Origin of the sequence: Flavobacterium sp., assembly GCF_044368625.1 — a bacterium.
GTDB lineage: Bacteria > Bacteroidota > Bacteroidia > Flavobacteriales > Flavobacteriaceae > Flavobacterium.
Map to the genome: position 1 here is coordinate 1 of NZ_JBIPPD010000003.1, position 47,310 is coordinate 47,310.

The 47,310-nt window shown below is 36.7% G+C and carries 36 protein-coding genes and 1 pseudogene; 17 read left to right on the top strand and 20 right to left on the bottom strand.

Features of this window, described 5'->3' with window-relative positions; all coding sequences use genetic code 11:
• The 3 genes and pseudogenes from ACIQ2X_RS00450 to ACIQ2X_RS00460 form a co-directional block, all read left to right on the top strand.
• Nucleotides 1-199 (top strand): annotated as a pseudogene (locus ACIQ2X_RS00450) (MFS transporter); the annotation flags it as partial.
• Nucleotides 200-211: 12 nt separating this feature from the next.
• The gene (locus ACIQ2X_RS00455) at nucleotides 212-1,387 is read left to right on the top strand and encodes a glycoside hydrolase 100 family protein (protein WP_396176903.1); all 1,176 of its coding nucleotides are present in this window, start codon (nucleotides 212-214) and stop codon (nucleotides 1,385-1,387) included.
• A complete protein-coding gene (locus ACIQ2X_RS00460) occupies nucleotides 1,388-2,317 on the top strand; it encodes a carbohydrate kinase family protein (protein ID WP_396176904.1) in 930 nt (309 codons plus the stop codon).
• Nucleotide 2,318: 1 nt separating this feature from the next.
• On the opposite strand, the gene ACIQ2X_RS00465 is transcribed toward ACIQ2X_RS00460, so the two are convergent.
• Nucleotides 2,319-3,293 (bottom strand): polyprenyl synthetase family protein, encoded by a 975-nt coding sequence (locus ACIQ2X_RS00465; RefSeq protein ID WP_396176905.1) that lies wholly within the window; start codon nucleotides 3,291-3,293, stop codon nucleotides 2,319-2,321.
• A gap of 146 nt (nucleotides 3,294-3,439) precedes the next feature.
• On the opposite strand from ACIQ2X_RS00465, the gene ACIQ2X_RS00470 reads away from it, so the two are divergent.
• From ACIQ2X_RS00470 to ACIQ2X_RS00490, 5 genes are all read left to right on the top strand, one after another.
• On the top strand, nucleotides 3,440-4,036 hold the full coding sequence (locus tag ACIQ2X_RS00470) for a TetR/AcrR family transcriptional regulator (protein ID WP_396176906.1): 597 nt from the start codon (nucleotides 3,440-3,442) through the stop codon (nucleotides 4,034-4,036).
• Between the two features lie 6 nt (nucleotides 4,037-4,042).
• Nucleotides 4,043-5,383 carry a TolC family protein gene (locus ACIQ2X_RS00475; RefSeq protein ID WP_396176907.1) on the top strand — a complete coding sequence of 447 codons (1,341 nt, stop codon included), beginning with the start codon at nucleotides 4,043-4,045 and terminating at the stop codon, nucleotides 5,381-5,383.
• Between the two features lie 12 nt (nucleotides 5,384-5,395).
• Nucleotides 5,396-6,535 carry an efflux RND transporter periplasmic adaptor subunit gene (locus ACIQ2X_RS00480; RefSeq protein ID WP_396176908.1) on the top strand — a complete coding sequence of 380 codons (1,140 nt, stop codon included), beginning with the start codon at nucleotides 5,396-5,398 and terminating at the stop codon, nucleotides 6,533-6,535.
• Between the two features lie 89 nt (nucleotides 6,536-6,624).
• Nucleotides 6,625-6,783, top strand: coding sequence for a four helix bundle protein (locus tag ACIQ2X_RS00485; protein WP_396176909.1), 159 nt, complete (start codon nucleotides 6,625-6,627; stop codon nucleotides 6,781-6,783).
• Between the two features lie 197 nt (nucleotides 6,784-6,980).
• Complete coding sequence (locus tag ACIQ2X_RS00490) at nucleotides 6,981-10,451, top strand: efflux RND transporter permease subunit (RefSeq protein ID WP_396176910.1); 3,471 nt, start codon at nucleotides 6,981-6,983, stop codon at nucleotides 10,449-10,451.
• Nucleotides 10,452-10,580: 129 nt separating this feature from the next.
• Here ACIQ2X_RS00490 and ACIQ2X_RS00495 read toward each other — a convergent pair whose 3' ends face one another.
• Both ACIQ2X_RS00495 and ACIQ2X_RS00500 read right to left on the bottom strand, forming a co-directional pair.
• Nucleotides 10,581-10,925, bottom strand: coding sequence for a toxin-antitoxin system YwqK family antitoxin (locus tag ACIQ2X_RS00495; protein ID WP_396176911.1), 345 nt, complete (start codon nucleotides 10,923-10,925; stop codon nucleotides 10,581-10,583).
• 215 nt (nucleotides 10,926-11,140) lie between these two features.
• Nucleotides 11,141-12,136, bottom strand: a complete 996-nt coding sequence (locus ACIQ2X_RS00500) for a TlpA family protein disulfide reductase (RefSeq protein ID WP_396176912.1) — start codon at nucleotides 12,134-12,136, stop codon at nucleotides 11,141-11,143.
• 275 nt (nucleotides 12,137-12,411) lie between these two features.
• Here ACIQ2X_RS00500 and aspS point away from each other — a divergent pair, with 275 nt between their 5' ends.
• Nucleotides 12,412-14,157: an aspartate--tRNA ligase gene (gene aspS / locus ACIQ2X_RS00505; protein WP_396176935.1), complete on the top strand. Its 1,746-nt coding sequence runs from the start codon at nucleotides 12,412-12,414 to the stop codon at nucleotides 14,155-14,157.
• Nucleotides 14,158-14,806: 649 nt separating this feature from the next.
• Here the strand turns inward: aspS and tyrS are convergent.
• Complete coding sequence (gene tyrS, locus ACIQ2X_RS00510; protein WP_396176913.1) at nucleotides 14,807-16,111, bottom strand: tyrosine--tRNA ligase; 1,305 nt, start codon at nucleotides 16,109-16,111, stop codon at nucleotides 14,807-14,809.
• Nucleotides 16,112-16,179: 68 nt separating this feature from the next.
• Between tyrS and ACIQ2X_RS00515 the strand changes: the two genes are divergently transcribed.
• Complete coding sequence (locus tag ACIQ2X_RS00515) at nucleotides 16,180-16,410, top strand: hypothetical protein (protein ID WP_396176914.1); 231 nt, start codon at nucleotides 16,180-16,182, stop codon at nucleotides 16,408-16,410.
• A 135-nt stretch (nucleotides 16,411-16,545) separates the two neighbouring features.
• Here ACIQ2X_RS00515 and ACIQ2X_RS00520 read toward each other — a convergent pair whose 3' ends face one another.
• Nucleotides 16,546-18,966 carry an RND family transporter gene (locus ACIQ2X_RS00520; RefSeq protein ID WP_396176915.1) on the bottom strand — a complete coding sequence of 807 codons (2,421 nt, stop codon included), beginning with the start codon at nucleotides 18,964-18,966 and terminating at the stop codon, nucleotides 16,546-16,548.
• A gap of 372 nt (nucleotides 18,967-19,338) precedes the next feature.
• Between ACIQ2X_RS00520 and ACIQ2X_RS00525 the strand changes: the two genes are divergently transcribed.
• Nucleotides 19,339-19,665, top strand: coding sequence for a DMT family transporter (locus tag ACIQ2X_RS00525; protein WP_396176936.1), 327 nt, complete (start codon nucleotides 19,339-19,341; stop codon nucleotides 19,663-19,665).
• On the opposite strand, the gene ACIQ2X_RS00530 is transcribed toward ACIQ2X_RS00525, so the two are convergent.
• The 7 genes from ACIQ2X_RS00530 to ACIQ2X_RS00560 all read right to left on the bottom strand — a co-directional run bounded on the left by ACIQ2X_RS00530 (nucleotide 19,662) and on the right by ACIQ2X_RS00560 (nucleotide 30,763).
• Complete coding sequence (locus tag ACIQ2X_RS00530; RefSeq protein ID WP_396176916.1) at nucleotides 19,662-22,154, bottom strand: DUF5686 family protein; 2,493 nt, start codon at nucleotides 22,152-22,154, stop codon at nucleotides 19,662-19,664. The genes ACIQ2X_RS00525 and ACIQ2X_RS00530 overlap by 4 nt on opposite strands.
• A gap of 245 nt (nucleotides 22,155-22,399) precedes the next feature.
• Nucleotides 22,400-25,540, bottom strand: a complete 3,141-nt coding sequence (locus ACIQ2X_RS00535) for a T9SS type B sorting domain-containing protein (RefSeq protein ID WP_396176917.1) — start codon at nucleotides 25,538-25,540, stop codon at nucleotides 22,400-22,402.
• Nucleotides 25,541-25,639: 99 nt separating this feature from the next.
• The gene (locus ACIQ2X_RS00540; RefSeq protein WP_396176918.1) at nucleotides 25,640-25,786 is read right to left on the bottom strand and encodes a hypothetical protein; all 147 of its coding nucleotides are present in this window, start codon (nucleotides 25,784-25,786) and stop codon (nucleotides 25,640-25,642) included.
• 466 nt (nucleotides 25,787-26,252) lie between these two features.
• A complete protein-coding gene (locus ACIQ2X_RS00545) occupies nucleotides 26,253-26,552 on the bottom strand; it encodes a type II toxin-antitoxin system RelE/ParE family toxin (protein ID WP_396176919.1) in 300 nt (99 codons plus the stop codon).
• Nucleotides 26,542-26,775: a hypothetical protein gene (locus ACIQ2X_RS00550; protein ID WP_396176920.1), complete on the bottom strand. Its 234-nt coding sequence runs from the start codon at nucleotides 26,773-26,775 to the stop codon at nucleotides 26,542-26,544. The genes ACIQ2X_RS00545 and ACIQ2X_RS00550 overlap by 11 nt, the downstream gene beginning before the upstream one ends.
• A 35-nt stretch (nucleotides 26,776-26,810) precedes the next feature.
• Entirely contained in the window at nucleotides 26,811-30,113 is a 3,303-nt protein-coding gene (mfd, locus tag ACIQ2X_RS00555) for a transcription-repair coupling factor (RefSeq protein WP_396176937.1), read from the bottom strand.
• A gap of 56 nt (nucleotides 30,114-30,169) precedes the next feature.
• The gene (locus ACIQ2X_RS00560) at nucleotides 30,170-30,763 is read right to left on the bottom strand and encodes a hypothetical protein (RefSeq protein ID WP_396176921.1); all 594 of its coding nucleotides are present in this window, start codon (nucleotides 30,761-30,763) and stop codon (nucleotides 30,170-30,172) included.
• A gap of 139 nt (nucleotides 30,764-30,902) precedes the next feature.
• On the opposite strand from ACIQ2X_RS00560, the gene ACIQ2X_RS00565 reads away from it, so the two are divergent.
• Nucleotides 30,903-31,847: an L-threonine 3-dehydrogenase gene (locus ACIQ2X_RS00565; RefSeq protein WP_396176922.1), complete on the top strand. Its 945-nt coding sequence runs from the start codon at nucleotides 30,903-30,905 to the stop codon at nucleotides 31,845-31,847.
• Between the two features lie 67 nt (nucleotides 31,848-31,914).
• Here ACIQ2X_RS00565 and ACIQ2X_RS00570 read toward each other — a convergent pair whose 3' ends face one another.
• The 3 genes from ACIQ2X_RS00570 to ACIQ2X_RS00580 form a co-directional block, all read right to left on the bottom strand.
• Nucleotides 31,915-32,508: a hypothetical protein gene (locus tag ACIQ2X_RS00570; RefSeq protein WP_396176923.1), complete on the bottom strand. Its 594-nt coding sequence runs from the start codon at nucleotides 32,506-32,508 to the stop codon at nucleotides 31,915-31,917.
• A 17-nt stretch (nucleotides 32,509-32,525) separates the two neighbouring features.
• Entirely contained in the window at nucleotides 32,526-32,963 is a 438-nt protein-coding gene (locus tag ACIQ2X_RS00575) for a hypothetical protein (RefSeq protein WP_396176924.1), read from the bottom strand.
• Between the two features lie 498 nt (nucleotides 32,964-33,461).
• Nucleotides 33,462-33,962, bottom strand: a complete 501-nt coding sequence (locus tag ACIQ2X_RS00580) for a nuclear transport factor 2 family protein (RefSeq protein WP_396176925.1) — start codon at nucleotides 33,960-33,962, stop codon at nucleotides 33,462-33,464.
• A 68-nt stretch (nucleotides 33,963-34,030) separates the two neighbouring features.
• On the opposite strand from ACIQ2X_RS00580, the gene ACIQ2X_RS00585 reads away from it, so the two are divergent.
• On the top strand, nucleotides 34,031-35,617 hold the full coding sequence (locus tag ACIQ2X_RS00585; RefSeq protein WP_396176926.1) for a murein L,D-transpeptidase: 1,587 nt from the start codon (nucleotides 34,031-34,033) through the stop codon (nucleotides 35,615-35,617).
• A 107-nt stretch (nucleotides 35,618-35,724) separates the two neighbouring features.
• Here the strand turns inward: ACIQ2X_RS00585 and ACIQ2X_RS00590 are convergent, their stop codons facing one another.
• The 4 genes from ACIQ2X_RS00590 to ACIQ2X_RS00605 all read right to left on the bottom strand — a co-directional run bounded on the left by ACIQ2X_RS00590 (nucleotide 35,725) and on the right by ACIQ2X_RS00605 (nucleotide 41,527).
• The gene (locus tag ACIQ2X_RS00590) at nucleotides 35,725-36,012 is read right to left on the bottom strand and encodes a hypothetical protein (RefSeq protein ID WP_396176927.1); all 288 of its coding nucleotides are present in this window, start codon (nucleotides 36,010-36,012) and stop codon (nucleotides 35,725-35,727) included.
• A 103-nt stretch (nucleotides 36,013-36,115) separates the two neighbouring features.
• Nucleotides 36,116-39,517, bottom strand: a complete 3,402-nt coding sequence (locus ACIQ2X_RS00595; RefSeq protein ID WP_396176928.1) for a hypothetical protein — start codon at nucleotides 39,515-39,517, stop codon at nucleotides 36,116-36,118.
• 58 nt (nucleotides 39,518-39,575) lie between these two features.
• Nucleotides 39,576-40,838, bottom strand: a complete 1,263-nt coding sequence (locus ACIQ2X_RS00600; RefSeq protein ID WP_396176929.1) for an aspartate kinase — start codon at nucleotides 40,836-40,838, stop codon at nucleotides 39,576-39,578.
• Between the two features lie 212 nt (nucleotides 40,839-41,050).
• Nucleotides 41,051-41,527 (bottom strand): GNAT family N-acetyltransferase, encoded by a 477-nt coding sequence (locus ACIQ2X_RS00605; protein ID WP_396176930.1) that lies wholly within the window; start codon nucleotides 41,525-41,527, stop codon nucleotides 41,051-41,053.
• A gap of 313 nt (nucleotides 41,528-41,840) precedes the next feature.
• Here ACIQ2X_RS00605 and fbp point away from each other — a divergent pair, with 313 nt between their 5' ends.
• A complete protein-coding gene (fbp, locus tag ACIQ2X_RS00610; RefSeq protein WP_396176938.1) occupies nucleotides 41,841-42,860 on the top strand; it encodes a class 1 fructose-bisphosphatase in 1,020 nt (339 codons plus the stop codon).
• 65 nt (nucleotides 42,861-42,925) lie between these two features.
• On the opposite strand, the gene ACIQ2X_RS00615 is transcribed toward fbp, so the two are convergent.
• The gene (locus tag ACIQ2X_RS00615) at nucleotides 42,926-43,285 is read right to left on the bottom strand and encodes a helix-turn-helix domain-containing protein (RefSeq protein WP_396176931.1); all 360 of its coding nucleotides are present in this window, start codon (nucleotides 43,283-43,285) and stop codon (nucleotides 42,926-42,928) included.
• Nucleotides 43,286-43,443: 158 nt separating this feature from the next.
• Between ACIQ2X_RS00615 and ACIQ2X_RS00620 the strand changes: the two genes are divergently transcribed.
• The 3 genes from ACIQ2X_RS00620 to ACIQ2X_RS00630 are packed head-to-tail and all read left to right on the top strand — an operon-like array spanning nucleotide 43,444 to nucleotide 47,198.
• Nucleotides 43,444-43,683 carry a hypothetical protein gene (locus ACIQ2X_RS00620; RefSeq protein ID WP_396176932.1) on the top strand — a complete coding sequence of 80 codons (240 nt, stop codon included), beginning with the start codon at nucleotides 43,444-43,446 and terminating at the stop codon, nucleotides 43,681-43,683.
• Nucleotides 43,684-43,689: 6 nt separating this feature from the next.
• Entirely contained in the window at nucleotides 43,690-44,523 is an 834-nt protein-coding gene (locus ACIQ2X_RS00625) for a GLPGLI family protein (protein ID WP_396176933.1), read from the top strand.
• Entirely contained in the window at nucleotides 44,523-47,198 is a 2,676-nt protein-coding gene (locus ACIQ2X_RS00630) for a hypothetical protein (protein ID WP_396176934.1), read from the top strand. Before ACIQ2X_RS00625 ends, ACIQ2X_RS00630 begins: the two co-directional genes overlap by 1 nt.
• Nucleotides 47,199-47,310: the final 112 nt, after the last annotated feature.

Sequence of the window (47,310 nt, forward strand, 5' to 3'; positions counted from 1 at the left end):
TGTTTATATGGGTATTTTTAACATGTTTATTGTCATTCCAATGATTATCCAAATCATCACCATGCAATATTTTGTTTACGATTGGCTAGGAAATAATCCCATAAATGTCATTCGTCTGGCGGGTTTGTTTTTAGTGCTAGGTGGTGTTTTCACCTTATTCATTAGAGTGAAAAATAAAAAGGAAGTGGTTACTAATTAATATTTTCAACTAATGCAAAATTCAAGTTACATAAAAGCGCTTGACTTATTATACAAAGCAAGTTCAGACGATGGTTTTCTTGCAAGTGCAGTAGCGCACTCAAACTACAACAGAGTTTGGGCACGTGATGGCGTTATTTGTGGGTTAGCGGCATTGGCTTCAGGTGACGTACAATTGATAGCTACTTTTGAACGAACCTTGGCTATTTTAGCAAGAAATCAACACAAAAACGGTACGATTCCTTCGAATGTATTGGTGACTCAACATCATGAAGAAGTGAGTTACGGTGGTCTGGCAGGACGAGTTGACGCCGTTACATGGTTCATTATTGGGGTTTGCCAATATGCATTTTACATGAAAGACGATTCATTTTTGGCTAAATATAAAAACCATATCGCACTTTGCTTGAAACTAATGGACGCTTGGGAATTCAATAACAAACATTTAATGTACGTCCCGCTTTCTGGAAATTGGGCCGACGAATACATCACGGATGGATACGTTTTGTACGATCAATTGCTTCGTGTTTGGGCTTTAAAAAGCTATAACTATTTTGAAAAAAGCAGCGAAATTGCTCATAAAATAAAAAATATTTCTTCGCAAATTGAAGTCAATTTTATACCCGAAAGTGGCGGCGAAAAATACCACGAAAAAGCCTACGGTGCATTTGATTTTAAGTCATTTATGCCTTGTTCATTTTCGCCAGCGGGATACAAAACCTCATTTGATGCTTTCGCAAATGTACTGGCACTTCTTTTAAATCTAGGAAGCCCTACGTTTCAGTCTAAAATACTCTCGTACTGCAATACACTTACAGCACAAATGGATTTGAAGCTAATTCCAGCTTTTTGGCCACCGATTTTTCCCGAAGATCCTGACTGGAGTTTGCTAAAAAACAATTGTAAATATGAATTCAGAAATTTTCCAAATACGTTTCACAACGGCGGTATTTGGCCTATGGTTAATGGTTTTTACGGAGTCGCCTTGGCTTCAAAAGACCAAAAAAAGGAGGCAATAGCAATTTTAGGAGCGATGGATGTTGCAAATAAAAAAACAGACTATCATTTTTATGAAAACTACGACAGCTTGAATGGAACACCCAATGGAGTGCCCTTTTGCGCTTGGAGTGCGGCTGCTGCGGTACTTTTAGAAAAATACATTTTTACAGATTTTAAATTACTACTATAAATGAATACTACTATTGATATATTATGTGTGGGCGAAGTGTTAATTGATTGCATCGGGCAAGAAGTCAATACACTTGCAGATACCAAAGATTTTCATCGGTTTCTGGGTGGTTCTCCTACTAATGTGGCAGTAAATGGTGCTAGATTGGGTTTGAATGTGGCGTTAGTTGCAACTTGTGGAAGCGACGGACTAGGCAAATTTATTATTCAAAAGTTACAAGCCAATGCCATAAGTACGTCCCAGATAAGAACATCATTCACGCTACCTACTTCAGTAATTTTTGTTGCACGATCAACCTCTACTCCCGATTTTATAGCTTATCGCGAAGCCGATTGCGAAATTTTAGAAGACCAAATTCCAGATGAATTACTAGAAGCCACAAAAATTTTTCATACTACTTGTTTTGCTTTAAGCAAGCAACCTGCCCGAACAACTATTTTGAATCGGGCACACAAGGCCAAATCATTGGGACTACAATTAAGTATCGACATCAATTATTCTGAAAAAATATGGCCCAACCGTTACGAAGCACATCAAGTTTTAAAAGATTATCTTTCCACCAATCCACTGGTCAAAGTGAGCAACGATGATTGTTTCAGGCTTTTTGGAGAATTGAAATCAGACGAATATATTTTTGATTATTTTCATCAACTTGGGGCCAATACTATTTGTTTGACTAAAGGCAAACTAGGGGTAAAGGTTTCTGATAAAACACAAGGAATTTTATTTCAAGAAGCCCTCGATTTAAAAGAAGTCAAAGACACAACAGGTGCTGGTGATGCGTTTTGGACAGGATTTTTGTATTCTATTATTAATAAAAAAACGTTATTAGAAAGTATCACAATCGGTCAAAAACTAGCAAGAATTAAACTGCAAAATGTAGGCAGATTGCCTGAAAATATGGATTTGACCAAGGAATTAGACTCATAATTTATACATTCCTACTCATTAATTTCTCACCAAACAAGCGTAAAATTGCTTTTTTATCCGCAGAAATTTGCATGTTTTCTAAAGTTTCAAAAGCCTTCATCGTAAAATCGGTGATGGCTTGTTGAGTGGCTTCGGCAGCACCCGTTTTTTCAAAAACATTTTTCACGGATGCCACTTTATCGTTTGTGTCAACGGGATGGATGGAAAATAAATGCATCAATTCCTCCCTTTGTGGAGGCGAAGAAAATTCTTGGGCTTTGAGGTATAAATAGGTTTTTTTGTTTTCAATAATATCGCCCCCTACTTGTTTTCCAAAAGTAGCTGGGTCGCCAAAAGCATCTAAATAATCGTCCTGAAGCTGGAATGCCAATCCTAAATTCAATCCGAAATCATAAATCAGTTCGCAATTTTCAGTTGAGGTTGCAGCGATAATGGCACCCATTTTCATGGCTGCAGCAACCAATACGGCCGTTTTGTACTCAATCATTTTTAAATATTCGGGAATCGTAACTTCATCTCGATTTTCAAAATCCACATCCCATTGTTGTCCTTCACAAACCTGAATAGCAGTTTTGCTAAACAGTTTTGCCAAATCCCTAAAAACAGCTGGCTCGTATTGTTCAAAATATTGATATGCCAATATCAGCATCGCATCACCCGATAAAATTCCAGTATTTAAATCCCACTTCTCATGCACTGTTTCGTTGCCTCGTCGGAGCGGTGCTGCATCCATTATATCGTCATGTATCAACGAAAAATTATGAAATACTTCTACCGCTAATGCCGCCGGTAAGGCGTTTTTGTAATCAGCTCCAAAAATTTCTGCAGCCATCAAAGTAAGCGTCGGACGGATTTTTTTTCCGCCTAAGCCTAGAATATAACTGATGGGTTCATACAAATTTTTGGGCTCCCGAACTACTTGCTGACTTGCTTGGTATTCGTTGATAAATTCTTGGTACTGCTTGATAGAATGCATATTTGGGTAATTTTTTGGCTAAAGTACTTTAAAAAGGAAGAATTTCATAGTATAAGCAAATGTTAAATAATTGTAAATACTCTGGAAACTATTTTGGTGTTACAAGTTTCCTATTTACATTTGCACCAAAATAATGAAAGAGGAAAATGAAAGATAAAATAATTTCAAAAGCCACGGAGATGTTTTTAAAGCTAGGCTTTAAAAGTGTTACTATGGATGATATTGCTGGAGAAATGTGTATTTCTAAAAAAACCATTTATAAGTATTTTAAAAACAAAGAATTATTAATAGAAGAAGGAACCGAAATTATACATCAAAAAATCCACCATTTGATAGATGAGATTATAACCAAAAACTATAATGCCATTCAAGAAAATTTCGAAATGCGAAAGATGTTTAAAGAAATGTTTCAATCTTTTGATCATTCGCCCGTATATCAACTGAAAAAGCACTACCCCGAAATTTACGAGAAAATGATGGCCAATGAAATCCAGGAATGCAGTCAAGTTTTTACACACAATATACAGAAAGGAATTTCAGAGGGCTTGTACCGTGCCGATACCGATATCCAAGCGGCAGTACAATTTTATTACACACTAATTTTTTCGATCAATGAAAATACGTTGCTAGAAAAAGAAGCATTTCAACTGGAATTAAAAGCCTTGGAATACCACACGCGTGCCATTGCTACACCCCAAGGAGTTACTGAATTATTAAATCAATTGTTTAAATCTAATCTATAATCATCAATGAAAAAAAACTTTTTACTAACTTTTCTCTTGCTCGTGAGTGTTTTGCAAGCTCAAGAGCAAAATCAAAATTACTCGTTTAGCTTAAATCAGGCGATTGATTATGCTTTGGAACACAACTATTCTTCCATCCGAACTTCAAAAGATATCGATGTTGCTAAACAAAAAAAGTGGGAAACTACGGCTGCAGGTTTGCCTCAAATAAACGCGAGTGTTGATTATCAAAACAATTTTGAACTTCAAAAATCGGTAGTTCCAGCTGAATTTTTTGGTGGAAACCCAGGCGAATTTGCTGAAGTTGCTTTCGGAACGCGACACAATGTGATTGCCAACAGCAGATTAAGCCAATTGATCTTCGACGGTTCCTACATTGTTGCTTTACAAGCATCCAAAACCTATCTGAAATTTTTTGAAAATGCCAAACAAAAAAGCAACACTGAAATTCGGGAAATGGTCATTAATGCCTACGGAAACGTTTTATTGGCCGAAGAAAGTATCGCTATTTTAGAAAAAAATAAAGCCACATTATCAAAAACATTATCCGATACTGAGGAAACGTTTAAAAATGGATTAATTGAAGAAGAAAATGTCGAGCAATTACAAATTACGTTGGCCAGTATCAACAGTAATTTAAGCAATACCAAGCGGTTGCTGGATGTGTCTCGAAAAATGTTCAAGTTTACATTAGGCATTCCGCTTGATGCCGAATTAACTTTGACGGATAAACTGGACAATTTATCAAGGGCCAATTTAGACTTGAATTTAAGCGCTACTGCATTTTCATTGGATAACAATATTGATTATCAAATGGCTCAAAACTTTGAAGAACAAAGAACACTTGAGCTAAAATTAGAAAAGAGTAAAGCACTTCCTTCTTTAGCGGCAAATCTAAACTTTGGATATAATGCTTTTAACGACAAATTTGCCTTTTTATCTCAAAACCAAAGTTGGTTGAACTATTCGAACTTAGGAATCAGTTTAAATGTACCCATCTTTAGCAGTTTTGGACGTAAAGCCAAAACACAACAGGCTAAAATTGCATTGGAACAAGCCAAAATTCAACTAACCGAAACCGAACAGCAATTACAACTTCAATTTGAACGTGCTAAAAGTGAATTTGAATTTAGCATCGAAGAATTTGCTACTTCAAAAAGCAACTTGAACTTGGCCGAACGTATTGAAAAAAAGCAACAAGTAAAATTTACCGAAGGTTTATCGTCAAGTTTTGATTTTAGCGAAGCCCAAAGACAGTTGTATTCGGCTCAACAAAATTACTTGCAATCGATGGTAAACATCATCAACACAAAAGCCGCCTTAGAAAAAATCACTAACAAAAACTAATTTAAACTACTCATGAAAAAAATTCTAATAATAACCGTTTTTTCGTTCGTTCTTTTTTCTTGTGGAAAAAGTGAACAAGAGCAATCCATTGAAAAACTGGTTTCTTCAAAAGATGTAAAAGGACTTCAAGCGAAAAAAGTTGCCCTACAATCCGAAATTGCTACCATCGAGGAGGCTTTGGCCACTTTGGATGTAAAAATTGAAGAAGCTTTAGTAGGAATTACCAGTGTAAAAGATACCGTTTTTAACCATTATCTGGAAGTTCAAGGTAGTATTGACACCAAAGAAAATATCTTAATTCAACCTGAATACAGCGGAACGTTGACTTCTTTAACTGTAAAAGCTGGACAAAGGGTTTCAAAAGGTCAAATTCTTGGTCGTGTGGATGATGCCGGAATGAGCCAACAACTGGCAAGTGCCGAAAATCAGTACCAGTTGGCCAAAACAACTTTTGAAAGACAAAAAAATCTGTGGGACAAAAAAATTGGTTCTGAAATCCAGTTTCTTCAAGCACAAACTCAGATGATTTCGGCTCAAAAAACCGTTTCGCAAATCAAAGCCCAATTGTCTAAAACCGTTATTCGTGCGCCATTTTCTGGAACAATTGACGAAGTTTTTGTAGAAAAAGGTGAAGTTGTCGCTCCAAGTGCTCAAGGTTTGATGCGAATTGTGAACTTAGGAAACATGTATGTTTCTACAACCGTTCCAGAAAGCTACATTGGTAAACTAAAAGTAGGCGATAATGTGGATGTGTTTTTAACTTCTTTGGGCAAAACCTATAAAGGTAAAGTGCGTCAAATAGGCAGTTTTATCAACCCTAACAACAGAAGTTTTGGTATTGAAGTGAGTGTTCCAAATCCTGAAAACTTATTGAGACCAAATCAAGTAGCTAAACTTAAAATCATTGATTATGTGAGTAAAAATGCACTTGTAGTTCCTACAGGAATAATTCAAGAAGATGCCAACAATAACAAATTTGTTTATAAAGTTGAAGAAAGTAATGGGAAAACGGGTAAAGCTAAAAAAGTAGTAGTAAAAACAGGAAAATCTTCGGATAATGTAACCGAAATTTTAAGCGGTTTATCAGTAAATGACGTAATAGTTACCGATGGTGTAAATTCTATTTCAGAGGGAATGAAACTAAATTTTTAGTTTAAAAGTTCATGTGTTTATCAGTTTAAAAGGATACAGATGAAAAATTTAGTTTTGAAAAACTCATTGATTAGCAGAAAGCGCGAGAATTGGCTTTAGAAATTTTTAGAATAACGAAGCATTTTCCAAAAGATGAACTTTTAGGAATGACAAGTCAGATGAGAAGATGTTCCGTTTCTGTCGCTTCAAATCTAGCCGAAGGTTCAGGTAGAAGTTCAATAAAAGAAAAGCCAAATTTTCAGAAATAGCCTTCAGTTCTGCTTTAGAATTACTAAATCAAGTAATAGTATCATCTGACTTTGAATACATTGAAGAAAAAAAATAGATTGAAATTAGAGAGAAAATAACGGAGGTAACTTTGTTAATTGATGGTTTGCACAAATCTCATTTACCAAAAAAATTTGTTTATAAATACAGAAACAAATAACCTCATAAACTAAAATATATGTCACACAAAAACAAAGAATTCGGTATATCGAGTTGGGCGGTAGATAACAGAGTTACTGTTTACATCTTTACCTTTCTTATTGTAGTTACGGGCTTGATTGCCTACATTACTATGCCACGGGAAGATTTCCCAGAAATCATCGAGAATAAAATTTACATCTCATCTGTTTTTCCTGGAAATTCGGCCGAAGATGTTGAAAAATTGATCCTTAAACCACTTGAAAAAGAAATTAAAAACATCAGTGGTATTGAAAAAATTACGGCAAGTGCTTTCCAAGATTACGGAATGATCATCGCCGAATTTTCAGATAATGTAAGCGTTGAACAAGCGAAAGTAAAAATCAAAGACAAAGTAGATGTCGTAAAAGCCGATACCGATTGGCCTAATCTAGACAACGGAAGTAAAGTAGAACCAAGTGTTTTTGACTTGAATATTTCCGAAGAAGTGCCTATTTTGAACATCAATTTGAAAGGAAATTATACGACGCAACAACTAAAAAAATACGGCGAACTACTAGAAGACGACATCGAAGAAATTCCCGAAGTAAAGCAAGTGGACATCCTAGGTGTTGACGATAAAGAGGTAGAAATTGCCGTAGATATATTCAAAATGACAGCTGCTCAAGTTTCTTTTGACGATATCCAAAATGCCGTTAAATACGAAAACATGACACTTTCGGGTGGAAATTTAACCTCGCAAGGTTCACGAAATAACATCAGAATTGTTGGAGAAATAAAAGACCCAAAAGAGCTAGAAGATGTCATTGTAAAATCTTTTGGCGGAACGGTTTTCTTGAAAGATATTGCAACAGTTTCGTTTAAAGAGAAAGAAAAAACGACTTATGCTCGAGAAAAAGGGAAAGAAGTAGTGATGCTCAACGTAAAAAAACGTTCGGGACAAAACATGATTTCTGCTATTGAACAAGTAAAAGAAAAAATCGAATTGGCACAAGAAACCTATTTGCCAAAAGATTTGAAATTGGATCTAACCAATGATCAATCTTCGCGTGTTGAACACCAAGTGGATGAATTATCGAACCACATTATTTTTGGAATTATCCTAGTAATGATTGTGTTGATGTTTACGATGGGATTGCGAAATTCATTATTCGTAGGAGCGGCAATTCCGCTATCAATGTTGATGGCCTTTACCATTCTTTCGGCTTTCGGAATGACATTGAACACGATGGTTTTATTCGGATTGGTAATGGGATTGGGGATGCTTGTAGACGACGGAATTGTAGTGGTCGATAACGTATTTGCCAATATGCAAAAAGGAATGTCGCGTGTTCAAGCCTCCAAAATTGGTATTGGCGAAATCGCTTGGCCTGTTATTTCTTCAACGGCGACCACCCTGATGGCATTCTTGCCCTTTGCATTTTGGCCTGGGACGATGGGTAAATTCATGATTTATTTTCCAGTAACACTTTCCGTAACGCTTGGAGCATCTTTGTTTGTAGCAATGATTATCAATGCCGCAATGACGGGCGGCTCAATGGATATTGAGGATAGAAATGTGACCAAAAAATCAGCTAAAATGTATACCATCATTTTTGCAGCAGTTGCTATTATTTTCATCATCATCGGAAATGTCAACGATTCGAAAGCTGCTAGAGGAATTGGTCACTTAGCCTTAATTTCATTAGGATTAATGTGGTTATACAAATGGAAATTATACCAATGGACACAAGATTTCCAACATGGATTTTTTCCAAAAATGGAAGAAAAATACAAACGCTTCTTAACCAGAATTTTAACAGGTAGAAATGCTTGGTATGCTTTAGTTGGTATCATTGGAATGTTGTTTTTATCGTTCATTCTACTTGGAGTTTTTCCAAGAAAAGTATTGTTCTTCCCGGATAATATTCCAAATCAAGCAATTGTTTACATCGAATATCCACAAGGAACTGATATTGAAAAAACCAACAAAGCCACTTTATTTGTTGAAAAACAAGTGATTGGTGTTTTGGAAAAATATGTGGACGAAAAAAATAAAGATGAAAACTACATTGCCGAAAGTATCGTTTCGCAAGTAGGTGTTGGTGCAGGAAATCCAAATGTAGATGCGGGTTCTGCTTCTGAAACTCCTTTTAAAGGAAAAGTAACGGTAAGTTTTACCGAATTTAAGCTTCGACGAGGTGTCAATACTTCGGATATTTTAGAAGAAATTCGAGGAAAAGTAAAAGGAATTGCAGGTGCAACAGTAACAGTTGAAAAAGATGCCAATGGTCCGCCAGCGGGTTATCCAATCAGTGTTCAGTTAACAGGAACGGATTACGATCAAATGATTAAAGAGGCCGATCGAATGATTACTTTTATCAATGCCAAAAACATTCCAGGTATCGAAAAACTGAGTGTGGATGTGAATAAGCAAAGCCCTGAATTAGAAGTAATTGTGGACAGAGTCAATGCCGGTAGTGTGGGTGTTTCTACAGGTCAATTGGGATTTAATCTTCGTCGATCAGTTTATGGTCAAGAAATTTCTACCTATAAAGAAGGCGATGACGATTATAACATCATCGTGAGAATGCAAGAAGATCAACGAAAAAACGAAAACATTTTGTTCAATCAATCGTTGACTTTTAGAAATCAAAACAACGGTCAGATGATGCAAGTGCCGATTTCGGCAGTTTCCAAGACACAAAAAACTACTACATTTAACCAAATTAAAAGAAAGAATTACAAACGGATCATGACCGTTTATTCAAATGTGATTACAGGTTTTAATGCCGATGAAATTACCAAGCAAATTGAAGCCGAATTGAAAGGTTATGAATTGCCAAAAGGGATTACGTATTCCTTCTCCGGAGTTCAAGAGGAGCAAGCAAAAAACCAAAGTTTCTTGCTTTATGCTTTGTTTTTAGCAATGGCTGGAATTACTCTTATCATTGTTTTGCAGTTTAACTCCATCTCAAAAACAGTAGTGATTTTATTTACGGTATTGTTGAGTTTTAGTGGTGTTTTCTATGGTTATGTGATTGCCAATATGGATTTCGTAATCTTGATGACGATGATGGGAATTATTTCTCTTGCTGGAATTGTGGTGAAAAATGGTATTGTACTGATGGATTTCTTTGTCTTACTTCTCGATCAAAAGGTGAGAGACAACAACCTGGAAAGCCACGACGATTTAACCATTGATGAAATCAAAGAAGTGATTATCGAAAGTGGAAAAAATCGTTTACGTCCGGTATTGTTAACTGCCTTGACCGCCGTATTGGGATTAATTCCATTAGCAATTGGTTTAAACTTTGACTTCTTCGGATTGATTACAGATTTAAATCCACACTTATATATTGGTGGCGACAACGTAATTTTCTGGGGACCATTGGCTTGGACCATCATTTTCGGATTGACTTATGCCACTATTCTGACCTTGGTTATGGTTCCGGTAATGTTTTTCTTGGTAAAAAGAACCAAATATTTCCTTCGTGATCGAAGAGCAAGAAGAAAAGCTTTAGAGGCTTAACAATTTATATAACATTAAAAAGGAACTCAACACGAGTTCCTTTTTTTTTGAAGTGTTGACCAATAAATAGTTTTACAAAAAAAAGCGTCTCTATTCGAAACGCTTTCTCATTACAACCAATTATTGAGATTAATTTATGTTCACAATTGCTTCTTCTTTCCAAGTTTTTACGGTAGCCACTCGGCTGTCTGCATAATCTACTTCACTTAAATTTTTATCCGTCCAGAAAATCCATTTTCCGGTTTTAGTGCCTTCATTATAATTGGCAATGGCAGTCTTTTTACCATTTTGGTCAAAAGAAACCCATTGTCCGTGCACTTTTCCGTTTTTGTAAAACCCTTCTTGACTTACTTTACCGTTTTCGTGGTAATACGTAGATTTCACAATATCTCCTACTACTTCATGTTTTGGTTCGCTTTGAGCGAATGTAATTCCGGTGAATAACAATGCTCCTAAAATCATATACTTTTTCATAATGCTATTATTTTTTTATTAAATAAATATTTTTAAATGTTGGATGTCAACCTTTTCGGTCTAATAGTCTAACAAATATAAAAATAAATTTACATTAAAAAAACTTTCACTTAACAATTTGGTAACATTGATTAAAATTTAACACAGATTAGTTCTAGCATACAAAAAAACCGTCCTCGAAAAGACGGTTTTAATCAATAAATGTTTGCAGTATTTTACTTCAATAACTCCGACAACAATGCCGTCAATGAAGGTGAAGAAGGTCGATCTGCATTGGCATTGACAATGTTTCCTTTTGGGTCAATCAATATAAAACGCGGAATTCCAGTAATGCCGTATGCTTTTACAAAATCGGAATTCCAATCGTTATCGGCAAAAAGTTGAATGCCTTTCAAATCCTTGGTAGTCACAAACTTTTTCCATTTTTCATAATCTTTTTTTGTGTCGACCGAAATACCTACAAACTCAATATTTTTGCCGTGAAATTGTTCTTCTACTCTTTTCATGTGCGGAATTTCGGCAATGCACGGACCGCACCACGTAGCCCAAACGTCGATATACACATATTTACCTCTCAAATCTTCCAATTTGGTCTTTCCGCCTTTGTGGTTTTCATATTCGAAAGTGGGAGAAGGGGCGTTGTTTAATTTTTTAACTTTTTGTTCTTCCTTGTAATAGCGTTGCAAATCTTCGGTAGCACCTTCGATTTCCTTGGTGTACATCGCTGCAAATGCCGGTTCTAATTTGGCATCAGCCAAACGTTTTAAATCCGTTTGCTTTTTGTTCAATGTCATTTTTTCAAATGCAGTTTCGTCGGCTGCAAATAATTCCGGATAGTTGTAATGCTCTTCATACAAAGCGGTTTGTGCCAAAAAGTTGTTTTCCTTGGCTCCTTTTCCGGAGTAAACGATACTTTCGTCAAATTCTTTCGCATTCAATGTCAGTTTTAAATCCATTCCGTTTTTTAGGAATAATGAAGTATTTTCGACACCATCATTCAAGCGGTACATACCTTCGGTGACTTTCAATGTATCTTTAAATACACCTGATTTATTGAGATTAATTTCTTTTTTAAACTTTTTTGGTCCTAAAATATAAAGTTTATCGCCATTTCTATTCTCGATCTTGGCTTCAAAAGTCAAGTAGTTTTTTTGAGCAAAAGCCGATAGCGAAAGTAATCCAACTAAGATTCCTGTAAATATTGATTTCATGTTTATGACAATTAAATTTTTGTACCTTCAAATATAGGTTTTTATTCTATAAAACGATAAAACAACATTTAACTTAACGCAATAGCGAACAACGTGCATCGAATAACGCTTTAACCGATGTAAATTATGCAACGATTCGCTTTTGTCACGCCCAATAGTTTGTCCGTTTATTAAATTTTTCACATTTCTTAGATTTTTTCGCTCCTTTAGCTTTTTTCAGATTCTTTAGATTTTTTAGCTTTTTTAAAATACTTTTGCAACCTAATTTTTTTATGATGTATAGAAGTCACAATTGTGGAGAATTAAATAGTTCACATATCAATACTGAAGTCACACTTGCGGGTTGGGTTCAAAAATCGCGCGACAAAGGATTCATGAATTGGGTCGATTTACGCGACCGTTATGGCATTACGCAATTGATTTTTGACGAAAGTCGCACCGACAAAACTGTTTTTGAAAAAGCAAAAACCTTGGGTCGTGAGTTTGTCATTCAGGTAAAAGGAACCGTGATTGAACGTGAAGCGAAAAACAAAAACATGCCAACGGGCGATATTGAAATTTTAGTAACCGAGTTGACTATTTTGAACGAAGCCATCACGCCTCCTTTTACAATTGAAGATGAAACCGATGGCGGCGAAGATATCCGAATGAAATACCGTTACCTTGACATCCGAAGAAATCCGGTAAAAAACAGTTTGCTTTTTCGTCATAAAGTAGCGATGGAAGTTCGAAAATACCTCTCAGATTTGGATTTTTGCGAAGTAGAAACGCCTTATTTGATTAAATCGACTCCCGAAGGTGCACGAGATTTTGTCGTGCCGTCGAGAATGAACGAAGGGCAGTTTTATGCCTTGCCCCAATCGCCACAAACCTTCAAACAATTGCTGATGGTGGGCGGCATGGACAAGTATTTCCAAATTGTGAAATGTTTCCGCGACGAAGATTTAAGAGCCGACCGACAGCCGGAGTTTACACAAATTGATTGCGAAATGGCATTTGTGGAACAAGAAGACATCTTGAATGTTTTTGAAGGCTTGACGCGTCATTTACTCAAAGAAATAAAAGGCATCGAAGTAGAAAAATTCCCAAGAATTACCTACGATTATGCGATGAAAACTTACGGAAACGACAAACCAGATATTCGTTTTGAGATGAAGTTTGGCGAGTTGAATGCAGTAGCACAACACAGAGAATTTCCAGTTTTTAACGCAGCCGAATTGGTGGTTGGAATTGCAGCTCCAAAATGTGGAGAATATACCCGTAAAGAAATTGATGCACTTATCGAATGGGTGAAACGCCCACAAGTTGGAGCAACCGGAATGGTGTATGTAAAATGCAATGAAGATGGTACTTACAAGTCATCGGTAGATAAATTTTACGACCAAGAAGATTTAGCAAAATGGGCGGAAGTTATGGGTGCTAAAGCAGGAGATATGATTTTTGTGCTTTCCGGTCCAGCCGATAAAACGCGAAGCCAACTTTCTGCGTTGCGAATGGAATTGGCAACCCGTTTGGGATTGAGAAACCCAGCGGTTTTTGCTCCACTTTGGGTGGTGGATTTTCCGTTATTGGAATTTGACCAAGAAAGCGGCCGCTACCACGCAATGCACCACCCGTTTACGTCTCCAAAACCAGAAGACATGGCTTTATTGGAAACCAATCCAGGAAAAGTCCGCGCCAATGCATATGATATGGTTTTGAACGGAAACGAAATTGGCGGTGGCTCCATCCGAATTCACGACAAAGCTACACAGGCGTTGATGTTTAAATACCTGGGATTTACCGAAGAAGAAGCGAGAAATCAATTTGGATTTTTGATGGATGCGTTTCAATTTGGAGCACCACCTCACGGAGGTTTGGCTTTTGGATTGGATCGATTGGTAGCCATTTTAGGCGGTCAAGAAACCATTCGGGATTTTATTGCTTTCCCTAAAAACAATTCAGGACGGGATGTAATGATTGATGCTCCTTCTGCAATTGATGGAAAGCAGTTGGAAGAATTACACATCAAATTGAAGTAAGAAATTCGATTATAGAAAAGAACTCGATAATGAAAACACCCCAAAAAGTTATACACTATTTGGGGTGTTTTTTTTTTAGATACCAATTGTTTTCTTGAACAAGAGGTTAGCGTTTGTAATGGTACACTTACAAAGAAGAGAATGAGGTTTTAGTTTACCTTCATTACAATAAAGTCGTAATTCTACTCTTATAAAACGCAGTTAATGCCTTGTTTTAACTCATCAAAGTCACAAGATTGTAAAACTTAGGTTCTTGCTTTTAAAAGCAGTTTAAAACGATTGACCGCTGTTTTGATGGCCATCCGAGATAAAGCTCAATTCCGTTATTATACCAATTGTAATTTTAAAATGGTCCAATCCATTTTAAAATTTTATCCCGACGAATTCGGGAGATCTTGCCGATAGACCATATATTGAGTAATCCCAAGCTTTGGGAGTATTGGACTCTTATATAGTGCTAATCGGTATATATCCTAGGTTTGGATGTTGATGCTCATAAGTCATTCTAAAAACTCAAAAAAGAGGCAGATTGGTGCGCGATAAATTTGACACTGGGCACCACACACAATTTTAATCATTCAGAATGTGATAAAAAAAATAGCCATCAAAAAATACATCTCAATGGCTATTTAAATTCATAAAACTAAAGCTACACCGCACGAACCACAAAGTAATTCTTCTTCCCGCGTTGCAACAAAACAAATTTATTTCCCACTAAATCCTCCGCTTTCAAAACGAAATCTTCAGTCACTTTCTCTTTATTTACCGAAATTGAGTTTTCTTTTAAAGCTCTTCTTGCCTCTCCATTTGAAGCAAAAAAACCTGTTTTTTCATTCAACAACGTCACAATATCCATTCCCGCATTTATTTCCGCTAGAGCAACTTCCGCCTGCGGAATCCCTTCAAAAATTTCAGCCAACTGGTTTTCGTTCAACGTCCTCAAGTCGGTCATGTCTTTGCTAAAAAATGCCCCCGAAGCAAAAATAGCACTTTCTAAATCTGCCGATGAATGTACTAAAAGCATCAATTCTTCGGACAAACGTTTTTGTAAAATCCGTAAATGAGGTGCTTCTGTATGTTCTACAATGAGTGCGTCAATCGTAGCTTTATCTAAAAATGTAAATATTTTAATATACTTTTCCGCATCCACATCCGAGGTGTTCAACCAAAACTGATAAAACTTGTAGGGTGATGTTTTATCAGCCGTTAGCCACACATTTCCACCTTCGGATTTGCCAAATTTCGATCCGTCTGCTTTTGTAATCAACGGACACGTCATTGCAAATGCTTTGGCACGTTCCTCACCATCCACATTCATCCGTCGCACCAATTCGGTTCCTGTGGTAATGTTTCCCCACTGGTCGCTTCCGCCCATTTGCAACAAGCAATTGTATTGTTTATGCAAATGGTAAAAGTCATAACCCTGAATCAACTGGTACGTAAATTCTGTAAAACTCATTCCATCTCCAGCATCTCCAGAAAATCTTTTTTTGACCGAATCTTTCGACATCATGTAGTTTACCGTAATTCTTTTTCCTACATCTCGGGCAAAATTAATAAACGAAAAATCCTTCATCCAATCGTAGTTATTCACTAAAATTGGCGCATTTTCGTCCTTGGCATCAAAGTCCAAAAACCGAGATAATAGCGCTTTAATTCCCGCCACATTTTTATCCAATGTTGCTTCGTCCAGCAAGTTTCTTTCGTCCGATTTCCCCGATGGATCGCCTATCATTCCTGTAGCACCGCCAACTAAAGCAATCGGTCGATGGCCAAAATTGCGCAAATGTTTCAATAAAATAATTGGCACCAAACTCCCAATATGAAGCGAGTCGGCAGTTGGGTCAAACCCAATATATACGGTAGTAGCTTCCTTCAATAATTGTTCTTCCGTTCCCGGAATAATGTCCTGCACAAGACCTCTCCACTGCAATTCTTCTACTAAATTCTTCATTTTTACATTTATTTGGGGGCAAAGATAAGGATTCAAAAACCAATTATCACCCTAAAAATACCGACTTTTTGGAGCAAATCGCTCGGGCATTCTTGGTTTCCATGTTCCCGCTTTTCGATGCAATCTGCCATCGCTCGTTCCTCGCACTGTCAGGATTTCCGCTTCAATCGGGGCTAGAGCAGTTTCTAAAGGCTTCTTTGGAATCGTACGGGATTTTTTTTGAAACCCCTCCGAAAGGTCCGAATTGGATGCTGATTGAACTGGCTTTACGCCTCAACAAGGTTTTTAAAACCTTGTAGGTGTACTTTTCACTAAACAAATACCTACAAGGTCAAAAAAAGACTTTGTAGAAAAAAAATCAAGACACAAATCATCTTGCTCCACAAAAAACGAGAACTTTTGCAGTACAAATGGCTCTTTTAAATTTTCTTTTACTACAGTTTCTTTTTCGGCAAATTATCAATCGCTTCATCCGTGGGTTCGATAATATCAATGCGAGGTTCCATCAATTCCTGCTTGTTGGCCAATGTTTTATTGAGCGTTAAAACCAATGCGGGAAGCAACATCAAGTTGGACAACATTCCAAAGAAAAGTGTAATAGAAACCAAACCACCTAAGGCAATAGTGCCGCCAAAGCTGGATAACATAAATACCGAGAATCCGAAAAACAACACGATTGAAGTGTAAAACATACTCAATCCCGCATCGGCAAATGTGGCAAAAACCGACCTGCGAATTTTCCAATTGTTCTTCTTTAATTCTTCGCGGTATTGTGCCAAAAACCGGATCGTATCATCGACCGAAAGTCCAAAAGCAATTCCAAATACCAAAATCGTAGAAGGTTTTAAAGGAACACCCAAATAGCCCATAATTCCAGCGGTTAAAAGGAGTGGAAGTAAATTGGGAATCAGCGAAACCAAAACCATTTTGAACGAACGAAACATAAATCCTACTAAAAAACAAGTCAGTAAAACAGCAAAAACAAGTGAACTCATCAAATTGTCGAGCAAGTAATTCGTTCCTTTTTGAAACACGTAGGCTTTTCCGGTGATTACAACATTGTATTGCTCTTTCGGGAAAATTTTCGCAATTTCTTTTTGCAGTTCGTCTTCGATTTTTTGAATGTTTTGACCGCTTTCGTCGCGCATAAATGTGGTAATTCGAGCAAATTGTCCGGTGGAATCCACATAGCTTTTCATCACGTTTTCTTTGCTGTTTTTGCTCGTATTTTTAGCATACGAAAGTATAAAACTTTGCTCTTGATTGGTGGGTAGCTCGTAATACTCGGGGTTGCCATTGTAGTAGGCTTGTTTGGAATATTTGACTAAATTAACAATCGACAATGGTTTTGAAAGTTCGGGAATTTCATTGATTACCGTTTGTAACTCGTCCATTCTACGAAGTGTAGAAAGCTTCATAATTCCCTTTTTACGTTTGGAATCAATCATAATTTCCAACGGCATTACACCATCGAATTCTTTTTCGAAAAACAAAATGTCTTGAAAAAAAGCCTCTTTTTTTGGCATATCTTCAATCAAACTGCCTGAAACTCGAATTTGATAAATACCAATAATACTGAGTACCAAAAGAATAATTGAAATGGTATAAATCGTAAAACGATTGTCCTTGATGTTGCGTAAAATCCAGTTCATAAAAGCACTCACCGATTGGGAATCTAGGTGTTTTAAATGACGCTCACTCGGCGGTGGTACATAACTGTGAAATATCGGAATGATGATCAAACAAAGTAAAAACAATCCCATAATGTTTAGGGAAGTGACAACGCCAAATTCAATCAGCAAATCATTATTGGACACAATAAATGTAGCAAAACCTATAGCTGTGGTAAGATTGGTCATCAAGGTTGCCATTCCAATTTTAGTGGTTACACGTTGCAAGGCTTTCGCTTTATTTCCGTGTGTTTTGTATTCTTGGTGGTATTTATTGGTCAAGAAAATACAGTTCGGGATCCCAATAACGATAATTAAAGTGGGTACTAAAGCAGTTAAAACTGTAATTTCGTAACCCAACAACCCAAGCGTTCCAAACGACCACATTACGCCAATAATAACGATTACTAGAGAAATTAAAGTGGCTCTAAAACTCCGAAAAAAGAAGTAAAAAAGCAGGCAAGTAATCAGTAATGACATTCCGATAAACAAACCAATTTCGCCCTTAATCGTTTCGGTATTCATTGTTCGGATGTACGGCATTCCCGATACACGAAGGTCGATTCCGGTTTTTTCTTTGAAGGTTTCGATTTCAGGAATTAATTGATTCAAAATAAAATCCTTTCGAGAAGGAGTGTTGACAATGGCTTTGTCTAAATAAATCGCTGCTCGAATGCTTCCCGATTTTTTATTGAACAAAAGTCCTTCGTAAAAAGGTAAATCAGCAAACAATTCCTGTTGGATTTGCTTTAAATAAGCCGGATCTGTAGTTTTTGAATGATTTACAAAATCCTTTAATTCGAAGGTTTGTGTAGCGTCGTTTTTGGTTAGTTTTTTTAAATTGCCTACCGAAAGTACCAGTTCGGTTTCGGGATTGCTTTGCAATTTTTGCATCATTTCTTCCCAAGCTTTAAACGCTTTTGGGGTAAATAAAACATCCTTTTTGAGTCCGATGATAACTAAATTTCCTTCTTCGCCAAACTTGTCCAGAAACGCATTGTACGCTACATTGACCTTGTCGTCGGCTGGAAGTAGGTTGGCTTCGGTATAGGTAAAACTGATATTTTTCCATTGCAATCCCAAGAAGATTGTGATGAGCATCACGAGGGACAACATGAGTATTTTATTTCGTAGGACAATTCGGGCGACGAGTTCCCAAAATCCCAAACTAAACCATTTAATCATCGGTAGTATTTTTCGAGTGCAAAGGTAAATAAATTGGCTTGTTTTAAAGGATAAGAAATGTATTTTAAAAGAAAAAGTAGAAAATGCGATGAAGTCACGAAGTCGCAAAGATGTAAAACATGAAGTATTTAAATCTTCGCAGTACTTTTTAAATCAAACTTTGCGTTTTTGTGTCTTGGTGGCGAAAAAGAAGAAAAAAAAGCCTTTAGATGCTGAATTATCCCTGACAGTAGCGGTATCCTTTTCTTATCTCGTTTTTTTACGAGACAAGAAAAGATACAAGAGAATGGCAGGAACATGGCTTCTGCAATGCCAAAAGCCGTGATCCTGAAAAGTAAGAAAATGCTATCTTTGTACATTAAGACATTTGTTATGAACTGGATTTTATTGATTATTGCGGGTTTTTTTGAGGTGGGATTTGCGACTTGTTTGGGTAAAGCCAAAGAAACCTCGGGAAGTGTTTCGGGCTACTGGATGGTGGGATTTTTTGTGTGTCTTTCCATCAGTATGTACTTGTTGTATCGGGCCACATTAACCTTGCCCATTGGGACTGCTTATGCTGTTTGGACGGGAATTGGTGCTGTAGGAACTGTTTTGATTGGCGTTTTTGTATTTAAGGAACCCGCGACGTTCTGGAGAATATTTTTTCTTTCTACTTTAATAGCCTCGATTGTTGGATTGAAGTTTGTTTCGAATTAAAATCCGAAATCAAATATAAAGGTGGCTTTGATGGCAATATTATCGTCAAATCGAACGAGCTGGTTGGGTCCGTAGCGAAAGAAGCCCGAAATTCCAAAACCTTTAAATATCTGATTGAGTTCGACACCGCTTTCCATGTAACCACGCTCTAAGGTTTTGTAGTTGATGCCCAAATGTTGTTCGGGATGCTCCATAATTCCCCAGCCCAGTCGGGAAACCATTACTAAGGATGGTTTGACTTTCTTAAACAGCGTAACGCGTTTGAATCCGTGCTTGATTTGAAAAAACGCATAACTGCTGCTGAAAAACTCATTAAAATACATGGTTTCAAAACTGTTTTTACCTGAGATGGTAATGCGTTGCAAAATTTGGTCTTTGTTCAAATTATTCGGCGACGTGTTGTACAAATGCGTCAACGGAATCGCGCCAACGCCGTGTCCAATTTCCGAATAGAACGTGGTTTTCTGGCCGTTGATGTATTTTTTTTGGATGTCAATTCGGAGGTCGAATTTTGTAAAATCAAAGTCATTTCCTACCAATCCGGGTAAAGCTTTGGTAATTTGGAACGTAAATTTGGGGTACTTTTTCTCGATTTCTAATCGTCCAGAAGGCGTTAGCATAAACGCGCTAAACGGGTTCCACTGGACTGAGGCCATAAAAGTGGTTAATGTATACTGATTATAGAGTTTGTTGTTGTAATTAAATGTGTAGTCGAAACTCGGGTCTATTTTGGACTGGCTCAACTCCCATACACTTTCGGTTTTTGGGATAATTCTGGTTTCGATGTAGCCTCGAAGCTGTTTGTAATTATAAAACGTACTGACGTTGATGGGACGTGGATCGTAGATTTTAAAAATGCGTTTATCGACCGCAAAAGCGGTACTTGCAATTTCGCGGATATCATCCGTATAGGATCCGCCGACCCAGGTATTGGAGGCTTTGCCCAATCGCAAAGCGCCACCGTATTTGTATTTCAATTGTTCGTCTTTGAGTCCGTACGCGAGGTAACCGTCTAATTTGAAGATTTGGGATAATTTTTCGTTGGTCACACCGCCTAATCCAAATCGGAAACCTTCGAAATTGTTGTATTTGACTAAATACCGCAAATCAATATCCAAATAACTCACAGGAAGATAGCCGTCTAAAATTCGGCGACCGATGCTCAATTTTCGTTCAATTCCTTTCGAAATAGCAAGGCTGTCTAAGGATTTATAGGTTTCAATACCTCTAAAATCGAGTGTGTCTTTGCGGTTTTTTTGCCAAAAAATACTGTCTTTGCTAATGGCATCGTCTTTAACTTGTATGGCAATTGAGGGTCGGGAGATGCGAATGGGTTGGTTAAATGTATGTTCGTAATAAACTGATTTCGAAACGAGTTCCACGAAATCCGAAGTAACCTTAGCACGGGCGTTTTGAAAGTCTTCAAAATCATCGCCTTGAAATTGAATTTGTCCCCCTAAAATTTTAATATTTTCGTCGTTATTTCCCTTCACGATTTTAAATGTTCGGGCATTGGGAAACCACAGCTGTTCTTCCGGAAAAAAAATATAGTCGTGGGTGGCGCTGACATCAATTAAATTTTTTATCCGCAAAACTGCTTTTGCAACAGCATAATTTTGCGTATCGATGTATAAAATTCCGTGTAATCCATTTTCTTTTTTTTGCTTTTTATTGGAAAAAAGCAGCATGAGTACTTCTCGATTTTGGATGTAAAGGGTGTCCAAAATTTTAAAAGAATAATCCTGCAAAGCAGTGTTTCCCAAAGGGCCATTGTACGTGTTCTCTAGTAAATCATACTGATTTTCATACACCGAAAACGACTGTAATTTCAGGCCGATCAATTCGTAAATAGGTTTTTTGAAGCCAGCCATTTTGATTGCCTCGACCGTTTCTTTAAAATGCAGTCCATCAAACTGGTATTTGGAAATTTTCTCGGTTTGGTAAATGTGCTGCTTGCTGATGATTTTTTTGAAAATATAATCAGTTGAATCTATTTTTACAAACTTTTGAACGCCGCGTTTGGTTTCAAAAATTGAGTCCAATGTTCCGTTGATTGAGTCGGGGTTGGCTGTGATGATTAATTTATTGTAGGCTTTAAATTGAAAAAAGTTCAGCTTTCGTTCGGGGTCGTTGGCTTTTTTATTTTGAAGTACTTTTTTGATGATACCTACTGCGGCATTTTTAGCAACGGAAACTGTTTCCAATTTTTCGGGAATCGGATTCAGTTTAATCAGAAGATTTTTGGGCGTATTGGTCGTCCACTTTTTGGCTTCGTATCCCACATACGAAACGGTAATGGAGTCGTTGAGGTGCATGTTGTTTACCGTAAAATTTCCGTCTAAATCAGCAATGGTAAACGAATTGGGTGTAGTAATAGATGCAAATGGCAATGGTTTTTTTGTAATAGCATCGACAATTCGGCCAGTGATCTCAAATTGAGCTTGGACGGTACATGTGAGGAAGAAGACCAAATAGACAAGGTGCTTCATAATGTTTTGAAAAAACAAGTATACGTAATGTTCTGTTGACAAAAGTAGGGTACTTTCGAAAATAAATCCGCTCTTTTAAGTGGATTTTAATAATAGCGTTTTTTAGATTGTGTTTTTCAAAATGTGGGTGCTGCTGGTTTTATGTGTGATTTTCTCTTCACTAACCCAATCCTCTCGCTCTTTTCCATTCCATCAAAAAAGCAGCTACAAATGCATTACTACATGTTTATAAACCAATTTTTATATTACCTCACCAAACTAAAATGCCCTCGTACAAACCGTCCGCTTTCAAATTCAATCACGTACCAATAATCCGTTGCCGGAAGTGGATTTCCGTTGTAGGTGCCGTCCCAACCGGCGTCTTTGGGATTAAACAATTTAAGCAATTTTCCGAATCGGTCAAAAATGCTGATTTTTAGATTTAAAGTCGGATCCAAGAATTGAATGTTCCAGAAATCATTGTAGCTGTCGCCATTTGGAGTGAAATATTTGGGAGCTCCTAGGATGTAAACGGTTTCTTCTGCGGTCGAACATCCCTTTACATCTTGTACGGTAATATGGTAAATCCCAGGCGCTAATCCCGAAAAAAGCGGTGACGACTGGAAAGCGCCATCGTTAAGGCTGTATTCGTAAGTTCCTAAACCAGTAACGAAAATTTCAATCGAATTGTTTTCGGACAAATCCGTAACTACGATATTTTCAATCGTTGCAGCATTCGACGCCGTTACCGTAATTGTTCGAATAGTGTTGCAACCGTTTTGATTTTCCACTGATACCGTATAAATCCCTTCCTGATTTACGGTAAGAGTATAACTCGTTTCGTCAGACAAAACCATATTGTTGAAAAACCAAGTGTACGTGTAATCATTTTGGGAAGATGGATCAATCAAACCCGCATCAATAACTATCGAAAAGCGTAAATCATCGGTACAAATCAGCTCGTTTTCGGTTAAATGAATCACGGGATTTTGGAGTACAATTAACGGAATAAAAACCTCTGCCATGCAATTGGTGTTCAAAGGATTAGACGCCTCGGCACGAAGCGTTTGGGTGCCACTTGCATACGGATTCGGTAGCGGACTTGGTAATGGTGTATTATTTTGGTCAAAATAACTAACGGTCATCCCTGTTTGTCCTCCTAAAATTTCAGTTTCAAATTGACTGGTGTCAAAAGGAATTTGTCCATTTTGCTGTTGGGGATCGATTTCATCATCGCAAAGTGAAGTTAAATTTACCGGAATCGCAAAAGCTTCAGGCAAATCATCTACGGTAAATGAAATAGCGGTGGCATAATCGCATTGTTTCCCAAAATTATTTTTGACCTTAACATTGATGGTTTGAGAAGCAGTTGTAAAAGGATTTGGCAACGGACTCGGCAGTGGAGCATCATTTTCGTCAAAATAGAAAACACTCACGTCCGTCAATCCGTTTAATAATTGGGATTCTAAATTGGTAGTGTCAAATGCTAATATTCCATCGTGGTTATCGTCACAATCATTTAGCGTTTGTGGCAATACAACGGGAAGCGGTTCGACATTTAAAGTTATATGGTGGCCCAATCCCAAACATTCATTTTTCACTTGACTGTCCACCCGAACGTAAATATTTTGCGTTTCAGGATAACTTGTGTTGGTATAATTCGAAATGTCGGCAATGGCATTTTGTTCTGCCAATGCATCGGCCAGATTTCGATAATACGTAATGTCCAGTAATTGTCCTGGAGGATACAAATCTTCAATTTCGGCCGTTACACTGCTAAAGTTAAATGTAGCAATTCCGTCTGCATTACTTCCTGAAACACTGTCGTCACAAACCTTAAAAACTTTCTGAAAAGAAGCGGGAATCAGTGTGGTAGAAACTTGAATGGTAAATGGAGCAGTCGAAAAACAACCAAATACGTTTTCTACTCGTGCAAATAAGGATTCAGAACTCACCGTTTGATTCGTGTAGTTGGTGTTTTCTATGATTGCATTTTCATTATTTTCTGCCTCTGCAAGTGTTTGATGAAACGTAAAAATCAAATCGGTTGGGTCAGTCACCAATAAAGTTTTTACTTCGTTCAAATTGAATGCACTAAAACCATCATTGTTGTCGTCGCATTGTTTAAGGTTGATTGTAGCGTTATTCAACACGGGAAGCGGATGAATGGTAATGTCACGGCTGTTGATTCCCGAGCCATTGGTTCCAATAACCGTTACGGTAACGGTGTAATTTCCGGCTGCAGCATAAACGTGTGTTGGACTCAATTCCGTCGCGCTTTGACCATCGCCAAAATCCCAAGTAGCACTCGTGATATTCTGACTTGAGTTGAATTGAAACGTTGTATTTTGTCCTACACAAGCATTTTCTAATTGAATAGCAGGTGTAAAGAAAAAGGAAGTTATAAAAGGTTGAAGGGCTTGTCGGGCTAAAGTTCCAAATGCCAAAGGTTGTCCGGTATGCACATAATTACATAAAACGCCATTGGCTTCGGGATCATTGATAACTCCTAGAGCACTGCTAGTTGTGCTGCAATAAATTTTATTGTTTGGCGCAAGCTGTAATGCAAATAAAGTCGAAACCACATTGTAAATAACCGTTTTAGAATTAGATACATTGGAACTCAATAAATCAAATTGCGAAAGCTCGAGATTGCTTTCCGTAGCCACACGATAGGTGGCATAGAGTTTTTCAGACGAAGACGAAAATTCTACACCATAGGGTTGAACATTGGGAAGAACAACAACCGCATTCGAAACTACTCCTGAAGCCACATCAAAATCATAAAGTTCAATACTTCCTGTTGCAAAAGCTGATCCACCAGCTTCACTTCCATTTTGATTGTGTGCGACTGCCAATTTAGTTCCGTTGGGAGAGGCTTTTAAATAACCGATCGAATTTCGTCGGTAACCAGCTACACCAATATTAGGGCCAATGGTTGAAACTACGGGACTCGCAGTTACACCCGTTGCATCGACTTTAAACGCATAAAATTTGTTGGTAAAATGTGTAATCACCCAAACACTGTTGGTGCTCGAATCACTTACGGCAGTTATTTTTTCCGAACATTTATATTTTATTTCCGAACCGTTGGGGTCGGGATTATAAGTAACCAAATGGTTGTTTTTACTTACCACATCGCCAATACTTCCGTTGGAGCCAATTACCGACAAATCGACAATCGAATAGTTGAATCCGTTGTTGAAACCGTCATCGCCAAGCGGAACGTTGAGGCTGTTTTGGTCTTCATAAGTTCCTACAAATCCATTGGGATACACGGCTGCATTTTCTTGATGCGGTTCGTCCACCGTAAAAATGTAAAAAATCGTGCTACTGTTGGGTTTGGGGATAATAATTCCCGATTGTGTGCTCGAAGGATCGCCAAATAAGTTGATGCCGTTGGGCATGATCAGATGATTTCGATCCCAAACCGTTTTGCCATCGGTGTATAAAAGTAAATTACCGTTGATGTCCGAAATGGAACTGCAACCTTCGTTGGTAACGAGTTATCCATCCGAAAGCGGAACAACCGAACCATCAGGCATAAATTTCAAGCCCGCATTTTGGCCAAAATACCAATTGGTCGCTTCTCCCTGCGCTTTGAGAGCGATGGAGGTCAACAGCAAGAACACAATTAGTACGTATCTTTTCATTTGGTGCCCAATAATTAAAAGGCTTAATTAGTTGAGCTAAAGATACATATTATGTCATTAATTTCGAAAAATGGGAGTAAAATTGCGAATATTTTGTAAACATTTGCATCATAAAAATAAGCTTACCGTAACTGTAATTTAATTATAATTAGCGGTAACTATAAAATATTTTACATTTACCGCTGATTATAAAATAAAATTAAGGATTATTTTTATGTTTATGGAGTTAGGTGTAATCTACAAAAAGTAATTGATTTTCAGTAAATTGAAAACAAATATACTCAATTTTCCTACAACATCTGCATCAACTCCAAAGCCCGTCTTACCGATTTTACATTGTCAAAGGTCAATAACAATTTCAAACCTTTTGGGGTTTCTTTTTCTTTGACTCGGGCTATTTTTGGGTTGGTCTGTACAAATTGCAATACTTTCGTAAATTCTTTCGATTGATAATAAGCTGATTTTCTTATAAATGCGTTATTTCTGAATCAATATCTACTCTTGAACTCCAAAAAGCGATTATGTAAACTTCATCAGAATCAAACAAATAATAAATGCCGTACGGGAATTTTTTAAGCCAAATAACACGAATAGTTTTGTGTCGAAACTGAAAACTCTCAGGATTTTTAGCAATTTTTAAAAAACAATTTCTTATCTCTTTCTCAAGGTTTATAGCTAAGTTTTTGTTGATTTCTAAATAATAGACAACAGTTTCTTCTATTTCAATTGCTGCCGTAGATTTAATAACAAGTTTTTTAAAGCTCATATTTAGACTTTATTTCATCTAAAAAAACAAAAGCGTCCAAATCGGAATCTTCTCGATTTTGATGAGCTTGAAGTCTTTTGTCTAACTCACTCTTTTGTTCTTGTGTTAAATCTGAAGGATTTAATTCCGTCAATACAAAAGACTTCACTTTTTTTAGTAGTGAAATATCATTGATGTTTTTAAGTAAATCAATTACTATCGACTTTTCCGTTTGAACACTCATTTGTTGTAAATAAAAGACAAATATAATGAATTTTTCTACAACATCTGCAGCAACTCCAACGCCCGTCTCACAGATTTTACATTGTCAAAAGTCAATAACAACTTCAATCCTTTTGGCGTTTCTTTTTCTTTGATCCGAGCTATTTTTGGGTTGGTTTGAACAAATTGTAACACCTTTGTAAATTGACTCGATTGGTAATAAGCCGATTGATGGTCGGAAACAAAATAGGCAATCATTTTACCTTGCTTCATTACTAATTTTTCGATGCCAAACTGCGTTGCAATCCACTTGATTTTAAGACTACTCATCAACGAAAGTGCCTGTTTCGGCAATGGACCAAATCGGTCTACCAGCTTGATCTCGAAAGCCAATAATTCGTCCTCGTTTTTAATCAAACTCAACTCGTTGTACAAATTCAATCGCTCAGAAATGTTGTTGATGTAGTCGTCCGGAAACAACAATTCAAAATCAGTGTCAATTTGTATGTCTTTCACAAACGGTTTTGGAGGAGCGTTTTCATCTTCGGGATACAAGTCCTTAAACTCATTTTCTTTCAATTCTTCGATGGCTTCGTTCATGATTTTTTGGTAGGTTTCAAAACCAATTTCATTAATAAAACCACTTTGTTCTCCGCCCAATAAATCGCCAGCTCCTCGAATTTCTAAATCTTTCATCGCGATATTAAATCCGCTTCCCAATTCGCTAAATTGCTCCAAAGCTTGAATTCGTTTTCGGGCTTCATCGGTCATTGCAGAATAAGGCGGACAAATAAAATAGCAAAACGCTTTTTTGTTACTTCGACCTACACGACCCCGCATTTGGTGCAAATCAGAAAGTCCAAAATTATTCGCATTGTTGATGAAAATGGTATTCGCATTAGGGACGTCCAAGCCACTTTCGATAATAGTCGTAGCGACCAAAACGTCAAAATCGCCGTTCATGAAAACCAACATCAATTCTTCGAGTTTCTTGCCGTCCATCTGTCCGTGACCAATTCCCACACGTGCTCCGGGAACCAATCGCTGGATCATTCCCGCGACTTCTTTGATGTTTTCAATCCGATTGTTTACAAAATAAACTTGTCCGTTTCGTTGAATTTCGTAGGAGACTGCATCCCGAATCAGTTCTTCAGAAAATCCCACCACATTGGTTTCAATCGGATAGCGATTGGGCGGAGGAGTGGTAATTACGGATAAATCACGAGCTGCCATCAATGAAAATTGTAAGGTTCTCGGAATGGGCGTTGCCGTTAAAGTGAGTGTGTCAATATTGGCCGAAATGGTTTTGAGTTTGTCTTTTACGTTTACGCCAAATTTCTGTTCCTCATCTACAATTAGCAAACCGAGATTTTTAAAAGCCACGTTTTTATTCACCAATTGATGGGTTCCAATAACGATATCCAATCTTCCTTCGGTTAAATCTTTAAGCGTTTGTGCTTTTTCTTTTGCAGTTCTGAACCGGTTGAGGTAACCTACCGTCACAGGCATGTCTTTCAATCGTTCCGAAAAAGTGCGGAAATGTTGGTACGCCAAAATTGTAGTTGGAACCAAAACAGCGACTTGTTTTCCATTATCGACCGCTTTAAACGCCGCGCGAATCGCCACTTCTGTTTTTCCAAAACCCACATCGCCACAAACCAGACGGTCCATCGGGCGGTCGCTTTCCATATCATTTTTTACATCTTGAGTGGCTTTTCCTTGGTCGGGCGTGTCTTCGTACATGAACGAACTTTCAAGTTCCATCTGTAAATAACTGTCCGGATTGTATTGAAATCCTTTTTCCAAGCGGCGTTTGGCATACAATTGAATCAAATTGAATGCAATATGTTTGACCCGAGCTTTGGTTTTTTGTTTTAAAACCTTCCAAGCATTCGAACCTAATTTGTAAATTTTGGGTGGCGTTCCGTCTTTTCCGTTGAATTTAGAAATCTTGTGCAACGAATGAATACTGACGTAAACAATGTCGTTATCAGCATACACCAATTTAATGGCTTCTTGTGTTTTGCCTTCGACTTGAATTTTTTGCAATCCACCAAATTTTCCAATTCCGTGATCGATGTGGGTTACATAATCGCCCACCGACAAGGTATTGAGTTCTTTTAATGTAATGGTTTGCTTTTTGGCATAGCCATTTTTGATGTGAAATTTATGGTAACGTTCGAAAATCTGGTGATCGGTATAACAGGCAATTTGCAACTCTTCGTCGATAAAGCCTTCGTACAACGGGAAAACAATGTTGTCATAACTTTGCGTTGCGTCTTTAAATTCATCTTCATTTAAAGCTGCAAAAATATCTTGAAAGCGATTGGCTTGTTGCAAATTAGAACTTAAAAGATAATTTTTTATACCGTTTGAATGATTTTCGTTGAGGTTATTATAAAGCAAATCAAATTGTTTATTGAACGACGGTTGCGGTTGGATGTGAAATTCAAAGGTTTTTTGTGTTCTAAAAATCGCTTTGTTTCCCAATTCCACCATTGTAAAATCCAGCGCTTTTTTAATAAAAGAAGCTTGGTTTAAATACAGGTCTTCGGGTTGAGCATGCTTAATTTCTTTTGAAAGTTTTTCGAATGCCACGCCTGCTTTTTCAAAAAATTTATCCAGTTTGCTAAACAAACCTTCCGTATTATGAATAAAAATGGTGGTTTTTGGGTTGATATAATCCAAAAAACTTTCCCTGTTTTCGGCAAAAAATTTATTTTCAACATTGGGAATGATGTTGATTTTCTTTTGTTTTTCGACCGAAAGTTGGGTTTCCACATCAAAACTTCGAATGCTTTCGACTTCGTTACCAAAAAATTCTATTCGATACGGATAATCATTTGAAAAAGAAAAAACATCTATAATTCCGCCACGAACCGAAAATTCTCCGGGTTCGGTAATAAAGTCTACCCGCTTAAATTCGTACTCGAACAAAACTTCGTTGATAAAATCAATCGAAATTTGGTCGCCTACGGATACTTTCAACGTGTTTTTGTCCAGTTCTTTTTTGGTAACCACTTTTTCAAAAAGTGCTTCAGGATAGGTAACTATTAAAGCGGGTTTTTTGCGGGAATTGATTCGGTTTAAAACTTCCGCTCGAAGCAAAATATTGGCATTATCGGTATCTTCAATTTGATACGGATTTCGGTAGGAACCTGGATAAAAAAGTACGTCCTGGTCGTTGATGAGTTGCTCTAAATCATTAAGATAATAAGCCGAAGCTTCTTTGTCGTCCAAAATCAACAGCATAGGCTGTTCGGTTTTAGAAAAAAGGGCTTGCGTGACAAAGGACAACGACGAGCCCACCAATCCCTTGATATGGATTTTTGTTTCGGCAACGTTAAGGGCTTGTGCAATCTGATTGATTTTGGCCGACTTTTCGTAGCGGTTTTGTACGGAACTTATTTTCTTACTCAATTGACAGGTAATATAGGTTTGGACGAAGGAATGGCTCGTGAGGTATCCAGCATTTTGATCATATCGGATTCTCCTTGTTCTAATGGAATTTTTTCTTTTCGCAAAATTTCTTGAAACTGTGCTTCTAAAGATTGCATACCTTTATTGATGTTTGGAATAATTCCGACCACTTTTTCTGCCGGAATTTTGTCTAAGTTGATGTATAAATCCAACGAGTGTACTTGCGAAACAATAATTGAAATTCTACTTTTTACTTGCGGATTGTTGAATTTCTCAGGAACATTATTATTCAATGCCTCTGCTTTTTTTGAAAGAGCAATTGCTTTTTTGCGAAAAGCATTAATGGACGATTTTGGTTTTTGCGACAGTTCGCGAGAAAAATCATTCCATTCGTTCCAATTTTTTAAAATACTTCGTACCTCTTCACTACCGGAAAAGGCATTAAAATTCCAACTTTTATTGATTTTTTCAAATAAGACCTCGGATTTTTCGACGTTTTTCAGCCGTTCTTTTTCCCGAATGGCATCTTCGTCTTGACAAGATAACAAGACCGTTAGCGGTACTAAAAAAAGTAAAAACTTGAATTTCATTCGAAAAAATTTAGAATACAAAGTTAAATAGGATATATTAATTAGTAGTTATGAATTGTGAATTATTAACTATTTACAGTTTCTGTTTTTTGTGTACGAAAACGTTATATTTGTTGCGAAAAAATAACACACCTGCTATATGTCAACTAAAATATTAATTATTGGAGCTTGTGGCCAAATTGGAACGGAACTTACCCAAAAACTCCGTCAGGAATATGGAACTGAGAATGTCATTGCTTCGGATATTCGAAAATTAAACATCGACGTTGTGAATTCGGGACCATTTGAAGTGATAAATGCTTTGGATTACAATCAAATTGAACATTTAATCGAGGTGCATCAGATTGATGAGGTATATTTGATGGCGGCTTTACTTTCGGCAACTGCTGAGAAAAATCCGGCATTTGCTTGGGATTTGAACATGAACAGCTTGTTTCACGTGCTAAATTTGGCGAAAGCCGGAAAAATAAAAAAAATCTTTTGGCCTTCGAGTATAGCTGTTTTTGGACCTACAACACCAAAAGAACAAACGCCCCAATATACCATTATGGAACCTTCAACGGTGTATGGCATTAGCAAACAATCGGGCGAAAGATGGTGCGAATACTACCACAATATTTACGGTGTTGATGTGAGAAGTATTCGTTATCCTGGTTTGATCAGTTGGTCGTCGCCTCCAGGTGGTGGAACAACGGATTATGCAGTGGATATTTATTACAAAGCGTTGAGTGATAAAAAATACGAATGTTTTTTATCAGAAGAAACAAAAATGCCGATGATGTATATGGATGATGCGATAAAAGCTACCATTCAAATTATGCAGGCGCCAAAGGAGGAAATTAAAATCAGGTCTTCTTATAATTTAGCTGCGATGAGTTTTACGCCAAAAGTAATTGCTGATGAAATTAAAAAGCACATTCCAGAATTTGAAATAACTTATAATCCTGATTTTAGACAAAAAATAGCCGACAGTTGGCCGGCAAGTATTGATGATAGTGCAGCACGGGCTGATTGGGGTTGGAACCATCAATTTAATTTAGAAAAAATGACGGTTGACATGCTCGAGCATCTTTCTAACAAATAAAAAAAATGCCATTCAAACTCAAATGAATGGCATTTATAAATTAAATCTGGATGGCTTTTTTTAAATATTATTGCGGATCTTGAACAATTGGAGCTCTTAACGATTCCAAAACAGCAACTACCTCACCGATGAGTGCTTGATCCGTTACACCATTTTTTCCTGCTGCAGCTCCCACGAAACCAATAAAACGGTCGTAATCAGCATCAGTAGATTTTGCACCCATTCTTGGGTTTTGAGCTGGATCATGAGCGGCAACCATTCCTAATCCGGAGTAAGTGTTTGTTGCTCCACCGCCTGTATTAGCAGCAAAGAAATCCGTTAGGTTTTTACTTAGAACGGCCACATTTGTTGCATTTGCAGGAGTTCCAAAAACCTCTCCGGCTAAAGGTGCAAAATGTGCTCCAAGATTTCCTTCATTTCCTGCTACAATATCTGCAACAATAAGTACCACTGTGGAATCCACAACAGATCGAAAACTCAAACGACCTTGCTCAATCATTTTAGAGGAATCGTTTGGATCAGTAACCATCGTTGTTCCACCCAATTTTTGGTAAAGGGTTTGTGGTTGTACTGGGGCTGCATCGTCATCCTTACACGATGTGAAGAACGCACTAGAACCAATAATCAGTGCACAAAGTGCGATTTTTGAAAACTTAGTCATAATAAAAGTATTTATAGTTAATTAAAAATTCGTTGGATTCCTCTTGAAAATTTGAAGCTGAAACTGTCTTCATCCATTACTGGACAAACAGAATTTGAGGCAAGTGCAGCGGGAACTAAATAACGTTCTGCTTTGTAATTTCCTTTGGCTATAAGTTGATTGTACACTTGTTCTGAATTTGCAATTTTGATGTCATGGTAATACACGACAACTTTTTTTTCAGCAAAAACGGCTGGGTTTTTTACTCCAGCAATACTTTTCATGTCACGATTTATTTGTTTTGCCATAACACTGTCAATGGGTTCTTTAAAATCAATCCGACTGATTTGTAATGTGGCATTGTCATATTCCACCGGTTTTGCGGTTGCAATATGAACCACTAATACTATAAATAGCACTAAAAAAATCCCTAAAATGCTGCCAAGAGCGATTTTTACGTTCTTATTTACTTTCATATGTAGATATTTATTGTTTTTTTATTGGTCTCCCGATAGCTATCGGGAGTAATTGCTTCGCCTATTCGTCACGATAATTATCGGGACTCGGGTCGCATATCTTCATTGGTGTTTGCGACCAATTTTAGGTCATGCTCATTTCATAATTTTATGTATTTTGTTTGTAAATTGGTTTTATAATCTGATATACGGTGTGTTTTACATCTTGGTTTTATAAAGTTTTCTAGAAATGTTATTTTTACAGTTATTTAGAAGAGTTTTAAATAATTTGCTGTACAAATCCAACTTTTAAAAATGTACATAAGTTAGTTGTCCCACAAGGCCTTTTTTGACCTTGTGGGTATTGCTTTAAAATCACAACTCCTGCAAGGTTTCTAAAACCTTGCAGGAGTTGTAGTGCCGATATGGATAGAAGTATATTACATCGCGATTCTTGAGATCATTCGTGCGTTTTATCAGAGGTTTTCCGACAATCGAAAACCTGAATAGTTACTAAAATTACTTTCGCAGTTGATTCATCAACTTGTCATCCGTAGTTTTTTTCAGCTCAATGACCTCTTTTGATAAATCATTTGGGATGGTCATGGATAATACATAATGTGTAATTTTCCACTTATTTTCCACTTTTGTTAAAACACCTGATCCGCGACAAACTTTCATTTGGGTTTCGAGAAGCTCGTCAAACCAAGCGGTTTTCTGATCGGCAGAGAAATAAATGTTACGTTGCAACGCTTTAAAACTCCACGCTTTTCCTTTGTCAAAATGCGGTTTGGCGTAGGCTTGAAATTCTTTTTTGTTCCAATTTTCACTTGCGTCTGTTCCTATAAAAATGGACTCGTCCGCCATTAAATCGAAATAGTTTTGATAGTTAGCAGTTGCTGCAGCTGCATGCCACGCGTCCATCACTTTATTGATTTCCAATTCGGCGGCAGCTTTTTTTTGAGCTGGACTCGAAAAGGTGGTCAATACAATTAGTACTAAAAAGTAGGGAGGCTTCATATATTTCAGAAAATTAGAAATGGTTCTGTAAATGTAGTAATTTTACATAGCAAAAGAAAAGCGAAAAGATGAAGCGAAAATATATAATCATTGGTGTTGCCGTATTTGTTGTACTAACTTTGTTGGTTGCTTTACAATGCAAAGCAAAGCGAATGCCTGTTGTGGTTGACCTCGAACTGAAATTGGACCAACCCGATCCTGCCTTAAAACCATTTGACAGTACATTGGTGGCTCCTTTTTTTGAAAAACATAAAGAACTCAATGATTATAAAGAGGATGTGATGTTGGTGTATCGCAACCATAAATTCAATTATTTGTGGCACGATAGCAAAGGCCGAAAAGAAACTGCTGAGGTTTTGTACAGTCGAATCAACTCTATTTCGGCGGAGGGAATTTTTCAAGAAGTACCCTATAAACTCGAATTTGACGCACTTTTAGCTGAAAGTTTAGCAACAGATTTAACCAAGGAATTGATGCTTACCTCGCTTTATTTTTTTTATACGGATAAAGTTTTAGCCGGAATTGACCAAAAGAAGCGGGAAGAAATGGGTTGGTTTTTAGAACGCGAATCGAGTTCGTATGTCAGTTATTTGGATACGCTTTTGGCCAATCCGGGACTGGTAAACATAGAAACGCAGTTAAACAAACAATATTATTTACTAAAAAATGCGTTGAAAAAATACCAAGATATTGCTGGTCTTGGAGGATGGGATTCAATTCCACTACCCGAAAACTTTAAGAGTTTGAAACCAAGAGACAGTTCGGAGTTGATTCTAGCGATTCGAAAACGGCTTTTTATAACAGGTGATTTGAAGGAAGATTCGGGCAGCTCTGTTTTTGACGAAAGTCTGAGTAAGGGAATTTCTGTCTTTCAACAACGACATGGTTTTATTGTGGATCAAGCCATTGGCAAAAAAACCATTGGTGCGATGAATGTTTCGGTCGCCGATCGGATTAAAACAATAATGATCAATATGGAACGATGCCGTTGGATTTCGCCAAATGTTTCTAAGGAAAAAGAGTACATTGTAGTAAATATTCCTGCCTACAAACTTACATATATTAAAAACGATTCGATTGCCTTACAATCCGATGTTGTGGTGGGAACCACGATAAACCAAACGGTTATTTTTAGCGGTAAAATGAAGTACATTGTGTTTAGTCCGTACTGGAATATTCCGCAAAGTATCATTAAAAAAGAGGTAATTCCAGGAATCCAAAAAAACAGCAATTATTTGGCAAATCACAATATGGAATGGAACAAAGGTCTTGTTCGGCAGAAACCCGGCGTTCGCAATTCTTTGGGTTTGGTAAAATTTTTATTCCCAAATAGCAACAATATTTATTTACACGATACGCCTTCCAAAAGTTTATTTCAACGAGAAAGCCGTGCCTTTAGTCACGGTTGTATCCGTGTGGCAAAACCGAAAGAATTGGCACAAGCAATTTTAGCAAACGATCCGAAATGGAATTCCGAGAAAATTGACTGGGCAATGAACAAAGGCTCAGAAACGTGGTACACGATTAAAAATGAAATTCCGGTTTACATTGGTTATTTTACCGCTTGGATGGATCGAAATGGGAATCTCAATTTTTATAACGATGTTTACAATCGCGACGGGCAATTGGTCAGTTTTTTGACTAAAAAGCAATAAATACCGTTGGCAGTTCCAATAAATAGAAAAGACATTCGAAAAGATAGCTGACTCCAAAAGTTAGATTCCGAGAAAAACGGTCGAGAAAAAAAGAAGAAAAAAGTCATTTAAATAAAGACGTTATTTTTGTTAGTGGCTTTTTTATTTTTAACAACATACAAGCCTAAAGAAATTCCGGCAATGAGTAACAACGTTATCGAAGCATTAATGGGTACACACGGGTCTTCTCCAGCGAGACATTCATTGATGCAATTTGTATATGCTTCACTTGGTTGTTGGCCTTCTTGTGGCTCCAATCCAACACAACAATCGCAAGGTGGTGCTGGTGGTCCTTGAGCAAATGCTGGAATTATGCAAAACAAGCTTAATAGTAAAACCAAAAAAAACTTCTTCATATCAATTTTCATAGACCGTAAAAATATAGAATTATAATCAATACCAAAAAAAATTCATTGTTAATTGTTGATTTCGTAATACTTATCTTTACTGATGCAAATTTTAAAAATAAGCTCTTAATTGGATACTTCCTGTATGAATTGCCGGACTGGTTTCGCTTTTTCGACCTTGGTAATTTAAGTTGATATCAAGAAATTGGGTCAAATTCTTCTGAATCAGTAAGCGCCAGGTCAAATTTTCGCCTACTTGCAAGCCTTCCAACATCTGAAAGGCCACAGGCGACAGTTCGTTTCCTTCAAATTTATTTTGGAACAACGAAATTTCGCCATTCATCGTAAACTGCTTTTTCCCCGAATAGGTAAACGAACTTCCAAACCGATTTTGCTCTAAGGAAGCGCGCGTTTCAAGGGTGTTGTTCTTACTCTGATATTCATAAAACACGTCCCAACTCGTGCTTTTTGAAAACAAATAAGTCAGTTTAGGGACAATTTGAAATCCGTCAATTTCATAATTCTTAGCGGCAAAACTCTCGGAAGCCAACGATGTTGCAATTGTTTTTCCAGCCAAATTTAGAAGCCAGCTTTTTCCGTACAAATGCAAATACTGCAACTGATGCGAGTTGTTTTTATTTTCTTGAGAACCTACGGATAACAAATTTTTAATACGGCTGTTTAAATAAGTATAGGTAACCGAATGTTTCTGTTTGCCGCGGTTGTAAAACAAACTGTTTCGAAAATTGGTATTCAGTCCCAACAAATTTTCATCGCTCGACGAAAACGGATTTAAGTCGAAATTGCCACCGCTCCGCCGAATTTTTCGTTCGGTTAAATAGGAAGTTTGGTTGTAAAAATAGGACAATATTTTTTTCAAACCCGAATCTTTTTGCCACGACACTGGGTTTAAAGTGATGGATTGCGAAAACCTATTTTGGTGTGTTCGCTCAAAAACCTGATTGGGCAAAAACACCCTAAGAAACTTGGCCTGATCGGGAAAAGGCGCCACTTCAAATTCTTCTAAATCCTGAATTCCGTTTAAATTATAGTCGTTCCACATGTAAACGCCTTGCCCGGGTTCGACTTCTAAATAGGTAAATTCCTGTCGAGCAATCGATCCCGAAGTGTTTTCATAACTCGTCGAAAATTGAATGAGTTGGTCAAAAAAACGGGTGTTGTAAAGCAATCGTGAATTGAGCGAAGGTTCATTTTCTCTCGTGTTTTCTTCGAAAAAAAGAGTCCTGTAATTGATGTAAACGCCCAGGTCGGTTCGTTCGTTTTGCACTAATTTTGACTTCAAATAATACGAATGCGAGGTATTCACTTTTTGTAAAATTCCGTTTTGCAAACTGTCGTTCACCCGATTCAAATAACCCATTTCAGCATACACTTTTGTCGAATCGCCTCTTCCAACAAATGCACCATATTCTGTAAATCGTTGACTCAAAGCCGAAAGCAAGCCGGTGCTTTTTGTTTTTTCCTGATTGTCTTCGATTTGAAGCGAACTTCCTACCCAATTTTTATTCCAGTGGTATTTCGCTTTGCTGTTATTCCGGATAAATTGCGAAGAAGAAACACTCCCATCGCTTTTGAGAAAACTACTGTTGCTTTGAATTGTCCAATTTTTTAAATTGAAAAAGGCGTTAACAACGTGGCGGTTTCCGGCAAATGATTCGCTGAAATTCAAATGCTCAAATTGATACGTCAAAATTCCTTTTTGTGGCAGTTGGAAGGTCATTCCCGAAATCAGCAAACTTTGATTGCCAACCGGGTTGGTCAAGTTCCAATCCCGATCAAATTCGATGGTAAAAAGGCGTTCTATGGTGCGAAATTCATTTTGGATGAATTGATAATTCGAAAAAAAATCGATATTCCATTTTTTAGCATAAAGCCGTTGTTTCAAGTTGATTTTTCCGGCAAGTCCTTGATTATCATCGTCGTCAATAGATGAAAACAAATTCAAGTCGTTGTTGCTCAAGCCAAGTTCAAAGTCAATATTGGTTTTTTCGGAAGGATTAAATGTTCCCGTCACGGCCGCAATCTGAATTTTTGTAGGCGGAATCAACGGAACTATTGGGTCGTAATTCCCTCTTTTTTCGCCATTTTCAGGAGCAATATATTCGTAAATTTTTCCCACTGCAGCGGCGTTTTTCAAGATATAATTGCCTTGTAAGTTGCCCACCAAACTAAACCGCACATTGTACAATACGTCGTCGGGATTGTTGGATTGCACGAAAATTTCTACGCCGTTTTCAATAACTTTCTTGTATAAAATTTTATTTTCTGAAAAAGAATCAATGAAAGCCGATGGAGCATTCATCAACGCCCGATTGTCTCCGGCATTGGCCAAAATTTGTGTTTGCTCTTCGGAAATGGATTGTTGCAAAGGCTGATTTTTTACGTCGTTTTCCGAATACAAATAGCCGCCGATACTCCATTTGTCCGTTTCGTGGTTGGCTCCCGCATAGGTTACAAATCGAGTGTAATTGCGATCCGAATATTGGTATTCGATGTTGATTCGCATCTCTGAAGTAATCGGAAATAGCGATGTAAAAACAATTTCGCCCGCATTGTAATCAATCGTATAATCATTGTTTTCACCTCGTTTCAGCAACACGCCGTTGACGTAAACGCGTTCGGAACCTGAAATTACCAATACAAACAATTCATTATTGGGCCCTCGAAGTTTGTAAGGGCCTTGATTGCCTTCTTCGCCCACAAACGTACTTTTGGTATATTGTCCGCGAACTAAGGCTGCTGCTGCAAAAATATTGGTTTTGGCCGACTCGGTACCAAACTGAAATTGCGTCGAAATTCCTTGCACCTTTTTGTTGAAATTCAAAAATTTAGAAGTTCGGTTTTCCAAAAACAAATCGCCTGCTCGAACATTCCAATTGGTACTGAAGAGTTCGATAAATATTTGGTCAAATTCATCGAGTTTTTGCGAATAACCGCCTTCTTGCAACGGAATGTTACTGTCTTGAATAGAAGCCCGAAGACTCACTTTATCGGATATCTTTCCGGTAATTTGTAAATCTAGATTCGAATTTACAACCGCATTTTGATTATTTCCCACTGTAATTCCTCGCGTGATGCTTCCTGAAGTCGACAAGCCATCAAAAGGAACAAAGCTCTTTTTATCGGCTTGCTCCACTTTAAAAAGAGCGCCTTTTTCATTAGAAACCACTCTTTTTTTATCGTAAATGGAATATTCCTGCGTTAGAAATTTCGGAAGCGCAAAGTAGCGAATCGTCAGCGTATCGGGTGCGTTATAATTTGGCGCAAAAAGTAAAGCCGATTTCTGAAAATCAATTTTGTAAAAACTTGGGTCGACAACTTGATTATTGCGATCTAAAATTTTAAAAAAAGTAGGATTGATACTTACCGAATCGATTAAAATGGTGTCGCGCAAAACCACGGTTTTCTTTGTTTTGTACAGCGACTCAATTTCCTGGGCGTGTACTCCCGAAAACCAAATCATCATCAAACCAATCAATACCTTTTTAATCATACACTTTATAACGCTCAGACTTCAAAAGTAGTGTGTTTTAAATCAACTACCGCCGTCGTTACCCGTCAATTTCTTTCGTAACCATTTGCAGCGTTTCGCGGCTTATTTGCTTTAGCAAAACATTTTTATTTTTTTCGATGGCCGTTTTCGACTTTTCGTCAAAATGGCGAATGGTGTACAGCGAAACATTTTCGTTGTACGAAACTTTAAATTTCTTGGCCAAAATGGTTTTTAAAGCCTCAAAATTCTTGTATTTGTCTTCTATACAAACCGAAAAACTGATAGCCGAGTTTTGAATCAAACTTACTTTCATTTTAAACTCGTGGAGTAATTTAAAAATTTCGCTGATGTTTTCTTCCATAATAAAAGAAAAATCAATCGAAGAAAGAGACAATAATAATTGTTCCCGTTTGATGATAAAACACGGCAAGTGCGGCTCTAAATCTGCCCCTTTAGAAACTTTTGTTCCGGGTAAAATCGGGTTTATAAAAGATTTTACCAAAAGCGGAATTTCTTTTTTCTGCAAAGGTTGCAACGTTTTCGGGTGGATTACCGTTGCACCATAAAACGCTAATTCAATCGCTTCCCGATACGAAATTTGGTTGAGCAATGTAGCATTTTCAAAGAATCTGGGATCGGCATTCATCACTCCAGGAACGTCTTTCCAAATCGTTACACTCTCGGCATTGAGGCAATAGGCAAAAATAGCTGCCGAATAATCAGATCCTTCACGACCTAATGTAGTAGTAAAATTATTGTCATCAGCACCAATAAATCCTTGTGTGATGTTGAGTATGTTTTTTTTAATCCCTTTGGAAATATTTTTTTGAGTAACTTCCCAATTCACGCCTGCATCGCGGTAATTACTGTCGGTTTTGACAAAATTTCGCACATCGACCCAGTTGTTTGGAATGTTTTGATGAGCAAAATAGTGACTCAAAATCGTACTCGAAATGAGTTCGCCCATCGAAACTATTTGATCGTACACAAAGCTGTAATTGGGCGATTTATTATGACTCAAAAAATAATCCAACTCTCGGAAAAGTTTGTTTACACTCTCAAAAACAGGATGGCTTTCATCGTCAAATAAATCAATGATTATCTGATTATGGTATTTTTTAACTTCCTGAACAGAAGCTTGGAGGGTTTTTGCTTTGTCAAAATAGTTTTTAATAACGAGTTCCAGCGCGTTAGTCGTTTTTCCCATCGCCGAAACCACGATCAATACATCATCAAAACCTACTTTTTGCAAAACGGCATGCACGTTTCGAACGCCATCAGCATCTTTCACGGACGCTCCTCCAAATTTAAATACTCTCATCTTACAATTCAATTTATTTTATTTGCTACAACTTTTTTATTTGGGCGTGACCCCGATGAAAAATCGGGGTCGGGCTGTCCGTTCCCGCTTTTTTTGAGCCCGCCTTTCAGGTCGGTCTCAAAAAAGAGCTCCACTTTCATCCCTCACGCAAACCCATTCCTGCACTTCCCGAAACAATCAACTCAAACAGAACATACTTTTTTATTCCAAATTTAGCATTTCCTGTCTAAAAAAACATGCAATCCTTTTTCGTCCATTTGGGCAACGAGCCAATCGTTGAAAACCACGGCTCCTGTTTTTTCATAAAACGAAATTGCAGGTGTGTTCCAGTCTAAAACGTTCCATTCTACCCGACGAACATTTTGTTTTACCGCCTCTTCCATAACCGCTTGATACAATTGCATCCCAATCCCGGAGCCTCGATACGATTCAGAAACAATCAAATCTTCCAAATGAATTGTTTTTCCTTTCCAAGTCGAATAACGGTTGTAAAAAAACGCCATTCCACGGATTTTACCGTCCACTTCTGCCACTAAAATCCGAAATAAAGGATGCAAACCAAAACCGTCTCTTTCTAAATCAGCCACCGTAACTTGAACCGCATCGGGCTGTTTTTCAAAAACGGCCAATTCAAGTATTAATTCCAATACATGAGGAAGGTCTTCAACAACAGCATTTCTGATTTTCATAGAGGAAATTTTATGCAAATATACAAATCGTAAAAACTATCTAACAAAAAGCATTGTGTAATCACAAAAGGGCAATCAATTGTAGCAATAAAACAGTCAATGGCTCTTATCGACTAATTTGAAGATTATTTGTTATAAAGTTGGTAGAGGCGGGAAGTATTTGCTACAATAGGTCCATCAATTTAACAGGATTTGATCTCCCTTTTTTTTGTAAAATAAGTTCTTGAAATTCTGAAAGCAACTATCTTACAAAAAATGCTTTTTTTTGACAAAAAATACGATATTTGCACGGAACAACTACAACGATTTCGATATGGAAGAACGCAACAAGACTTTAGGGGAATTTATTATTGAAAAGCAGGAAGAATTCAAGTATTCGTCGGGAGAATTATCTCGAATTATCAACTCTATTCGATTGGCGGCCAAAGTTGTAAATTATAAAGTAAATAAAGCGGGCTTGGTGGATATTGTTGGTGCCGCTGGAGAACAAAACATTCAAGGAGAAGACCAGCAAAAGTTGGATGTGTATGCCAATGAGATTTTTATTCAAACGCTAATTAATCGTGAGATTGTTTGCGGCATTGCTTCGGAAGAAAATGATGATTTCATTACAGTGCAAGGCAATGATAACGGACATAACAATAAATATGTCGTGTTGATGGACCCTTTGGACGGTTCGTCCAACATCGATGTGAATGTGTCGGTAGGAACTATTTTTTCGGTTTATAGACGCGTAACGCCAATTGGAACACCGGTTACTATTGACGATTTTTTACAACCCGGAATCAATCAAGTAGCTGCAGGTTACGTAATTTATGGCACTTCCACAATGCTTGTCTATACCACAGGTCATGGGGTAAATGGTTTTACGTTGAATCCAGCCATTGGTACTTTTTATCTTTCGCACCCGAATATGAAATTTGCAAAAGACGGTCATATATATAGTATTAACGAAGGAAATTATACCCATTTTCCGCAAGGCGTAAAGGATTACATCAAATATTGCCAAACAGATGATGGCGATCGTCCGTACACATCCCGTTACATTGGAAGTCTCGTGTCGGATATTCACAGAAACATGATTAAAGGCGGAATTTACATTTATCCTACAAGTGCCAAAGCGCCAAAGGGAAAATTACGATTATTGTACGAATGCAATCCGATGGCGTTCATTGCCGAACAAGCCGGTGGAAAAGCATCCGATGGCGTAGATCGGATTATGGAAATTGTGCCTACTGAGTTGCACCAACGTGTTCCTTTTTTCTGTGGAAGTTACAATATGGTCGAAAAAGCAGAGGAATTCATGCTAAAGGCCAAATTGAGTAAGTATTAATACCAACCAACCATAAACCACTAAAAAACCCATTTAAAAATTTTTAAATGGGTTTTTTTATAAATTTATTTTCTCAAAAGCTGTTCTCTTAAAAATATAATTTCAGATTGTAATGCTTCTATTAGTATTGCATTAGTCTCTTTATTTTCTTGATGAAAGTTTTCAATTTGTTGAAGATAACCCGTCGCATGGTCTTTAATGGTTTGATGCAACTCAATTTTAGACTTTATATCTAATAACGTAGCAGTATCAACTTCCAAAATTTGTGCAATTTTTAATAATTTTTCAACTGTCAGTTTCGTCTGATTGAACTCAATTTTTCTATAAGCAGCTACAGAAATATTTAATTCTGACACCATAACTTCATTTGTAAATCCCTTTTTATTACGAAATTCTTTTATATTTGTAAGGATTTTATCAACCATAATTAACGTTTTATTGCAAAAGTAATAAATTTGGCATTAAAAGTAATTATTTTGTTAAAAAAGTATTTTTTTATAATAATCAATCGGCCTAGCTTTGGGTTATAATCAGCAGATGCATATGCTATTATAAACAATGTATAATTTAAAACTTATTTATTATGAAAAATTTATTTTTTAGTGCAATCGCAATGATTGCTTTTAGTGCAACATCATTTGCACAGTGTGATGAACAATCTACTTTACTGACCACCGAATGTGGACAGACTTGTGTATCTGTTATGATACCGACGACAGGAATTCTTGAAGTTGACATTAGGAATATGATTAGTAGTAATAATACTATGAGGAGAAAACCCTCTTTAAGAGAACTCGTATCAATTTCACAAGCCATATGTTAAAGATTTATGAAAAAGATAGTATTATTTTTAGTAATCACAGTTGGATTCTCAAGCTTTTCTCAAGAAAAGACTAAAAAAAATGCAGATTTTTGGATGTCCTATCAAATGGACTACAAAAAGTTTGTATCTTCGGAAACAACACATACGGTTAATACTATTTTGATTATTAACAATCAAGGTTCATTATTTACTTTTGAACCAATGATGAACCTTGATAAAATTCAGCAAGAAAGAGCACTTACCGAGGCGGACGTTCTACTAAACATATCACCTTTTGATTGTCTCATAAAGATTAATGGTAATATTACTGAACATTATGAAGCGATTGGTAGTGATTCTTATAAATTTGAGGAGAAACTTGATTATGATTGGAAATTAATCAATCAAGATACATTAATTAAAGGATATTCCTGCAAAAAAGCGGTTCTCAACCATTTTGGTAGAGAGTGGATTGCGTGGTACACTTCAAAAATACCAGTATCCGCTGGGCCGTACAAATTTAACGGACTCCCCGGATTAATACTGGATATTAGAGATACCGGAGGTTTTTTTAAGTTCTCTATAAATGAAATAAAAACAGGTACTTTTGCTATTAATCCAAAAACTGAAAATTATTTTATAAACGAAGAAGGTAAACCTTTTGAAACGATAAAACCCGATGCGTTTTATGAAACGAGGATAAAGTTTTATCAATTAAGTTTGAATGAAAAATTACAATATATGAATCGTGGAAGCGATGCTGTGCCTACAGGTTTTATAGTAACAGGAATAAATGGTGAAAAAGTAAGGACAAACGCCAAACCTAAAGATAAAAGTTTTATTGAACGTTATCAATACTAGTGAAAAAATTGCTACAAATTAACATATTATTTTTTTTGGCACTCTTTCTCGGAGTGCCTTTTTTTGCTTCGGCTCAGCAGTATGAAATTCAAGGATTGATTAGGGATTCAGAACAAAAATCAATATCAAATGCTGTAATTCTTGCTAGTGATACTGAAAATGAGGCAAATATTTTGGCCTATAAGAGTTCAGATAACAATGGCAATTATAAATTAATTTTTAAAAACGATCTCAAATTAGACAGCTTATGGTTGATAGTTCGGCATATTTCTTATGAAATTATTCGTGTAAAAGTACCTATGAAAAGTATCAGCAAAGACTTTAATCTTGATTTAAAAGTCGAACAGCTTGAACAAGTTTTTATTAAAAGTCAAAAAATAGTTAATGTAAAAGGCGACACTATAACCTATGATGTTCAGGGATTAAAATCCAAAAAAGACTATACCATAGAAGAGGTTATTAATAGGATACCCGGAGTAACAATTGCTGAAAATGGTCAGATAAAATATCTTGACAAACCAATAAGTCATTTGTACATCAATGGTTCTGACTTGCTCGAAGGTCGCTATAACATTGCAACAAGGGGAATACCGGCCGATGCTGTTGAAAAAATTGATGTAATGCAAAAGCATAATCACAATCGCATTGATATTGGAAGAACTGAAAGTGACAAAGTTGCATTTAACTTAAAAATAAAAAAAGATGCAGGTTTAATTTTTGGCAGCATGAAAGCAGATGCTGGTTTGCCTTTTCTAACTGGACAATTAGATGCAACGCCAATTTATATCAAAAACCAATTTCAAAATATTAACAGTTTTAAATTAAATAACAATGGAAAAACCCTTCGAGATATTGGTAATGATTTGACAACAGGGAATGTAAATTTCGCAAACCTACAATTGGAGAAAATACCAGTACTTAAAGAACCAAATATAAATGGTGTGGGTCTATCAAGTAAATATTGGCTTGACAATGATTCTTATACTATTACTGATGACGGTCTGCATAAAATAAGTGAAACAAATTTGATAAAATGGAATATCAATTATAACAATGAGCTTGGTGGCATTGAGTCCAAATCTACCACTGAGTTTCTAACTAACAACGCAACAAGCGCTATTGTAAATCAAACAAGAAATCAGTTGAGGACACAAAACTTTAATGCAGGTGTGACTCAAGAAATTAATAAACGCAACTTGTACTTAAGAAATAGTACCAATTTTAGTGGTTTTAAAAATGCTGGTATAGAAAATATCATACTCAACAATAACAAAATAGTATCCTTGTTTAACAAAAATGAGATTCACTTTAATAATGCGACAAATTTCAAAACGCTACTCGGTAATGACCGTATAATTCAGGGAGGAATAATTGCAGAATTAGAACAAAAGTCGGAAAACTTGAATGTTGTGCCTCCAGTTTTTCAAAACTTAACTGAAAACAACTCCAATAAAGATGCTACAATACAAGATGTTTATGTAAAAAGATTAAATATAGGAGGTTTTTCTGATTATGCTTTTAAGATTATGAAATCAGACTGGAATTTAAGGCAGAATATAAGTTACAATGATTTTAATTTTGAAAGTAGTTTAAATCAAGTGCCAGAATTGCAGCAACAAAATTTTCCCTTTTCAAGTAATTTTGATTTCAATAAAATAGCAACCAGCACAAATCTTAATTGTAAATTTATTTTCGGAAAAATAAAAATTTATGGAAGTTTGTCAGCAGATTTTGTTTCGATAAACACTAAAGAAAACAACGATTTAAGTTTGACTTTAAATGATTCTTTTTTCTTTATGCAACCCAATCTTACTGCAATCTATACTATCAACTCTAAACTGATTTTGGGCACTTCTTATGCTAATAACAATACTATTTCTAATTTTTCAGAACTTTATACTCCCATTCTATTAACGACTTACAATACGGTGGCTCAAAATCCCCTGTTTATCAACACTATCAAAACACAAACATTTGCGCCGTTTTTAACTTACAGCAATATATTAAAAAGTTTTTTTTTAAGTGTGAACGGTAATTTGAATAATGCAATTTCAGGAGTAACTTTTTCCAGTCAGTTAAACGATGAAGGTTTTATGATAACTGAAATAATCAAACAGCCCAACACGTTAAAAAACTATAGCCTTTCTACTAGTATCAAAAAAGGATTTTTAGGTTCTTTCAATTCAACATTAACCTATTCTTATTTTGCATCACTGAATGACTTATTTTTCAATAATCAATTTATCACTGCAATCAATCGCCGTCAAAGTCTAAGCTTAAAGTTAATCTGGGACAGTGGAAAGTGGTTTAGTGTGGAATATGATTGCAGACTAAACTTTGGATCATCAAAATTTGAAGATAATCAAATCAAAAATTCATTACTATTTCAAACCGCGTCAATAGATTTTTATACAACTAAATCTTCAAGATTAAATTTTGGAATAGAGTCGTCTCGAACTACTGTTTCAACCAATAATAACATTGCTGAAAATACTTTATTTAGTACTTCTTATTTTTATAAAGTATCAAAAAAAATAAATTTAAATGCATCTTTGCTCAACATTTTTGACACACCATTTTTTACAACCACAAATAGCATGTCTAATTTTGTAAATAGTAATCAATTCTCCTTGAGGACAAGACAGTTTACGTTAGGTTTTACTTATTCCCTTTAATCATATTAATGCATATCCGTTTTTAATCATACTCCTGTAATACTTGCTATCACTAGTCTATCGAAGATTTTCTCACCAAAATATCTGCGATTTAGCTTATAAACAAACTCGT

What these genes read in the sequence shown, in the direction of transcription:
- ACIQ2X_RS00455 (WP_396176903.1), top strand. Translation starts at nt 212, where the DNA reads ATGCAAAATTCAAGTTACATAAAAGCGCTTGACTTATTATACAAAGCA.
- ACIQ2X_RS00460 (WP_396176904.1), top strand. Translation starts at nt 1,388, where the DNA reads ATGAATACTACTATTGATATATTATGTGTGGGCGAAGTGTTAATTGAT.
- ACIQ2X_RS00465 (WP_396176905.1), bottom strand. Translation starts at nt 3,293, where the DNA reads ATGCATTCTATCAAGCAGTACCAAGAATTTATCAACGAATACCAAGCA.
- ACIQ2X_RS00470 (WP_396176906.1), top strand. Translation starts at nt 3,440, where the DNA reads ATGAAAGATAAAATAATTTCAAAAGCCACGGAGATGTTTTTAAAGCTA.
- ACIQ2X_RS00475 (WP_396176907.1), top strand. Translation starts at nt 4,043, where the DNA reads ATGAAAAAAAACTTTTTACTAACTTTTCTCTTGCTCGTGAGTGTTTTG.
- ACIQ2X_RS00480 (WP_396176908.1), top strand. Translation starts at nt 5,396, where the DNA reads ATGAAAAAAATTCTAATAATAACCGTTTTTTCGTTCGTTCTTTTTTCT.
- ACIQ2X_RS00490 (WP_396176910.1), top strand. Translation starts at nt 6,981, where the DNA reads ATGTCACACAAAAACAAAGAATTCGGTATATCGAGTTGGGCGGTAGAT.
- ACIQ2X_RS00495 (WP_396176911.1), bottom strand. Translation starts at nt 10,925, where the DNA reads ATGAAAAAGTATATGATTTTAGGAGCATTGTTATTCACCGGAATTACA.
- ACIQ2X_RS00500 (WP_396176912.1), bottom strand. Translation starts at nt 12,136, where the DNA reads ATGAAATCAATATTTACAGGAATCTTAGTTGGATTACTTTCGCTATCG.
- aspS (WP_396176935.1), top strand. Translation starts at nt 12,412, where the DNA reads ATGTATAGAAGTCACAATTGTGGAGAATTAAATAGTTCACATATCAAT.
- tyrS (WP_396176913.1), bottom strand. Translation starts at nt 16,111, where the DNA reads ATGAAGAATTTAGTAGAAGAATTGCAGTGGAGAGGTCTTGTGCAGGAC.
- ACIQ2X_RS00520 (WP_396176915.1), bottom strand. Translation starts at nt 18,966, where the DNA reads ATGATTAAATGGTTTAGTTTGGGATTTTGGGAACTCGTCGCCCGAATT.
- ACIQ2X_RS00525 (WP_396176936.1), top strand. Translation starts at nt 19,339, where the DNA reads ATGAACTGGATTTTATTGATTATTGCGGGTTTTTTTGAGGTGGGATTT.
- ACIQ2X_RS00530 (WP_396176916.1), bottom strand. Translation starts at nt 22,154, where the DNA reads ATGAAGCACCTTGTCTATTTGGTCTTCTTCCTCACATGTACCGTCCAA.
- ACIQ2X_RS00535 (WP_396176917.1), bottom strand. Translation starts at nt 25,540, where the DNA reads ATGCCCAACGGCATCAACTTATTTGGCGATCCTTCGAGCACACAATCG.
- ACIQ2X_RS00540 (WP_396176918.1), bottom strand. Translation starts at nt 25,786, where the DNA reads ATGAAAAGATACGTACTAATTGTGTTCTTGCTGTTGACCTCCATCGCT.
- ACIQ2X_RS00545 (WP_396176919.1), bottom strand. Translation starts at nt 26,552, where the DNA reads ATGAGCTTTAAAAAACTTGTTATTAAATCTACGGCAGCAATTGAAATA.
- ACIQ2X_RS00550 (WP_396176920.1), bottom strand. Translation starts at nt 26,775, where the DNA reads ATGAGTGTTCAAACGGAAAAGTCGATAGTAATTGATTTACTTAAAAAC.
- ACIQ2X_RS00560 (WP_396176921.1), bottom strand. Translation starts at nt 30,763, where the DNA reads ATGAAATTCAAGTTTTTACTTTTTTTAGTACCGCTAACGGTCTTGTTA.
- ACIQ2X_RS00565 (WP_396176922.1), top strand. Translation starts at nt 30,903, where the DNA reads ATGTCAACTAAAATATTAATTATTGGAGCTTGTGGCCAAATTGGAACG.
- ACIQ2X_RS00570 (WP_396176923.1), bottom strand. Translation starts at nt 32,508, where the DNA reads ATGACTAAGTTTTCAAAAATCGCACTTTGTGCACTGATTATTGGTTCT.
- ACIQ2X_RS00575 (WP_396176924.1), bottom strand. Translation starts at nt 32,963, where the DNA reads ATGAAAGTAAATAAGAACGTAAAAATCGCTCTTGGCAGCATTTTAGGG.
- ACIQ2X_RS00580 (WP_396176925.1), bottom strand. Translation starts at nt 33,962, where the DNA reads ATGAAGCCTCCCTACTTTTTAGTACTAATTGTATTGACCACCTTTTCG.
- ACIQ2X_RS00585 (WP_396176926.1), top strand. Translation starts at nt 34,031, where the DNA reads ATGAAGCGAAAATATATAATCATTGGTGTTGCCGTATTTGTTGTACTA.
- ACIQ2X_RS00590 (WP_396176927.1), bottom strand. Translation starts at nt 36,012, where the DNA reads ATGAAGAAGTTTTTTTTGGTTTTACTATTAAGCTTGTTTTGCATAATT.
- ACIQ2X_RS00595 (WP_396176928.1), bottom strand. Translation starts at nt 39,517, where the DNA reads ATGATTAAAAAGGTATTGATTGGTTTGATGATGATTTGGTTTTCGGGA.
- ACIQ2X_RS00600 (WP_396176929.1), bottom strand. Translation starts at nt 40,838, where the DNA reads ATGAGAGTATTTAAATTTGGAGGAGCGTCCGTGAAAGATGCTGATGGC.
- ACIQ2X_RS00605 (WP_396176930.1), bottom strand. Translation starts at nt 41,527, where the DNA reads ATGAAAATCAGAAATGCTGTTGTTGAAGACCTTCCTCATGTATTGGAA.
- fbp (WP_396176938.1), top strand. Translation starts at nt 41,841, where the DNA reads ATGGAAGAACGCAACAAGACTTTAGGGGAATTTATTATTGAAAAGCAG.
- ACIQ2X_RS00615 (WP_396176931.1), bottom strand. Translation starts at nt 43,285, where the DNA reads ATGGTTGATAAAATCCTTACAAATATAAAAGAATTTCGTAATAAAAAG.
- ACIQ2X_RS00620 (WP_396176932.1), top strand. Translation starts at nt 43,444, where the DNA reads ATGAAAAATTTATTTTTTAGTGCAATCGCAATGATTGCTTTTAGTGCA.
- ACIQ2X_RS00625 (WP_396176933.1), top strand. Translation starts at nt 43,690, where the DNA reads ATGAAAAAGATAGTATTATTTTTAGTAATCACAGTTGGATTCTCAAGC.